46 protein-coding genes and 5 pseudogenes (2 of these 51 cut by a window edge) are annotated in these 57,249 nt (G+C 72.2%); 32 read left to right on the forward strand and 19 right to left on the reverse strand.

The genetic code is table 11. The features are described 5' to 3' along the window. The 4 genes from ACZ79I_RS31590 to ACZ79I_RS31605 all read left to right on the forward strand — a co-directional run. Positions 1 to 283, forward strand: the final stretch of a protein-coding gene (locus ACZ79I_RS31590) for a lactate utilization protein B (RefSeq protein ID WP_471501826.1). The gene continues 1,163 nt to the left of window position 1, outside the view; the window shows 283 of its 1,446 coding nt (coding positions 1,164-1,446); its start codon lies beyond the left edge, outside the window; it ends in the stop codon at positions 281 to 283. Next, a complete protein-coding gene (locus ACZ79I_RS31595) occupies positions 280 to 978 on the forward strand; it encodes a LutC/YkgG family protein (protein ID WP_471501828.1) in 699 nt (232 codons plus the stop codon). Before ACZ79I_RS31590 ends, ACZ79I_RS31595 begins: the two co-directional genes overlap by 4 nt. A 157-nt stretch (positions 979 to 1,135) precedes the next feature. Further along, positions 1,136 to 1,876: an SDR family NAD(P)-dependent oxidoreductase gene (locus ACZ79I_RS31600; protein ID WP_471501830.1), complete on the forward strand. Its 741-nt coding sequence runs from the start codon at positions 1,136 to 1,138 to the stop codon at positions 1,874 to 1,876. A gap of 82 nt (positions 1,877 to 1,958) precedes the next feature. Then, positions 1,959 to 2,690, forward strand: a complete 732-nt coding sequence (locus ACZ79I_RS31605) for a hypothetical protein (RefSeq protein ID WP_471501832.1) — start codon at positions 1,959 to 1,961, stop codon at positions 2,688 to 2,690. Positions 2,691 to 2,810: 120 nt separating this feature from the next. Here ACZ79I_RS31605 and ACZ79I_RS31610 read toward each other — a convergent pair whose 3' ends face one another. From ACZ79I_RS31610 to ACZ79I_RS31640, 7 genes are all read right to left on the reverse strand, one after another. Next, positions 2,811 to 3,245, reverse strand: coding sequence for a VOC family protein (locus ACZ79I_RS31610; RefSeq protein ID WP_471501834.1), 435 nt, complete (start codon positions 3,243 to 3,245; stop codon positions 2,811 to 2,813). Positions 3,246 to 3,361: 116 nt separating this feature from the next. Beyond that, positions 3,362 to 6,220, reverse strand: a complete 2,859-nt coding sequence (locus ACZ79I_RS31615) for a glycoside hydrolase family 2 TIM barrel-domain containing protein (protein WP_471501836.1) — start codon at positions 6,218 to 6,220, stop codon at positions 3,362 to 3,364. Between the two features lie 12 nt (positions 6,221 to 6,232). Further along, entirely contained in the window at positions 6,233 to 7,108 is an 876-nt protein-coding gene (locus ACZ79I_RS31620) for a carbohydrate ABC transporter permease (RefSeq protein ID WP_471501838.1), read from the reverse strand. After that, positions 7,105 to 8,070 (reverse strand): carbohydrate ABC transporter permease, encoded by a 966-nt coding sequence (locus tag ACZ79I_RS31625; protein ID WP_471501840.1) that lies wholly within the window; start codon positions 8,068 to 8,070, stop codon positions 7,105 to 7,107. The genes ACZ79I_RS31620 and ACZ79I_RS31625 overlap by 4 nt, the downstream gene beginning before the upstream one ends. A gap of 20 nt (positions 8,071 to 8,090) precedes the next feature. Continuing rightward, the gene (locus ACZ79I_RS31630) at positions 8,091 to 9,353 is read right to left on the reverse strand and encodes an ABC transporter substrate-binding protein (protein ID WP_471501842.1); all 1,263 of its coding nucleotides are present in this window, start codon (positions 9,351 to 9,353) and stop codon (positions 8,091 to 8,093) included. A gap of 395 nt (positions 9,354 to 9,748) precedes the next feature. Beyond that, on the reverse strand, positions 9,749 to 10,993 hold the full coding sequence (locus ACZ79I_RS31635) for an ROK family transcriptional regulator (protein WP_471501844.1): 1,245 nt from the start codon (positions 10,991 to 10,993) through the stop codon (positions 9,749 to 9,751). A gap of 120 nt (positions 10,994 to 11,113) precedes the next feature. After that, positions 11,114 to 12,367 carry a D-arabinono-1,4-lactone oxidase gene (locus ACZ79I_RS31640; RefSeq protein ID WP_471501846.1) on the reverse strand — a complete coding sequence of 418 codons (1,254 nt, stop codon included), beginning with the start codon at positions 12,365 to 12,367 and terminating at the stop codon, positions 11,114 to 11,116. A 157-nt stretch (positions 12,368 to 12,524) separates the two neighbouring features. On the opposite strand from ACZ79I_RS31640, the gene ACZ79I_RS31645 reads away from it, so the two are divergent. The 3 genes from ACZ79I_RS31645 to ACZ79I_RS31655 all read left to right on the forward strand — a co-directional run bounded on the left by ACZ79I_RS31645 (position 12,525) and on the right by ACZ79I_RS31655 (position 16,328). After that, complete coding sequence (locus ACZ79I_RS31645) at positions 12,525 to 13,199, forward strand: pyridoxamine 5'-phosphate oxidase family protein (protein ID WP_471501848.1); 675 nt, start codon at positions 12,525 to 12,527, stop codon at positions 13,197 to 13,199. 61 nt (positions 13,200 to 13,260) lie between these two features. After that, the gene (locus tag ACZ79I_RS31650; RefSeq protein WP_471501850.1) at positions 13,261 to 14,616 is read left to right on the forward strand and encodes a radical SAM protein; all 1,356 of its coding nucleotides are present in this window, start codon (positions 13,261 to 13,263) and stop codon (positions 14,614 to 14,616) included. Between the two features lie 215 nt (positions 14,617 to 14,831). Beyond that, positions 14,832 to 16,328, forward strand: coding sequence for a cellulose binding domain-containing protein (locus ACZ79I_RS31655; protein WP_471501852.1), 1,497 nt, complete (start codon positions 14,832 to 14,834; stop codon positions 16,326 to 16,328). 422 nt (positions 16,329 to 16,750) lie between these two features. Here ACZ79I_RS31655 and ACZ79I_RS31660 read toward each other — a convergent pair whose 3' ends face one another. Then, positions 16,751 to 18,040, reverse strand: a complete 1,290-nt coding sequence (locus tag ACZ79I_RS31660; RefSeq protein ID WP_471501854.1) for an MFS transporter — start codon at positions 18,038 to 18,040, stop codon at positions 16,751 to 16,753. Positions 18,041 to 18,156: 116 nt separating this feature from the next. On the opposite strand from ACZ79I_RS31660, the gene ACZ79I_RS31665 reads away from it, so the two are divergent. The 3 genes from ACZ79I_RS31665 (at position 18,157) to ACZ79I_RS31675 (ending at position 20,875) form a co-directional block, all read left to right on the forward strand. Further along, the gene (locus ACZ79I_RS31665; RefSeq protein ID WP_471501856.1) at positions 18,157 to 18,834 is read left to right on the forward strand and encodes an ArsR/SmtB family transcription factor; all 678 of its coding nucleotides are present in this window, start codon (positions 18,157 to 18,159) and stop codon (positions 18,832 to 18,834) included. A gap of 74 nt (positions 18,835 to 18,908) precedes the next feature. Then, on the forward strand, positions 18,909 to 20,159 hold the full coding sequence (locus tag ACZ79I_RS31670; RefSeq protein WP_471505331.1) for an MFS transporter: 1,251 nt from the start codon (positions 18,909 to 18,911) through the stop codon (positions 20,157 to 20,159). Between the two features lie 263 nt (positions 20,160 to 20,422). Then, positions 20,423 to 20,875 (forward strand): hypothetical protein, encoded by a 453-nt coding sequence (locus ACZ79I_RS31675; RefSeq protein ID WP_471501858.1) that lies wholly within the window; start codon positions 20,423 to 20,425, stop codon positions 20,873 to 20,875. Between the two features lie 276 nt (positions 20,876 to 21,151). Here the strand turns inward: ACZ79I_RS31675 and ACZ79I_RS31680 are convergent, their stop codons facing one another. Both ACZ79I_RS31680 and ACZ79I_RS31685 read right to left on the reverse strand, forming a co-directional pair. Next, positions 21,152 to 21,592 carry a hypothetical protein gene (locus ACZ79I_RS31680; RefSeq protein WP_471501860.1) on the reverse strand — a complete coding sequence of 147 codons (441 nt, stop codon included), beginning with the start codon at positions 21,590 to 21,592 and terminating at the stop codon, positions 21,152 to 21,154. Next, on the reverse strand, positions 21,589 to 22,023 hold the full coding sequence (locus ACZ79I_RS31685; RefSeq protein ID WP_471501862.1) for a MarR family winged helix-turn-helix transcriptional regulator: 435 nt from the start codon (positions 22,021 to 22,023) through the stop codon (positions 21,589 to 21,591). The genes ACZ79I_RS31680 and ACZ79I_RS31685 overlap by 4 nt, the downstream gene beginning before the upstream one ends. Positions 22,024 to 22,114: 91 nt before the next feature. Between ACZ79I_RS31685 and ACZ79I_RS31690 the strand changes: the two are divergent. From ACZ79I_RS31690 to ACZ79I_RS31725, 8 genes and pseudogenes are all read left to right on the forward strand, one after another. Next, a pseudogene (locus ACZ79I_RS31690) lies at positions 22,115 to 22,207 on the forward strand (DUF2199 domain-containing protein); the annotation flags it as partial. Between the two features lie 410 nt (positions 22,208 to 22,617). After that, positions 22,618 to 24,345 (forward strand): lamin tail domain-containing protein, encoded by a 1,728-nt coding sequence (locus ACZ79I_RS31695; RefSeq protein ID WP_471501864.1) that lies wholly within the window; start codon positions 22,618 to 22,620, stop codon positions 24,343 to 24,345. Then, entirely contained in the window at positions 24,342 to 24,902 is a 561-nt protein-coding gene (locus ACZ79I_RS31700; protein WP_471501866.1) for an SH3 domain-containing protein, read from the forward strand. The genes ACZ79I_RS31695 and ACZ79I_RS31700 overlap by 4 nt, the downstream gene beginning before the upstream one ends. A 173-nt stretch (positions 24,903 to 25,075) precedes the next feature. After that, a complete protein-coding gene (locus tag ACZ79I_RS31705) occupies positions 25,076 to 25,609 on the forward strand; it encodes a zinc-binding dehydrogenase (RefSeq protein ID WP_471501868.1) in 534 nt (177 codons plus the stop codon). A gap of 52 nt (positions 25,610 to 25,661) precedes the next feature. Then, entirely contained in the window at positions 25,662 to 26,825 is a 1,164-nt protein-coding gene (locus tag ACZ79I_RS31710; RefSeq protein WP_471501870.1) for an acyl-CoA dehydrogenase family protein, read from the forward strand. A gap of 111 nt (positions 26,826 to 26,936) precedes the next feature. Continuing rightward, positions 26,937 to 27,143, forward strand: a pseudogene (locus tag ACZ79I_RS31715) (acetyl-CoA C-acyltransferase); the annotation flags it as partial. After that, positions 27,088 to 28,344 (forward strand): annotated as a pseudogene (locus tag ACZ79I_RS31720) (3-hydroxyacyl-CoA dehydrogenase NAD-binding domain-containing protein); the annotation flags it as partial. The pseudogenes ACZ79I_RS31715 and ACZ79I_RS31720, both read left to right, overlap by 56 nt. Before the next feature lie 112 nt (positions 28,345 to 28,456). Then, entirely contained in the window at positions 28,457 to 29,194 is a 738-nt protein-coding gene (locus ACZ79I_RS31725) for a 3-hydroxyacyl-CoA dehydrogenase family protein (protein ID WP_471501872.1), read from the forward strand. 292 nt (positions 29,195 to 29,486) lie between these two features. On the opposite strand, the gene ACZ79I_RS31730 is transcribed toward ACZ79I_RS31725, so the two are convergent. From ACZ79I_RS31730 to ACZ79I_RS31745, 4 genes are all read right to left on the reverse strand, one after another. Then, positions 29,487 to 30,908: an ATP-binding protein gene (locus ACZ79I_RS31730; RefSeq protein WP_471501874.1), complete on the reverse strand. Its 1,422-nt coding sequence runs from the start codon at positions 30,906 to 30,908 to the stop codon at positions 29,487 to 29,489. A gap of 350 nt (positions 30,909 to 31,258) precedes the next feature. Then, the gene (gene cbbX / locus ACZ79I_RS31735) at positions 31,259 to 32,275 is read right to left on the reverse strand and encodes a CbbX protein (RefSeq protein ID WP_471501876.1); all 1,017 of its coding nucleotides are present in this window, start codon (positions 32,273 to 32,275) and stop codon (positions 31,259 to 31,261) included. Beyond that, positions 32,272 to 32,688, reverse strand: coding sequence for a ribulose bisphosphate carboxylase small subunit (locus ACZ79I_RS31740; protein WP_471501878.1), 417 nt, complete (start codon positions 32,686 to 32,688; stop codon positions 32,272 to 32,274). Before ACZ79I_RS31740 ends, cbbX begins: the two co-directional genes overlap by 4 nt. Before the next feature lie 34 nt (positions 32,689 to 32,722). Next, a complete protein-coding gene (locus ACZ79I_RS31745) occupies positions 32,723 to 34,171 on the reverse strand; it encodes a form I ribulose bisphosphate carboxylase large subunit (protein WP_471501880.1) in 1,449 nt (482 codons plus the stop codon). A gap of 302 nt (positions 34,172 to 34,473) precedes the next feature. Between ACZ79I_RS31745 and ACZ79I_RS31750 the strand changes: the two are divergent. The 7 genes and pseudogenes from ACZ79I_RS31750 to ACZ79I_RS31780 form a co-directional block, all read left to right on the forward strand. Continuing rightward, positions 34,474 to 34,572: pseudogene (locus ACZ79I_RS31750) on the forward strand (helix-turn-helix domain-containing protein); the annotation flags it as partial. A 121-nt stretch (positions 34,573 to 34,693) separates the two neighbouring features. Continuing rightward, positions 34,694 to 35,155: a hypothetical protein gene (locus ACZ79I_RS31755; RefSeq protein ID WP_471501882.1), complete on the forward strand. Its 462-nt coding sequence runs from the start codon at positions 34,694 to 34,696 to the stop codon at positions 35,153 to 35,155. A gap of 70 nt (positions 35,156 to 35,225) precedes the next feature. Continuing rightward, a pseudogene (locus tag ACZ79I_RS31760) lies at positions 35,226 to 35,849 on the forward strand (IS3 family transposase); the annotation flags it as partial. Positions 35,850 to 36,691: 842 nt separating this feature from the next. Beyond that, entirely contained in the window at positions 36,692 to 37,849 is a 1,158-nt protein-coding gene (gene rsgA / locus ACZ79I_RS31765) for a ribosome small subunit-dependent GTPase A (protein ID WP_471501884.1), read from the forward strand. Between the two features lie 32 nt (positions 37,850 to 37,881). Then, complete coding sequence (locus tag ACZ79I_RS31770; protein ID WP_471501886.1) at positions 37,882 to 39,411, forward strand: DNA-3-methyladenine glycosylase 2 family protein; 1,530 nt, start codon at positions 37,882 to 37,884, stop codon at positions 39,409 to 39,411. Positions 39,412 to 39,413: 2 nt separating this feature from the next. Next, positions 39,414 to 39,983: a methylated-DNA--[protein]-cysteine S-methyltransferase gene (locus ACZ79I_RS31775; RefSeq protein ID WP_471501888.1), complete on the forward strand. Its 570-nt coding sequence runs from the start codon at positions 39,414 to 39,416 to the stop codon at positions 39,981 to 39,983. A gap of 92 nt (positions 39,984 to 40,075) precedes the next feature. After that, positions 40,076 to 41,308, forward strand: a complete 1,233-nt coding sequence (locus ACZ79I_RS31780) for an SGNH/GDSL hydrolase family protein (RefSeq protein WP_471501892.1) — start codon at positions 40,076 to 40,078, stop codon at positions 41,306 to 41,308. Between the two features lie 111 nt (positions 41,309 to 41,419). Here the strand turns inward: ACZ79I_RS31780 and ACZ79I_RS31785 are convergent, their stop codons facing one another. After that, the gene (locus ACZ79I_RS31785; protein ID WP_471501894.1) at positions 41,420 to 42,400 is read right to left on the reverse strand and encodes a helix-turn-helix domain-containing protein; all 981 of its coding nucleotides are present in this window, start codon (positions 42,398 to 42,400) and stop codon (positions 41,420 to 41,422) included. 425 nt (positions 42,401 to 42,825) lie between these two features. On the opposite strand from ACZ79I_RS31785, the gene ACZ79I_RS31790 reads away from it, so the two are divergent. The 3 genes from ACZ79I_RS31790 (at position 42,826) to ACZ79I_RS31800 (ending at position 47,085) form a co-directional block, all read left to right on the forward strand. Next, positions 42,826 to 44,553 (forward strand): PP2C family serine/threonine-protein phosphatase, encoded by a 1,728-nt coding sequence (locus tag ACZ79I_RS31790; RefSeq protein ID WP_471501896.1) that lies wholly within the window; start codon positions 42,826 to 42,828, stop codon positions 44,551 to 44,553. 96 nt (positions 44,554 to 44,649) lie between these two features. Beyond that, positions 44,650 to 46,392 carry a pyruvate dehydrogenase gene (locus ACZ79I_RS31795; RefSeq protein WP_471501898.1) on the forward strand — a complete coding sequence of 581 codons (1,743 nt, stop codon included), beginning with the start codon at positions 44,650 to 44,652 and terminating at the stop codon, positions 46,390 to 46,392. Positions 46,393 to 46,602: 210 nt separating this feature from the next. Beyond that, the gene (locus tag ACZ79I_RS31800; protein WP_471501900.1) at positions 46,603 to 47,085 is read left to right on the forward strand and encodes an ATP-binding protein; all 483 of its coding nucleotides are present in this window, start codon (positions 46,603 to 46,605) and stop codon (positions 47,083 to 47,085) included. Between the two features lie 79 nt (positions 47,086 to 47,164). Here the strand turns inward: ACZ79I_RS31800 and ACZ79I_RS31805 are convergent, their stop codons facing one another. Then, complete coding sequence (locus tag ACZ79I_RS31805) at positions 47,165 to 48,205, reverse strand: DUF2637 domain-containing protein (protein WP_471501902.1); 1,041 nt, start codon at positions 48,203 to 48,205, stop codon at positions 47,165 to 47,167. A gap of 773 nt (positions 48,206 to 48,978) precedes the next feature. On the opposite strand from ACZ79I_RS31805, the gene ACZ79I_RS31810 reads away from it, so the two are divergent. Next, complete coding sequence (locus ACZ79I_RS31810) at positions 48,979 to 49,800, forward strand: GntR family transcriptional regulator (protein ID WP_471501904.1); 822 nt, start codon at positions 48,979 to 48,981, stop codon at positions 49,798 to 49,800. A 73-nt stretch (positions 49,801 to 49,873) separates the two neighbouring features. Here ACZ79I_RS31810 and ACZ79I_RS31815 read toward each other — a convergent pair whose 3' ends face one another. The 3 genes from ACZ79I_RS31815 to ACZ79I_RS31825 form a co-directional block, all read right to left on the reverse strand. Continuing rightward, positions 49,874 to 50,383, reverse strand: a complete 510-nt coding sequence (locus tag ACZ79I_RS31815; protein ID WP_471501906.1) for a DUF2231 domain-containing protein — start codon at positions 50,381 to 50,383, stop codon at positions 49,874 to 49,876. Positions 50,384 to 50,692: 309 nt separating this feature from the next. Beyond that, positions 50,693 to 51,442: a hypothetical protein gene (locus ACZ79I_RS31820; RefSeq protein WP_471501908.1), complete on the reverse strand. Its 750-nt coding sequence runs from the start codon at positions 51,440 to 51,442 to the stop codon at positions 50,693 to 50,695. 167 nt (positions 51,443 to 51,609) lie between these two features. After that, on the reverse strand, positions 51,610 to 53,385 hold the full coding sequence (locus ACZ79I_RS31825; RefSeq protein ID WP_471501910.1) for a PucR family transcriptional regulator: 1,776 nt from the start codon (positions 53,383 to 53,385) through the stop codon (positions 51,610 to 51,612). Between the two features lie 171 nt (positions 53,386 to 53,556). On the opposite strand from ACZ79I_RS31825, the gene ACZ79I_RS31830 reads away from it, so the two are divergent. The 3 genes in view from ACZ79I_RS31830 to ACZ79I_RS31840 are tightly spaced (at most 1 nt apart) and all read left to right on the forward strand, a layout consistent with a single transcriptional unit that may run on beyond the window. Further along, positions 53,557 to 54,444, forward strand: a complete 888-nt coding sequence (locus ACZ79I_RS31830; RefSeq protein ID WP_471501912.1) for an FAD binding domain-containing protein — start codon at positions 53,557 to 53,559, stop codon at positions 54,442 to 54,444. Further along, a complete protein-coding gene (locus ACZ79I_RS31835; protein WP_471501914.1) occupies positions 54,444 to 54,947 on the forward strand; it encodes a (2Fe-2S)-binding protein in 504 nt (167 codons plus the stop codon). Before ACZ79I_RS31830 ends, ACZ79I_RS31835 begins: the two co-directional genes overlap by 1 nt. 1 nt (position 54,948) lies before the next feature. Beyond that, on the forward strand, positions 54,949 to 57,249 hold the 5' portion of the coding sequence (locus ACZ79I_RS31840) for a xanthine dehydrogenase family protein molybdopterin-binding subunit (RefSeq protein WP_471501916.1). It continues 81 nt past the right edge of the window; the window shows 2,301 of its 2,382 coding nt (coding positions 1-2,301); its start codon is at positions 54,949 to 54,951; the stop codon falls past the right edge of the window.

The following is a 57,249-nucleotide window of genomic DNA, read 5'->3' on the forward strand; positions in this document are numbered from 1 at the left end:
GGAGGTGCTGGTCCATCTGCGGGCCGGGGTCGTGGACGGGGCCCGCCGGCGCCCCGTGCCCACCCCCGAGCAACTGGTGATGAGGACGGCCCGGTGGACCCTGGCCCGCGCGCCCCGGCTGGCCGCCGCGCAGCGGGCCGGCGCACTGGCCGGACGGCTGCTCGGGCGGCGCGGCCGCATCCGGCGGCTGCCCGGGCCGCTGTCCGGCTGGAGCGATGCCCGCGACCTGCCGGTCCCGGCGTCCGAGAGCTTCCGTGCCTGGTGGAGGAGGACCCGCCGATGACCCCCACGACAACGCCCGGCGCACGCGAGGAGATCCTCGGCCGGATCCGGCGCGCCCTGGCCGACGTACCGCAGGACGAGTCGCCCCCGGACGTGGCCGTCCCCCGCGACTACGCGCGGGGCGGGATCCCGGCCGCGGGCTCGGCGGCGGCCGTCGCCCTGCTCTCCGATCGGCTCACCGACTACGGGGCCGCGGTCCGCGTCGCGACCGAGGACACCGTGGCCGGCACCGTGGCGCACCTTCTGTCGGCGGCCGTGAGCGTGGTGGTGGCGCCGGGATTCCCGCCGGCCTGGCGGTCCGCGCTCCCACCCGGACGGGTGCTGGCCGACGAACCGCCCCTCACCGTCGGCGCGCTCGACGCGGCCGGTGCCGTCCTCACCACGGCCGCGGTCGCCGTCGCCGGGACCGGCACACTGGTGCTCGACGGGGGCCCCGGCCAGGGCCGCCGCGTGCTCACGCTCGTGCCCGACCACCATGTGTGCGTGGTGCGGGCCGACCGGACCGTCGCCTCCGTCCCGGAGGCGCTCGCCCGGCTGGATCCCGCCCGGCCGCTGACGTTCGTCTCCGGCCCCTCGGCGACCAGCGACATCGAACTGAACCGGGTCGAGGGCGTGCACGGCCCCCGCACCCTGGAGGTCGTGATCGTCGTCGAGCCCCCGCTGGAGACCCCACGGGAGGCCGGGCCGGAGTGCTGACCGGCGGGGCGACGGTCGCCCCGAGACCTGGGCCGGTGTCACCGACCGGCGCTGGAGGTGTCAGACACCCCATGTCGTTCGGTGCCGAGCGATGCCGCCGAACGCCAGGTCGGGTTCCCGCCAGCTTCCGCTGGCGGGGCCCGCGATGCTCTACGGCATGAACCGACTCGAAGGAAACGTCGCCTTGATCACGGGCGGAAGCCGGGGCATCGGCGCCGCCACGGCTCTCCGGCTGGCGGAGGAAGGTGCCGACGTCGTCGTCACCTATGAGAACGGCTCGGAGCGCGCTGCCGAGGTCGTGGAGCAGGTCAAGGCCCGGGGGCGTCGGGGTCTGGCCATCCAGGCCGACAGCGCGGTCCCCCGGGCACTGACCGCCGCGGTGGACGAGGCCGCCGCGGCATTCGGCAGGCTGGACGTCCTGGTCAACAACGCCGGCGTCTTTCTCGTCGGCCCGCTCGACGACCTGGGGCCGGCGGAGATCGACCGCACCCTGGCCGTGAACGTCCGGGCACCGTTCGTGGCGTCACAGGCCGCGGCGCGTCACATGGGCGACGGCGGACGCATCATCAGCATCGGCAGCAACGTCGCCGAACGCGCGCCCTTCCCGGGCCTGGCGCTGTACTCGATGAGCAAGACGGCCCTCGTCGGCATGGCCAAGGGGCTGGCCCGAGAACTCGGCCCGCGCGGCATCACGGTCAACGTGGTCCACCCCGGCCCCACCGACACGGACGCCAACCCGGCGGACGGCCCGAACGCCCAGACGATCGCCGGCTTCACCGCTGTGGGCCGTTACGCGGAAGCGGCCGAGATCGCGGCCACCGTCGCCCACCTGGCGAGTGTGGACGGCGAGTACATCACCGGAGCCTCGATCCACGTGGACGGCGGCTTCACCGCCTGAGCCCGCGACGGTGAGCCCGGGGCGCTGTCAGTGGCGGGTGCCATGCTGACACCGGTTCCGAGCAAGGCCCCAGGAGGCTCCCGTGTCCCAAGACGAACTGCGGCTCACCGTGTCGCCGACCGGTTTCCAGGCCGCGTGGTGCGCCAGCGACCTCGGCAGGTTCCGTCCGTGCAGCGGCACCTACGAGGTCTACCCCCACGAGAGCCTCCCGCCGCTGGACCCCGGCAGGTTCACGGGCTCCTTCGACTGGCTCGGGGGCATCGGCAGCCTCGAACCGGAGCAGGCCGCCCGGCTCGGCCGCCTGGCCGAGAGCCTGTCCGCCCTCGGCGCCGCACTGCCCGGCGACTTCGTGGCCTTCCAGACGGCGGCGAACCTGCACGACCGCCTGGACAGGGTCTCGGTGACCGCGTGTTGGAGTGACGTCTCCGAACCGCTGCCGAGCCCGGTGGAGGACGGTGCCTACCTCGTCCGCTTCCTGCGCGACCAGCAGGACTGCGTGTTCTGGTACCTGTACCTCCGGCCCTCGGGCGAGGCGTTCGTGGTGTTCTCCGCCGTCGATTACGAGGAGTACGCCGACCGGGAGGAGGACGGGGAGGAGGGGAGCGGCGGCGAGGCGAGCCACCGTGAGGCGCACCGGCGCGCGATCGGCTGGTGCGCGCCGACGTTCGAGGAGTTCGCCTACCGTTTCTGGGTGGAGAACCGGCTCTGGTACGCGACCCAGGACGACGACCCGTCCGGGCTGGAACCCGAGCTGCGGGACTACCTGAGCCACTACGCCCCGCCCGAGGCTGCGTCGGTGGAAGGCATGTGCTGAAGGGAAGCCTTCGGCCGCCAGGCGGAGCGCGGCGATGGCCCGATCACGCACGGAGGCCATCGCCCGCGCTCCGCCGCCGGTCCGTACCCGTGAGGCGTCCTCCCCCCGGACGTCGCACACTCAGTCGAGACAGAACTCGTTGCCCTCGATGTCCTGCATCACGATGCACGACTCGTTGTACCCATCGGCAACCAGCAGTTGCACGCGTGTCGCGCCGAGTGCGACCAGTCGTGCGCACTCGGCCTCGAGCGTGGCGAGGCGCTCCTCACCCACGAGCCCGGTGCCGACTCGCACGTCGAGATGCACGCGATTCTTGACGACCTTGCCCTCGGGGACGCGCTGGAAGTACAGCCGCGGGCCCACGCCTGAGGGGTCACCGCAGGCGAACGCCGAACCCTGCTGCTCAGGCGGCAGAGAGCGATCGAAATCGTCCCAGGTGGCAAACCCCTCCGGTGGCGGCGGTACGACGTACCCCAGCACCTCGCACCAGAAGCGGGCGACGCGCTCCGGTTCTGCGCAGTCGAAGGTGACTTGGACCTGCCTGATCGATGACATCGGCGCACCATAGCAGGGCGACTCCCGTGGTCGTCTCCCGGTGTGGATCCGCACGTTGCCGGGAGGACGGCCCCTGCGCCGTTCCGGCAACGTACGGACGGGGAGAGGCCGTTCGGTCAGCCGGTCTCCGAGAACACGAAGGAGAACTCCGCGGGCTCCGCCCGCAGGACGTACCGCGGCAGCGGGCCCGGACCGCACGACTGGGAACCGATGCCGTGCTGGCCGTGGTCGAGGTTGACCCACACCGTGTCGCCCGGCGTGAGGTCGGTGAGGTGCCGGGCGGCGTCCAGCTGCTCGGTGGTCCAGCGCCGCGCCGTGAGCCAGAACTCCGGGTCGCCCTCGATCCTCAGGCCGCCGATCTCCGCCCAGCGGACGTCGGCACGGGCGCCGTTCTCCTGCGGGCGGACGTACGGCGTCTGCAACTCGTCCACCGTGGCCTCCCAACGGCCGAGCTCCGACGCCGACTTCGTGTCCGGGTACGCCTCGCCGGGGCCGCCGCCGAACCACCGCACGCGGTCCACCGGACCGGGCAGTCCGAACCGGATGCCCAGCCGCGGCAGCGGCACCGTCCAGTCGCCCTCCGGCCGCACGGACACGGTCAGCCGCAGCCGGTCGCCGTCGGACGTCCAGCGGTACACCGCCGTCAGGCCCGCCTCCCGGGCGGCCGGCGCCACCCGCGTCCGTACGGTCAGCACGTCGTCGCCCACCTCCACGGCGTCCAGGCGGTGGCGCATGCGGTGCAGGCCCAGCGTGCGCCACAGCGGGCCGTAGCGCGGATCCGGCTGCCACGCCGCCCCGTCGTCGTTGTCGGTGGGCGCCCGCCACACGTCCAGGCGCAGGCCGGTCACCTCCACGCGGCCCACGGTGCGCAGCGCGCCCGTGCGGGCGTCGAAGGACGCCGGGCCCAGCGCGATCCGGCCGTCCGCGAGCACGGGGGCCGCACCGGTGGCCGCCCGGACCGGTGCCCGTCCCGTGACGGCGAACTGACCCCACGCCACCTGGTGGTCCTTCGGTCCCCACGCGGTGTCCGCCGCCAGCAGCGCCCGTACCGTGCACCGCGTCTCACCGTCCGCGCCGTCGGGCGGCTCCGGCAGCTTCACGTCCGCCGACTCCCCGGGAGCCATGGCCGGCACCGGCAGCGTCCCGGACGTCACCGTCTCGCCGTCGACCTGGTAGGACCAGGTGAAGGCCAGGGCCGACAGGTCCGCGAAGTCGTAGGCGTTGCGGATCCGCACGGTGCCGCCGCCGTCGCCGTCGATGCGGACGGGCTCGATCACCTTCTTGTATTCGACCAGGCCCGGAGACGGCCTGCGGTCCGGGAAGAGCAGCCCGTCGCAGACGAAGTTCCCGTCGTGCAGCTCCTCGCCGAAGTCGCCGCCGTAGGCGAAGCCGTACCGCTCGTCCCTGATGCCGTGGTCGATCCACTCCCAGACGAAGCCGCCCTGGAGCCGGTCGTACGTCTCGAAGAGCCGCTGGTAGTCGGCGATGCCCCCGGGGCCGTTGCCCATGGCGTGCCCGTACTCGCACAGGACGAGGGGGAGCCCGCGGCGCCTGCGGGTGCCTCCGTCCAGGCCCCGGCCGATCCGCTCGACCTCCTCGTGGAAGGCGTACATGCGCGAGTACATGTCCGTGTCACGGCAGGTGGGGTCGCCCTCGTAGTGCACGAGCCGGGAGGGATCCCGGCCGTGGATCCACCCGGCCATCGCCGTCAGGCCGCGGCCCGTGCCGGCCTCGTTGCCCAGGGACCAGACGACGACCGACGGGTGGTTCTTGTCGCGCTCCACCATGCGGGCGGCGCGGTCGAGGAGCGCCGGGGTCCAGCGGTCGTCGTCGACCGGGTTGTCGCGCCAGTCCTGCTCGACGAAGCCGTGGGTCTCCAGGTCGCACTCGTCGACGACCCACAGGCCCAACTCGTCGCACAGGTCGAGGAAGGCCGGGTGGGGCGGGTAGTGCGAGGTGCGCACGGCGTTGATGTTGTGCCGCTTCATGAGCAGCACGTCCTCACGCATGGTCTCCAGGTCGAGGGCGCGGCCCCGCTCCGGGTGCCACTCGTGCCGGTTGACGCCCTTGAACAGGACCGGCCGTCCGTTGACCTTGATCAGGCCGTCCTCCAGGGCGACCGTGCGGAAGCCGATCCGCAGCGGCACCCGCTCGCCCTCCGTGGCGAGCACGCCGTCGTACAGCCTCGGCGTCTCCGCGGTCCACGGTTCGACGGTGACCGTCGCGGACTCGCCGGTGGAGACATCGATGTCGAGGGCGGGCACGGTGACCCGCCCCTCCACGTCCGAGTCGACCCTGAGCGTGCCCTCGCCGGTGACATGGTCGTAGGAGGCGTGCACGAAGAAGTCGAGGACGCCGTCCGCGGGGCGGTGCAGCAGCGTGACGTCCCGGAAGATGCCGGGCAGCCACCACTGGTCCTGGTCCTCCAGGTACGAGCCGGCGGACCACTGGTGGACCCGGACGGCGAGCACGTTGCCGGCCGGCCGGAGCAGATGGCCGACGGCGAACTCGTGCGGCAGCCGCGAGCCCTTGAACTCGCCCAGGCAGGTGCCGTTGAGCCAGACGCGGGCGCAGGACTCCACGCCGTCGAAGCGCAGCACCGCCCCGCCGTCCGACGGCCAGCCGGACGGCAGGTCGAAGGTCCGCAGATGGTCGCCGGTCGGGTTCTCGGTCGGTACCCGGGGCGGGTCGACCGGGAACGGGTAGAGGTGGTTGGTGTAGACGGGGGAGCCGTGGCCCTGGAGGACCCAGTGGCCGGGGACGGAGATCTCCGCCCAGTCCGCCGCGTCGTATCCGGGCTCGGCGAACGAGTCGTCCTCGGCGTCGGCGGTCGCCGACAGCCGCAGGCGCCAGCTGCCGTTCAGGGAAAGGGACAGGGCGTCCGAGGACGCGTACCGGGCGCGCGGCGGCAGTGCCCCGCTGCCCGGCGAGACGTCCTCGACGTAGTCGATGGCCGTAGAGGTGCGGAAAGACATCGGTCTCCTAGCTCAGCCCTTGATTCCGGTCTGTGCGATCCCCTGCACCAGCCAGCGCTGGAGGAAGAGGAACACGAACAACAGGGGCAGGATGGAAATGGCCGTGGCCATGAAGATCAGATGGAAGTTGACGGTCTGGTTGGTCATGTACGAGGACAGCGCCACCTGCACGGTCCAGGCACTCGGGTCCTGGCCGATGACCAGCGGCCACAGGAAGGCGTTCCAGCCGTTGATGAAGGTGATCGTCGCGATCGCGGCGAAGAAGTTCAGCGAGTTGGGGACCACGACGCGCCAGTACGCACCCCAGTAGCCGAGTCCGTCCACGCGTGCCGCCTCCTCCAGTTCCCTGGGGAATCCCAGGAAGTACTGCCGGAAGAGGAAGCAGGTGAAACCGCTGAAGAGCCCGGGCACGATGAGGCCCCGGTAGCTGTCCACCCAGCCGAGCGAGGAGACCAGCACGAAGGTGGGGACGAAGGTGACGGCGGTCGGGACCATCAAGGTCCCCAGCACGGCGTAGAAGACCTTGTCGGCGTGCCGGTAGGGGATACGGGCGAGGCCGTAGCCCGCCAGGGAGCACACCAGCAGGATGCCGGTGGTGTGCAGCACGGCCACGACGACGGAGTTCAGCATCGAGCGGCCGAAGTCGACGGTCGTGTCGTGGAACGGCTCGGTGATGTTGCCCCACTGGATGTCGGTGGGGAAGAGCCGCCAGTTCTCGCCGGTGATGTCGGCGTCCGTGGACAGGGCGTTGCGGACGAGGAGATAGAACGGAATCAGGAAGAGGAGGGCCGCGACCCCGGTGGCGAGGTACAGGCCGCCGTTACCGATGACGCCGCCCCGCCGCACCCGCCGCGGCGGCCGGGCCCGGGAAGTGGTGGTAGTGGTCACTTGGACTCGTCCCCCCTTCCGAAGCCCATGATCCTGCCCTGCGTCAGGGTGACCGCGCAGATCAGCAGGGTGAGGATGACCGCCCCCGCGCTGCCGGCGCCGTAGTCCTGGTTCTCGCCGAGGGCCGTGTAGTACAGCTCGACGAGGGGCGGACGGCCCCATGTCGTCTTCGACAGCAGGTTGAAGAACTCGTCGAACGCCTGGTAGGCGGCGATCAGCAGCAGCAGGACCACCGCGGTGGACGTGGCGCGCAACTGGGGCAGGGTGATGTGCCGGAAGGTCTGCCAGCCGGGCCTGGCGCCGTCGATCGCGGCGGCCTCGTACAGCTCGTCGGGGATGTTCTGCAGGGCCGCCAGGAAGAGGATCATGTAGAAGCCGGACTGCAGCCACAGGCGTGCCGTGACGATGACCAGCCAGTACCACGGCGGGTCGGGGTTGGCGAGCCAGGCGATGTTGTCCACGCCGAACCAGCCGAGCACGGTGTTGGCCAGCCCGAAGCGGACGCCGCTGAAGAGGGACATCTTCCAGATGAGAGCGGCGGCGACGTAGCTGCAGGCGGTCGGCAGGAAGAAGACGGACCGGAAGAACGCCCGCATGAAGCGCAGCCGGTTGACCATCAGGGCGAGGCTCAGCGACAGCGCCCACGTGGTGGGCACGATGAACGCGGCGAAGACCGTGAAGGTGCCGAGCGCGCCCACGAACTCGCCGTTCTCCAGCATGTACCGGTAGTTGTCGAAGCCGATGAACGTGTGGGGGGTGACGGTGAAGCGGGCCTCGAAGAAGCTGAGCCACAGGCTCCAGCCGATCGGGATGTAGACGAAGATCGCCAGGCCGATCAGGAACGGCCCGGTGAACAGCCAGAAGTTGAAGGTCCTGCTTCCTCGCAGACCCCGCCACGGCGTGGCCCTGGAGACCTTCACGGGGGCGGGGTGCGCGAGATCGCGCGTGGTGGTCGTCGACATGTCGGTGTCCGTCCGGCGGCCTATCCGAACAGCTTCTTCAGCTCGCGGTCGACCTTCGTGTCGGCCTTGTCGAGAGCGGCCTGAGGATCACCGCCCTTGCGGACGCAGTCGGCGAAGACGTCCTCGAGTGCGGTGATCATCGCCTGGGTCCAGCCGATGTTGTCGAAGTGGCCGTACTGGTTGAACAGTTTGACGCCCTCGGCGGGCAGTCCCGTCTTCAGCTTGGTGGCCGCCTGGGCGATGGAGGTGCGCGGCGGGATGTGGAAGCCGTAGGACGTGGCCCAGTCCTCCTGGTACTTCTTCTGGTCGATCCACAGCCACTTCACGTACTCCTTGGCCACGTCGACGTTCTGGCCCTTGGCGTTGACGAACATCGACCAGCCGCCGTTGTAGACCGACGGCTTGCCGGCGTCCGTGACCTTCGGGAAAGGCATGATCCCGAGGTCGTCGCCGAGGGTCTGCTGGAACTGCGGCATCGCCCACATACCGCAGAACTGGATGGCGCACAGGCCCTGGTTGAGCGCCGAGGGGTCCCAGAAGTCGGCCGGGGCGTCGAGGAGCAGATGGCCGCTGGCGAACAGCGTGCGCATCTTCTTCAGGCCCGTGACCACGCCGTCCGTGTGGTAGGCGATCTCGTTCCTGTCGGTGAGGGTGTCGGCGCCGGCCGACCAGATCATCGGGTTGATCACCGCGTGCAGGTCGTTGCCGAGGAACAGGCCCTTGACCTTGCCCGTGGTGAGCTTGGCGGCGGCCTCGATCAGCTCGTCGAGGGTGGTGGGCGGCTGGACGTTCGCCTTCTCCAGCAGCGACTTGCGGTAGAAGAAGAACTGCGGGTCGTCGATCATCCGGACGCCGTAGATCTTCCCGTCGACCGTGTGCGACTGGATGTCGGCCGGGTTGAAGTCGTCCTTGACCGGCTCGATGATGTCGGTCAGGTCCGCCACCTGGCCGCTCTTGACGAGCTGGATCTGCGGGTGGAACTCGAAGACGTCGGGCGCGTTCTTGGTGAGCAGCGTCGCGAACAGCTTGCTCTCGAAGTCGGCGCCGGTGATCCACTGGGTGGTCACGCCGGCGCCCTCGTACGCCTTCGCATAGCGCCTGATGGCCTGCTCGGTGCCCGCCTCCCCGTAGGCGTGGAAGTACTGGACGAGGTTCTTGCCGGAACCGCCCCCGCCGGCGCGGCCGTTGTTGCCGCCGCACGCGGACAGCGCGCCCGCGGCGGTCAGGCCCGCTGCGGCCCGGAGTATCGAACGGCGGTCCCAGCTACTGCTCATTGCCGACATGCTGACGTCCTTGTCTCGAGTGCGGGTGCGGGTGCGGGTGCGGGTGCGGCTCTTGCGGCTCTTGCGGCTCTTGCGTGTTCGGCGCGGGTTGGCACGGGAATGGCGGGCGAAAGGGCGTGCGGAGGGCACGGGATGGCCGGAAAGCGGTTGCGGTGCGGGACGTTAACCTTCGGCTAAGCCTTCGGCAAGGGGTTGGACGAAGCCGGTGCGAAACGTTGTACGGCGTGCGGGATACCGCACGCGCGCCCCGTGTGAGGGTGGGTCAGGACCTCGTCCGGACCTGGTCGTCGACGATCTGCCCGTTGGCGTCGAGCAGCCACCGCCCGGCCGGCAGACGGCCGTTCGCGTTCTTCAGGGTGCCGCCGGCGCGTGCCGGCGGTGCCTCCCTTCCGCCGTCATGAAGGCGGCGCGGTACGGCTCCTCGCGGGGGCGGTGCGGGCGGCGGGCCTCTGGCCGACCTGCTGGAGCGCGCCCTCCAGGGCGAAGGTCGCGGCTCCGAGGCACACCGGGTCGGTGGGGATGGGGGACAGGACGATCTCGGTGGCGGCGAACGGCCGCCGCAGCGCATGCCGGCCCACGGCCTCGCGCACCTCGGTCAGCAGCGGTTCGCCGAGCGCCGCCGCGACCCAGCTGCTGAGCACGACCACTTCGGGGTTGAGCAGGTTGACCAGGTCGGCGATCCCGGCCCCGAGATAGCGGGCGGTGTCCCGGACGACCTTCAGTGCGACGGGGTCCTGCGCGGCGACGCCGCGTGCCAGCGCGTCGATCGTGGCGGTCTGGTCCTCGGGGTGCAGCAGGGCGCTGCGCGGGCTCAGCTCGCGCAGGTTCTGCATGATGCCGGGCGCCCCGACGTACGTCTCCACGCAGCCGTGGTTGCCGCAGTGGCACAGCCGTCCGTCCAGCACCAGTGTGGTGTGGCCCCATTCGCCGGCGCTGTTGCTGACTCCGCGGTGCAGCCCGCCGCCCAGCGCCAGGCCGGCGCCGACCCCCGTGCCCAGATTGACGACCACCGCGTCCTCCCGTCCGCGGGCCGCGCCGAACCACAGCTCGGCGACCGCGCAGGCGCGCAGCGGGTTGTCCAGGTACAGCGGGTAGGCGATGTGCTCGGCGAGCAGGTCGAGCAGCGGCACGTCGTGCCAGTCCCAGTTCGGGGCGTACTCGCTGATCCCCCGGGCGCGGTCGACCTGGCCGGGCACGCTGACGCCGACGCCCAGGACGCGGGCGCCCTCCACGCCGGCCTGGGTGACCACCGAGCCGACGGCGGCGGCGACATGCGCGACGACCTGCTCGGGGCGGTTCTCGGCGGGGCGCATGTCCTCGTCGGCGCGGGCGAGCACGGTCAGCGCCAGGTCGAACAGCTCGACGCGCACGTACGTCTCCGCGATGTCCACGCCGATCAGCGCGCCGCCCGGCGCGTTGACGGCGACCAGTCCGCGCGGGCGGCCGCCCGCGGAGTCCTCGAAGCCGACCTCGGTCAGCATGCCGAGGTCGAGCAGTTCCCCGACGAGCGTGGCGACCGTGGCCAGGCTCAGCCCGGTCGCGGCCGCCAGCTCCTGCCGGGACGTGGGCGAGCGGGCGATGATCTGGCGCAGCACCCCGTAGCGGTTCGCGGTCCGAATGTCGCGTGAGGTGCGCTTCACCGGCACGGTCCTTCGATCCCTCCAGGCATGGCGAGGCCCCGTGCCTCCGCGCGGCGTGAGCCTATGCCGGGCAGGGAGCTTCTACAAGGGGTTAGGAAAGGGGGTTTACGAAGTACGGGTTCACCGAAGCCAGGGCTCCACGATCCCGCGTACGAAGGCGTTCCTGAACGTCCCCGTCGGATCCAGTTCCCGCGCCAGCGCCGCGAAGTCGCCGAGCCGGGGGTAGCGCTCGCGCAGCGTCCGGGCCGGCACCGTGAACACCTTGCCCCAGTGCGGCCGGGCCCCGAAGCCGTCGAGGGCCTCCTCGACCCGCCGCACCACGGGCAGCACGGCCGCCGTGTCCGGGACCCAGGTGAAGTGCACCGCCACCGTGTCCCTGCCGTACGCCGGGCTCAGCCACTGCGCGTCGGCGGCGACCGTCCGCACCTCGCAGGTCTGCAGCACGGGCGCCACCGTCACGCGGATCGCGTCGAGGGCGCGCAGCGCGTCGAGGGCGAAGGGCCGCGGCAGCAGATACTCCGACTGCAGCTCGGCCCCGCTGCTCGGCGTGAACTCCGCCCGGAAGTGCGGGAGCCGCCGGTGCCAGGGCCCCGGGACACCGAACTGCCGGGTGCAGTTGGCCGCGGGCATGCCCGGGACCGGGTGCAGCGCCTCGGTGGCGGGCGCGGCCCACGGGAAGTCCGGCAGCGGCTGGTCGGTGCGCCGTTTCAGCCAGACCTGCCGGAAGCCCGGCGCGCGCCAGTCGGTGAACAGGCTCACGCTGTACGCCGTCGCCGCGACCGTCTCGAAGTCAAGCCCTTCCAGGGGCAGTTCGGTGAACACATGCTGCTCGACCGTGAAGCCGGGCTCCAGGTCGAGGGTGAGCGCGGTGACCACGCCGAGCGCGCCGAGCGCGGTGACCGCGCCGTCGAAGCGGTCCTCGCCGCGGGCGATCCGCAGCGCCGAGCCGTCCGCCGTCACCAGCTCCACCTCGCGCACGGCCGAGGCCAGCGAGCCGTTGGCGAGGCCCGAGCCGTGCGTGCCCGTGGCCACCGAACCCGCCACCGAGATGTGCGGCAGTGAGGCCATGTTGTGCAGGGCGAGGCCGTGCTCGTGCACCACGCGGGCGAGTTCGGCGTACCGGACGCCGCCGCCGACCCGTACCGTGCGGGCCGCGGTGTCGACGTCCACCTCGGCCGGCAGCGCGGACAGCGAGAGCAGGACGCCCTCGGGGCCGGGATCGGCGATCCCGTTGAACGAGTGCCCGCTGCCGAGCACCCGCACGGCCGCGCTGCCCGCGACGAGCGAGCGGAGCGCGTCGAGCGAGCGGGGGCGGTGCAGTTCCCCGGCGGTGTAGGTGATGTTGCCCGCCCAGTTGGTGACCGAGTCCGTCATCGCTGTCGTCCCTCCCCGTGGCACCGAGGGCCACGCATGCACGGGAACCTACCTCGGCCGCAGCCTCTGGTGCGGATTCCATTCCGAGTCGGCGTGGATCATGCTGATTCCGCAAATATTCGCCACGCATCCTGCGGTATCGGTAGTCTCTGGGGTCATGGTCCAGCATCCGCTCCCGTCCCTCCTCCCGCAGACCGGGCTCACCCGGCACCGCCGCCTGCGCGAGCAGGGCAGCCTCCGGCGGGCCGATCTCGACGCGATCCTCGACGCGGGCTTCGTCTGCCATCTCGGGGTGATCGTCGACGGGCGGCCGCTGGTGGTGCCCACGGTGTACGGCCGGGACGGCGGGCTGCTGTATCTCCACGGCTCGGTGGCCAGCCGCAGCCTCGCGGGCGGCGCCCCGGTCTGCGTCACCGTCACGCACGTCGACGGGCTGGTCCTCGCGCGCTCGGTCTTCGAGCACGGCGTGAACTACCGCAGCGCGATCATCCACGGCACCGCCCGGAAGGTCACCGACCCCGACGAGAAGCTGGCGGGGCTGCGGCGGCTCACCGAGCACGCGACGCCGGGGCAGTGGTCGTACGCCCGGCGGCCCGACCGGAAGGAACTGGCCGCCACCACCCTGCTGGCCCTGTCCCTCGAAGAGGCGTCGGTGAAGATCCGTGCCGGCGCCCCCGACGACGGCGACGGGCCCGACGCCGGGTCGGGCGTCTGGGCCGGGACCCTGCCGCTCACCGCGACCTGGGGCGCCCCGGAGCCCGACCCCCTGCTGGCGCCGGGCATCCTGCCGCCCGAGCACATCGCACGCCGCGCGGGGACCCGGCACGGCTGACGCGCGGGCGGGGGCATACCGTGAGGAGTCGAACGCGTACGCCGGAAGCGAGGAGAACGGGATGGGTGACAGCCGCACCGCGCTGGTCGAGGATCTGATGCGGCGGTTCCCGCATGTGCCGCGGGAGGCTGTCTTCAAGGAGGACCTGCTGCGGGGCGGTGTGGCCTTCGACCCCTCCGCGCTGAGCGACAACGAGGGCGGTGAGGTCAAGCCGAAGTCGTACTTCATCTTCTCCTTCGACCACGGCACCCTGCCCGAACTGGGTGAGGCGGCCCTGCGGCGCCCGCCCGAGGAGATCGTCCTCACCGGAGGCCCGTACGACCTGCGGCGCACCGTCGTCTCGGTGCGTGTGAACCCCTCCTCGCCCTACCGGGTGGCCGCTGACGAGGAGGGACTGCTCGGGCTCTACCTCGACGGGCGGCGGATCGCCGACGTCGGCGTGCCGCCCATGCCCGAGTACTACCGGCACACCCTCTCCAGCGGGAAGTCCGTGATGGAGGTGGCCCCGACCATCCAGTGGGGATACCTGATCTACCTCACCGTCTTCCGCGTCTGCCAGTACTTCGGCGCCAAGGAGGAGTGCCAGTACTGCGACATCAACCACAACTGGCGCCAGCACAAGGCGGCCGGGCGGCCCTACACCGGTGTCAAGGACGTGGCGGAGGTCCTGGAGGCGCTGGAGATCATCGACCGGTACGACACCGCGAAGGCGTCCACCGCCTACACCCTCACCGGCGGCGCCATCACCTCGAAGGTCGCGGGCCGCGACGAGGCCGACTTCTACGGGCACTACGCCAAGGCCATCGAGGAGCGCTTCCCGGGCCGCTGGATCGGCAAGGTGGTCGCGCAGGCGCTGCCGAAGGACGATGTGCGGCGGTTCAAGGACTACGGGGTGCGGATCTACCACCCCAACTTCGAGGTGTGGGACCGGCGGCTGTTCGAGCTGTACTGCCCCGGCAAGGAACGGTACGTCGGCCGGGACGAGTGGCACCGGCGCATCCTCGACTCGGCGGACGTCTTCGGCGCCCGCAATGTGATCCCCAACTTCGTCGCGGGGGTCGAGATGGCCGAGCCGTTCGGCTTCACCACCGTCGACGAGGCGATCGCCTCCACCACCGAGGGCCTGCGCTTCTTCATGTCGCACGGCATCACGCCCCGCTTCACCACCTGGTGCCCGGAGCCCACCACCCCGCTCGGCAAGGCCAACCCGCAGGGCGCGCCACTGGAGTACCACATCCGGCTGCTTGAGGCGTACCGCGCCACGATGGACGACTTCGGCCTCTCCTCGCCCCCCGGCTACGGTCCGCCCGGCCCGGGCCGCGCGGTGTTCTCCGTCAGCTCCTTCATGGACAGCCTCCCCGCGCAGGACGAGGACGGCGAAGGGGCCGGGGACCCGCCCCGCGCGTCCCGCGTGTAACACGACGACCGTGTGCCCCGCTGAATGAGCACAGTGGGCCCGCGATCCGTACAACTCAACAGAGCGCAACCAAGCGGTAACGGTAATTGAATACGCCGCTTGTCAGTTGTGTGGGAACCGTGAAAGGCTCTGGGCCTGTCGTGAGACATCGTCAACTCCCCTGTATCTCGGGGGAGTTGGCTTTGCTTGTGGAAGCAGTGGAAGCAGGAGCCCCCATGCCAGACCTGCCGACCCCCCAGGACGCCGCTGAGGCCGCACTGTTCTCGGAGTGCTGGGACGCCGTCCTGTCGTACGCCGACCTGTGCACCTCCGGCTCCGCCGCCGGCAGACAACTGGCCACCGAGGCGTTCACCCACGGCATCCATGAGGCGCGCGCGGCCGAGGCCCGGGCGAAGACCAGCGGGCGCCGCATTCCGCGGCTGCCCCGGATACCGCTGCTGCTGACCGCGGTACGCACCACCGCCGCCGCCTGGGAGGCCGAGGGCAAGGGGCACCGGCTCGACCCGGACCTGCGGCTGTGGCTCAACTCCGAGAAGGCCGCGCGGTACGCGGGACCGCCCCTGCAGCGCCCCCTGGCCCTGCGCGGGCTCAAGGACATGCAGGAACCGGACGCGGCGCTGCTGTGGCTGGTGGAAGTGGAGGCGCTCCCGCCGGCCGACGTGGCCCGCCGGCTCGGCCTGGACCCGGCGACCGCGCCCGAGGAACTCAGCCAGGTACGGGCGCTGTTCCGGGACCGTTGCCAACGCAACCACCTCGACACGCCCATGGACGCCGCATGCCGCAGCTACGCCCGGCTCCTGGACGCGGTCACCCGCTCGCCGGCCGCCGAGACGCCGGAGGACCTCTCGCGGCACCTCGCCACGTGCGTGGAGTGCGCGGAGGCGGCGGCATGCCTGCGGCTGCGCGGCGGGGGGACGCCCGCCGCACTGGCGAGCGGCGTCATCGGGTGGGGCGGGCTCGCCTACCTGGAGCGGCGGCGCCGGGCCGCGGAGGCAGGGCTCATCGGCGGACGCGCGGACGCGGGCAGCGACCGGGGCGTCACGGTGGGCACCGCGGGGCGGCCCCGGATGGGCCGGGCCGGGGTCCTGGCCGGTGCCGTCATCGTGTCCGCGCTGGCACTGACGGTCTCGCTGATGCAGCTCGGCACCTCGGACGCGCGGACCTCCGCGGCCGGCGACCCGGCGGACCGCCGGCCGGTCGCCGACCCGACACCGTCCCTGCCGTCCCTCGGCTCGCCCTCCGGCAACGGCGCGTCCGGCCCCTCCCCGACCTCGCACCCGGCGACCCCCGGCCCCGAGGCGAAGAGCGGGGACCGGGACGCGGAACCGCAGGGCACGTCGACCAGTCCCATGGCCGACCCGCCGTCCCGGTCGTACCCGGGCACGCGGGCACCGTCGACGTGCCGGGTCAGATACGAGGTGGTCGACGAATGGCCGGACGGCTTCCAGGCCACCGTCACCGTCACCTCGACCAGGGCCCTCGACGACTGGCGCATCGGCTGGACGTTCGGGAACGGCCAGCGCATCACCCAGATGTGGGACGGCACGTACACCCAGGACGGCTCCGAGGTCACCGCCAGGGCCGCCGACTACAACAAGAAGGTGGCGGCGAACGGCACGTTCGCCGTCGGCTTCCTCGCCTCGTGGCACGGCGGCAACACGGCGCCGTACGACTTCACGGTGAACGGCGCCAGGTGCTCCACGGCGGGCTGAACCCGCCACCGGACGCGCCGCGGCGGGTGTTCACCGCCGGGCCCGGAGGCGCGGACGCGGGGTAGGACATGACCGCGGGCGGAGGCGCGGCCGCGGGGGAAGACACGGACGCGGGCGGAGGCACGGCCGCGGGGTAAGACACTGCCGCCGCGGGACGGCCGCCGCGCGACGGCCGCCGTGCACTGCCGTCCCGCCGCGGGCCGGGTGTTCCGCCGCCGGGTGTCCCGCTGCGGCTGTTCCACCGTCCGGCGTGCCGGAGCCGGTGTCACCGCGGGGTGGCCGCCGGCCGGGTGTTCCGCCGCCGGGTGTCCCGCTGCGGCTGTTCCACCGTCCGGCGTGCCGGAGCCGGTGTCACCGCGGGGTGGCCGTCGGCCGGGTGTTTCGCTGCGGCTGTTTCACCGTCCGGCGTGCCGGAGTCGGTGTCACCGCGGGGTGGCCGCCGGCCGCGGGTGGGTCTCGTACATGCGCACCGCCACCACCAGGCCGGCCGCGGCGGTGAGCGCGGCCACGGCCCAGATCGACGTGATGATGCCGTAGGCGTCGGCGAGTGCTCCGGCGAGCAGGGCGCCGACCGCGAAGCCGCCGTCGCGCCACAGACGGTAGACACCGACCGCGCGGGCCCGCCAGGCCGGGTGGGCGACATCGCCGATCACGGCGAGCAGGGTCGGGTAGACCATGGCGGTGCCCGCGCCGAGGAGGACCTGGGCGACCGCCCAGACGGGGAAGGCGGTGCCGACGGCGACCAGGCCGATGGCGGCCGCCTGCAGCAGCATTCCGGCGCTGATCAGATGCTTGCGCCCGACGTGGTCGGACCACCAGCCGGTGAGCAGCTGCCCGGCGCCCCAGACGGCGGGGTAGAGGGCGGCGAGCAGGCCGATCCGGGCGACGGACAGCCCGTGTGCGGCGTACAGCAGGGGGAAGACGCCCCAGGCGAGCGCGTCGTTGAGGTTGTTGACCATGCCCGCCCAGCTCGCGGACGACAGCGCCTTGTCGCCGACGCTCGTGAGCCGGGCGATCCGGCCGGTGGTCAGCTCGCCGTGGTGGTCCGGGTTCCTGGGCGCCGGGTGGAGGGCGGCCTCGGCGCGGGCGTGGTCGCGGGTCTCCCGGACCGCGAGGGTGGACAGGCCGAGTCCCAGGGCGGCGTAGGCGATGCCGAGGAAGAACGGCTCGGGCCGCAGCCCGGAGTGGGCGGCGACGGCCCCGGTGGCCATCGCGGTGACCGCCACCGCGGCGTAGCCGGCCGCCTCGTTGAGCCCCATGGCCAGACCCCGGCGTGCCGGGCCCACCAGGTCGATCTTCATGATGACGGTGGTGGACCAGGCCAGGCCCTGGTTGACGCCGAGCAGGATGTTGGCGAGGACCACCCAGCCCCAGGAGGGGGCCCAGATCAGCATCAGCGGTACGGGCACTCCGACCAGCCAGCCCGCCACCAGAACCGGCTTGCGGCCGAACCGGTCGGAGAGCGTTCCGGCGAAGAAGTTGGTCGCCGCCTTGGTGGCGCCGAACGCCACGATGTACGTCAGCGCGGCGGTGTACGCGGACAGGTGGAAGACCTGGTCGGCCAGCAGCGGCACGACCGTGCGCTCCTGGCCCAGTTCGCCGCCGACCAGGGCGTTGACGGCGACCAGCAGCACGAACTGGGCCAGGTTGGCCCGCAGGCCCAGGCGTATCGGGCCGAGCGAGGCGGGCGGGGCGGGGGCGGGGTGGGGCATGATCCGTGCTCCAGGTCGAGGCCGGCGGCGGCCCGTTCGGGGAAGGTGGCGGGAGGGACTCTGGCTTCTGCGCCCGTCCTCCCTTACGATATTCCATGGATTTATGGAGGATGTCTATGGGTGAGCACACGAAGGCCGATGTGAAGGCGCAGCTCTACGAGGCGTTCGCCGTCAGCGGCAAGGCGCTGGCCAGTGGAAAGCGACTGGAGCTCCTGGACCTGCTCGCGCAGGGCGAACGCACGGTGGACGCGCTGGCGAAGGCGGCCGGGCTGAACCTGACCACCGCCTCGGCCCACCTCCAGATCCTCAAGCAGGCCGGCTTCGTGACCACCCGCCGTGAGGGCGTACGGATCCACTACCGGCTGGCCGGAGACGATGTGGCGCGGCTGTTCGCCCTGCTGCGCAGGGTCGCCGAGGCGCACCGGGCCGCCGTACCCGCCGCCCGCGACGCCTACCTCGGTGACGACGGCGCCGCGGAGGTCACCCGCGAGGAGCTGCTCGCCCGGGCCGGGACGGGCGACGCCCTGGTCCTCGATGTGCGCCCGGAGGAGGAGTACCGGGCCGGCCACATCCCCGGCGCGCTGTCCATCCCGGTGGAGGCACTGGCCGAGCGGATCGACGAGCTGCCCGAGGGCGCGGAGATCGTGGTGTACTGCCGCGGCGAGTACTGCGTGCTCGCCTACGACGCGGTACGGCTGCTGAAGGCCCGTGGCCGCCGTGCGATCCGCCTCGACGACGGCATGCTGGAGTGGCGCCTGGCCGAACTCCCCGTCGAGACCGGGGCCATGGCGTGAACGAGGACGTCCCGACGCATCGGGGACCGGCCGGCGGGCCGGTCGGTCCGGGCCGCGCCGCCGCGCCCACGGACATACGCACCGCCGCACAGCGGCGGACCCTGACCGTTCTGGTCGTCTCCCAGATCCTCAGCGGCGCGGGCCTGGCCGCCGGTATCACCGTCGGTGCCCTGCTCGCCCAGGACATGCTCGGCAGCACCAGCCTGGCCGGGCTGCCCAGCGCCCTGTTCACCGCGGGGAGCGCCGTCGCCGCGATCACCGTCGGCCGCGTCTCCCAGGCCCACGGACGCCGTCCCGGCCTCGCGGCGGGTTATGCGACCGGCGCGCTCGGCAGCGCGGGCGTCATCGCCGCCGCCGTCCTCGACAACCCCGTCCTGCTGTTCGCCGCCCTCTTCGTCTACGGCGCGGGCAGCGCCACCAACCTCCAGGCCCGCTATGCCGGCGCCGACCTCGCCGCCCCCACCCACCGTGCCCGCGCCATCTCCACCGTCCTGGTCGCCACCACCCTGGGCGGTGTCGTCGGCCCCAACCTGGCCGCGCCCACCGGCGACCTCGCCGCCACGTTCGGCATCCCCCGCCTGGCCGGACCCTTCCTGCTGGCCGGCGCCGCCTACGCCTGCGGCGCCCTCGTCCTGGCGCTCTGGCTGCGCCCCGACCCCCTGCGCCTCGCCCGCACCCTCGACACCGCGCGGTCGGCGGTCGGGACGGGGGCCCGGGCGGCCGCGGCACCGCCGCGGGCACGGGGCGGGGCCGTGCTCGGCGCACTCGTCATGGTCGTCACCCAGCTCGTCATGGTCGCCATCATGACGATGACGCCCGTGCACATGCACGACCATGGCCACGGCACCGCCGCCTCCGGCCTGGTCATCGCCATCCATGTCGGCGCGATGTACCTGCCCTCACCGCTCACCGGGCGCCTCGTCGACGCCCCCCACGCTCGGCTACGCTCGCGCGGGGAGACCCCGATCGGCCGCCCGGCCGTCGCCGCCGCCTCCGGCATCGTCCTCCTCGCGGCCGGCATCCTCGCGGCAGCCGCCCCCGCCGACTCCGTCGCCCTGCTCGCGCTCGCCCTCGCCCTGCTCGGCCTGGGCTGGAACCTCGGCCTCGTGTCCGGCACCGCGATCATCACCGACACCGTGCCCCTGGCGACCCGTGCCAGGACCCAGGGCACGGTCGACGTCGCCATCGCCATCGCCGGCGCCACCGGCGGTCTCGCCTCCGGCGTCGTCGTCGACCTCGCCGGCTACCCGGTCCTCGCCCTGACCGGCGGCGTCCTCTCCCTCGCCGTCCTGCCCGCGGTGGCCGCCACCGCCCACGGCCGATGACCACCGGCCACGGACCGGGCGCGCGTACAGCGGGAAAGCGGCCGGGGCCGGACGCCGTACGGTGTCCGGCCCCTGACGGGATGCGGCGTGATCGTGCAACGGTCGTGAAACGGGAGGCCGGCCGGCGGGCGTGACTTGGCTGGTCGGACGGGATGCCGACACCCTCGGGTGTCAGCTTGGTGAGCCGGACGGGCGCCTTCCCCCTCGGCATCGCGCCCCCGTGCGGGCCCTACACTTTCGCCGTCACACGCCTAGGGGGGTACGTGAACAACGAAGACACGCCTGCGCGAAGACCGCGCAGGCAACTCGTCCTCATCGGGGCACTCATCGCCGTCCTCGCGGCGCAGTCCACAGCACTCGTCGTCCAGCAGATACAGATCAGCGACCTCAGGACCCGGCGGGCCACGCCTGGGCCGGCGGGCCCCTCCGGGCCGCCGGGACCCGCAGGACCACCGGGACCCCGAGGCTTCACCGGCGCAGCCGGCCGCGACGGCAAGGACCCCACCGACACCGTCGTCGTCCCCACGCAGGACACGCGGGCCCAGCTCACCGAAACCGAAGCCCGCGCCCACTGCCAGACCGTCGCCGACCAGGCATACCCGGTGGGCAGCGATACGGGCGACGCGGCTGCTGACACCCTCACCAACACCTACGCCACCGTCATGAACGAGAAGACGTTCAAGCAGTGCATGGGCGAGCAGGGCTACCCGCAGTAGAACGCCGGGCAAGCCGCCGCCCCTCGCCGGCGCCGGAGCCGTGGCTGAGGATGAGCCCGGCCACGACGGCGCGGAGCTTCGCCGTCCCCGTGCCGGAATCTTCTTGCCGGACACGAACGCCAGTCGGCCACGGCGGCCTGCGCGGGGGCGCCGGATGCCGGACGGGACGGGGTGGGGCAGGGCCGCGCGGGCCCAGGCCTGACTCACAACTCGCCGAGTGCGTCCGGTTCTTGGCGCGGCCACTCGTGACGCCGGTTGTCCTCCGTTCTCGGGCCGCTATCGGTTGGGGGCCGTCCAGGGGAACGGGGCGAGGTCGGGCTCGACCCAGCTTGTGCGGGCCCGGGCGCCGGCCAGCGTCGTGGAGCGGTAGAAGCGTGTGAGCAGGCGCTTGTCCAGCAGCGCGGGATGCCGTTCGGCGAAGGTGGCGAAGTCCGGCCGTTCGTGCGCGGCTGCGTGGTGGGCCACCAGCTCCACCCAGGCCCGGCTGACCGTGACGTGGTACTTCTGGGGCGCCCCCGCGTAGCGGGCGGTGCGCTGGATGCCGTCGCTGACCAGGGCGATGGCCGCGGGCATGCCGACGCGGCGCACCGCCAGCCAGGTCAGGTGGACGTGTTCGCGGTGGCCGAAGGTGCCGGCGGATGCTGTTGCCTCGGCCATCAGCTCATCGAAGACACGGGTGTAGGTGTTCTCGCGCGCCCCGGGTTCGGTCTCCCTCATGGGGACACCTCGGCCAGGGCGCGCAGGACGGTGTGGAAGCCGGCGACGGCCTCGGTGGGCAGGCCGTCGAGCGCGCGGGCTTCCACGGCGGCCAGGGTCTGCCGGATGGTGCCGGCGGCCAGGCGGCCGGAGGAGGTCAGCTCGATGACCACGACCCGGCGGTCGCCCGGGCGGGTGCCGCGCGTGATGTGGCCACGGCGCTCCAGCCGGTCCAACACGCTGGTCAGTGTGGTCGGTCGGGTGCCGGCTGCGGCGCCGAGCTCGGAGACGGTCCGGCCCCGGCCGTCCGCCAGGATGGCCAGGGCGTTGATTTCGGAAGCGGTCAGATCGAGGTCAACCAGCTCGGCCATGAGGATCTGCAGTGTGGCATGGGTAGCGCGCTGCAGTGCGAGCAGTGCCGAACCGTACGGCGGCACGGAAGATGAAGTCACGATATCGGAATATACGAGATCGCAGTAACTGCTGCAAGCCGACCGCAATCGCTCCCCGGCCCGTACCGGAGCCCACTGGCTGAAGCGCCGGCTCACCACCGACCTGCCGGTCTACTCGACCATGACCCTCAACCTGAAGACGCATCTCCATACCCGCCCGGTCGGTGAGCGCCCATACGTCGAATCACCATGGACCGCGTGCGGGAGATCGCGGCGCCGTACTCCACTCCGGCAGTAGCGAGTAGCGAGCAGCGAGCAGCGGTGAGCGAAGCTCACGTGTACGGCGCACTTGAGGGGTGGGGCCTCCACGGTGGCTGACCGTTCGCCGGCGCTCGCTGGATCCGAGCACCGGCGCCCGCTCCAGACCCAGCCGCCGACCCCGCGGGGCGGCCGCCTGCCCGGCGCCCTGGAAGGCGGCTCAGGAGCATCGCCCGCGGTGGCCGCGCCGCGCACCAGGGGCGTCGCGCACCGACTTCAGTCGATGGACGCAGAGAAGTAACGCCGCGTCTGACCGGGGGCGTTGGCGGGCACTGTACTCTCCGGCGACCGCTGCGATCGGCCGCGTCGTCGACCCGGACTTCGGAGGATCCCCCTGTGCGCAGACCCCGTATCCTGATACCCCTGTTTCTGGCAGCCGTGTTCACGGTCGCCAACGCCTTTCTGAGTCCCCACACCGCGTCCGCGACCGTGCCGGACGCGCCGCACTGCTCCACCGCCGGCACCTGGCGCCAGGGTGAGCTCAACATCTACTGGTTCGACGTCGATCAGGGCGACTCACAGCTCGTCGTGGGCCCGACCGGCCGCACGCTGCTGATCGACCTCGGCGAGACCGCGTTCAACTCCACCGGCACGAACACCAACGCTACGCGCGTCGCTTCCGAGATACGCTCCATATGCGGCATATCCTCCGGGCCGGTGCACCTGGACTACGTGATGGCCTCCCACCAGCACCTCGACCACATCGGCTACGCCGGCAACCCCAACGACACCACCACGTACGGCAACGGCCTCTACCAGCTGCTGACCCCGCTCTCCTCCGGCGGCCTCGGCTTCACCGTCGGGCAGCTGATGGACCACGACGGCGGCGTGTGGAGCGACACCAACGGCGACAACGACTGCGACGTCGGCACGTCCGCCGCGCCCAGCACCGAGACCGCCTGGCACAACGCGGGCACCACCTCCCTGACCGCCAAGCGGTGGATCTGCTGGCTCTACGGCCCCTCGGGACAGGCCGACCGCGCCGACATCGACGGCAAGGTCCTGCGCATCACCAACGCGAGTACGTGGCCGTCGCTCGACCTCGGCACCGGCGTCGCCTCCAACGTCGTCGAGGCCAACGGCAAGGACGTCATGCAGGCCGACGGCACCACCCCGGTCAGCGGCGACCACAGCGCGGACGCCACCCCGCCGAGCGAGAACGACTACTCCATCGCGGTGCGCACCACTTGGGGGCCGTTCGTCTACGCCACCGCAGGCGACAGCGACGGTGAGTACTCCGTCAGCGCCAACGGCTACACCTACAACAACATCGAGAGCCTGCTCGCGTCGAAGATGGGCGCGGTCAACGCACTGCGCGCCAACCATCACGGCTCCGCGCACTCCTCCTCCGACGCCTATGTGAACTCCACCCACCCGCAGGTCGGCTTCATCTCCTGCGGCGTCAACTCCTACGGGCACCCGGGCAACCGCACCCTGAACGCCTTCCGCAGCGTCGGCGCGGACATCTACCTCGCCAACAACCCCTGCGACACCACCGACACGACCGGCGCGGCCATCGACTACTCCGGCACCTTCAACCACAACGGAACCGTGCACCTCGCCACCAGCGGCAGCGGCGCCGGCTTCACCGTCGACTACGACGCGGGCACCCGCACGTACACCACCTCGGGCAGCTCCGGCGGCGGCGCCGGGGACCCCACCCAGGTGAAGGTCAACGAGTTCCTGATGGCGCCTTCCTCCGGGACCGAGTGGGTGGAGCTGTACAACCCGACCGCGAGCACGGTGGACGTCAGCGGCTACTACATCGACGACGTCTCCGGCGGCGGTTCGCCCAAGCAGATCCCGTCGGGCACGACCATCCCGGCCGGCGGTCGGTGGGTGATGGACTTCGCCTCCGGGTTCCTCAACAACACCGGCTCGGAATCCGTACGGTTCCTGAAGATCGTCGGGGGCGTGGAGACCGTCTACGACACCTACTCGTACTCGCTCGGCTCGACGCAGTACGACAAGGTCTTCCACCGCGCCGGAGACGGCGGAACCTGGTGCGGCACCATTTCCTCCAACGTCACCAAGGGCACCGCCAACCCGACGAGTTGCCCATGAGAGCCCTGACCGTCCGGGTGGCGGTGGGCGCCCTGGCTCTGGTCGCCGCCGCCGTCGTGACCGCTTTCCTCGCCGCGGCCCAGGACCGGCCCGTCGGCACCCGGAGCGGCGACGGCCGGCTGGTGCTGATCAGCGGGCGGGACGACCACGGGCTTGTCGCCACCGCACGGGTCGCCCTGTACCGGCAGCCGGGCGACCGGACCCCGGTCGCCCAGGTGAAGGACGGCGTCCTGGCCCGGGTCCTGTCGGTGAGCGGCAGCCTGCTCCAGGTGCGCACCGTCGACGGCGCGTCCGTTCAGGGCTGGGTCGACGACTTCTACCTGCGCGGCACCGTCCACCTGGTCGGCCCGGCCCCGGCCTGCCGGGTCCGGCTTGGCGGCCGGTTGCTCCCCGCGGGGGAACAAGCGGTCGTCCTCGACGCGCGGGGCTCCGAGGCCCGCGTCCGTGACGTCCGGACCGGCCGGTCCGGATGGGTGCCCCGCTCGGCCGTACAGGAGCTGGCCCCGGCACCGGAGGCAGGATGCGCGAGGCGGAAGCAGGGGTACGACGAGCCGTGAGACGCCGCTGACCCCGGCCGCGGGTCCGGAAGGCCGTCGCCTTCCGGACCCGCGGCGCGGTTCCGAACGGGCCCGGCACGGGCCCGCCGCATGCTGGTGATTGCCTCTGGCCGGCTCCGAGCGGCTCGGGCCGAATCGGGGCCGAGTCCGGGCTGTGACCCCTGGAATCGTCGATGAAGGATTCAGTCCGTACCCGGTGTCCGCGCGGCGCCGGCGGCGTGGGCGCCGCCGCAGCGCTGACGGCTCTCTCCGAAGGCGTCGAGGTCGTCGTGGCGGAGCCCGTCGCGGCGCGCCGCGCACTCCTCGCCCGGTACGGTGCCACGGCCGTCGCCTCGCCGGACGACTCGATCCCGGCGGTGACCCACGCGCTGGACACCACGGGGCGGCCCGAGTCGATCGCTCGCGCACTCACCCTGCTCCGGCCGCACGGTGTGCTGGTGCTGGTGCTGGTCGGGCTCGGCCCTGCCGAAGTCAGCCTCGACGCACGGACTTTGGTGGTGCGTGGGCTCCAGGTACGCGGCTGCGTCGAGGGCGATGCCGAACCATCGGTCCTGATACCCGAACTGGTCCGGCGGTACCGGTCCGGGCTCCTGCCCCTCGACCGCCTGGTGACCACCTACCCCCTGGGCGACTTCGACCGGGCGGTGGCCGACCAGCAGGCCGGACGGACGCTGAAGCCGGTTCTCCTGCCCGGGAGCCGACGCTGACCGCGCGTACCGCCTTTCCCCCCTTCGACCATGATCTGGAACAGGAGTTCTGATGGCCGATGTGATCTCCGCGAAGCGGTCGCTGTACGAGGACGAGCACGAACTCCTGCGGGATACGGTTCGTGCGTTCGCCGACAAGCACGCCGCCCCGCACGCCGAGCGGTGGCGGGCCCAGGGCAAGGTCGACCGCTCGCTGTTCCAGGAGGCCGCCCGCGCCGGGATCCTCGGTTTCAACATCCCCGAGGAGTACGGCGGCGGCGGGGTCACCGACTTCCGCTTCAACGCCGTGATCGGCGAGGAGTTCTCGCGCCGTCCCGTGTCGGACGGGCTCGCGGGCGTGGCGCTGTCCAACGACATCGTCGTGCCCTACTTCACCGACCTGACCGACGACGAGCAGAAGGCCCGCTGGCTGCCCGGCATCGCCGCCGGGGAGCTCATCGTCGCGGTGGCGATGACCGAGCCCGGGACCGGCAGCGACCTGGCCGGCATCACCACCACCGCCGTCCGCGACGGCGACGACTACGTGGTCAACGGCAGCAAGGTCTTCATCTCCAACGGCCAGAACGCCGACCTCGTCGTCACCGCGGTCCGGACCGGCCCGGACCGCCACGGCGGGATCAGCCTGCTGGTCATCGAGGCCGATCGGCCCGGCTTCACGCGCGGTCGCAACCTGGAGAAGATCGGCCTGCACGCCCAGGACACCAGCGAGCTGTTCTTCCAGGACGTCCGCGTGCCGGCCGCCAACCGGCTCGGCGAGGAAGGCTCGGGCTTCGCGTCGCTGATGCGCAACCTTCCGCAGGAACGGATCTCGATCGCCGCAGGCGCCGTGGCCTCCGTCGAGGGAGTGCTCGAACGCACCCTGGAGTACGTCAAGGAGCGCAAGGCGTTCGGCAGGCCGATCGGCTCCTTCCAGAACACCCGCTTCGAACTGGCCGAGATGGTCACCACCGCCCGGGTCGGCCGCGCCTACCTCGACGACCTGCTCGCCAGGCACTCCCGCGGCGAGCTCACGGCGGTGGACGCCGCGGCCGCGAAGTTCTGGGCCACGGAGCAGTACGTCACCATCGTCGGGCGCTGCCTGCAACTCCACGGCGCCTACGGCTACATGCTCGAATACCGCATCGCCCACGACTACCTCGACTCGCGCATCACCACCGTCTACGGCGGCACCACCGAGATCATGAAAGAGATCGTCGGCCGCGACCTGGGGCTGTAGGCCCCCGCTGAGGCGCCCCGGGGGAGATCCTCCGCGCCGGCCACCGCGGTGTCCGAGCCCTTCCGCGCAACGTCCCGTCCCGAGAAAGGGGGTGTCGTGTCCGACGCCTACATGTACGACGCCGTCCGGACGCCGCGCGGCAGGAACCGCGGCGGCGCGCTCCACGGCACCAAGCCCGTCGACCTGGTCGTGGGACTGATCCACGCGATCCAGGAGCGCAGTCCCGCACTCGACGCGAGCCGGATCGACGACCTCGTGCTCGGTGTCGTGTCGCCGGTGGGCGAGCAGCGCGGCGGCATCGCCCGCACCGCCGCCCTCTGCCAAGAAGACCTTCTTCGCCGGCGGCGACCTGAACCGGCTGCGTGCGGGCAGCGCCGAGAAGGCCGCCGAGGAGACCGCGTACATCAACCGGATGAAGGGCTGGATGCGCCGGCTGGAACAACTCGGCAGGCCGGTCGTCGCGGTGCTGAACGGCACCGCACTGGGCGGCGGCCTCGAAGTCGCCCTCTGCGCCCACCACCGGGTCGCCGCCGACCTGCCCGGCAGCCGCTTCGGCCTGCCGGAGGTCAGCCTCGGACTGCTCCCCGGCGGCGGAGGCATCACCCGCACCGTGCGCATGCTCGGCCTGCACACAGCGCTCTCGGAGGTGATCCTGCCTGCGAAGAAGTTCACCCCCCGGGCGGCGCTGGCCCTCGGCCTCGTCGACGAACTCGTCGAGGACCCCCAGGAGGCCGAGGCACGGGCCCGGACCTGGATCGCCGAGCACCCCGGCGCGATACAGCCGTGGGACGCCAAGGGTTTCCGGCTCCCGGGCGGAGACGTGCGGAGCCCGGGTGTCGCCGCGACCCTGCCCGCGATGTCGGGGCTGTTGCGCAAACAGACCAAGGGGGCGCCGGTGCCCACGCCGCGCGCCGCCCTCGCCGCCGCCGTCGAGGGCGCCCACGTCGACTTCGACACGGCCTCCCTGATCGAGACCCGGTACCTGGTCAGTCTGCTGGCCGGCCAGGTCACCAAGAACATGATCAAGGCGTTCTTCTTCGACCTGCAGCACATCACCTCGGGCGCGAGCCGACCGGAGGGGTTCGAGCGCTTCGCCGCGGAAAAGGTCGGAGTCATCGGCGCGGGCATGATGGGAGCGGGGATCGCCCATGTGAGCGCCAGAGCCGGGATCGACGTCGTACTCAAGGACGTCACGCTCGATGCCGCGGAGCGGGGCAAGGACCACGCCCGGGGTCTGGAGGCGAAGGCGCTGGCGGCGGGCAGGACGACCCAGGACGGGGCCGACGCGCTCCTGGGGCGCATCCGGACGACGGCCGACGCCGCGGACTTCGGTGCGGTGGACTTCGTCATCGAGGCGGTCTTCGAGTCGGCACCGCTCAAGCAGCAGGTCTTCCAGCAGATCCAGGAGGTCGTGGAACCCGACGCGGTACTCGGGTCCAACACCTCCACCCCGCCGATCACCCTGCTGGCCAAGGGGGTGCGGCGCGAGCGCGACTTCATCGGCATCCACTTCTTCAGCCCGGTGGACAGGATGCCCCTGGTCGAGATCGTCCGCGGACGGCAGACGAGCGACGAGACGCCTGGCCAAGGTCTTCGACTACGTCCTGCGGATCGGCAAGATCCCCGTCGTCGTGAACGACTCGCGCGGATTCTTCACCTCACGGGTGATCGGCCGCTTCATCGCCGAGGCCGTCGCCGCCGTCGGCGAGGGCGTCGAGCCGGCGAGTGTCGAGCAGGCCGCGCTCCAGGCGGGCTATCCCACGGGCGCTCTCCAACTGCTGGACGAGCTGACCCTGTCACTGACCCAGAAGATCCGCATCGAGACCCGTGCCGCCGAGGAGGCCGAAGGCAGGACCTGGGTGGCGCATCCGTCGGAAGAGGTCGTGGACTGGATGATCGAGCAGGGGCGGACCGGGCGACGGGCGCGGGCCGGCTGGTACGACTACGACGAGTCCGGCAGGCGGCTCGGCATCTGGCCGGGCGTGCGCGAGCGGTACGGCTCGGGGCAGCGCGTGCTGCCGATCGAGGACCTCCAGGAGCGGATGCTCTTCGCCGAGGCCCTCGACGCCGTCGACTGCCTCGACAACGGCGCTCCGCATACCACCTTCCTCGGCGGAATACTCCGGTGCCCTCGCTGCCACCACACGATGACAGGCAGCGGCGGAGAACGGGGACGTATCTACCGGTGTCGGATCCGTGGAACGTACGGCAACGACGCCTGCCCCGGCGTCGTCGTGCGAGCCGAGCGTTTGGACGCCGCCGTCGAGGCGATGTGGCTGAGCCATGTGTCCGCCCTCGAACACGGGGACCCTGGCCTGGACGCGATCTGCTGCAGCACGACTACTACATCGAAGGCAGCCTCTCTGTAAAGCGGTTCCGTGAGCTCTCGGACGCTCAGACCGAGTTGATCGAGACCCTAGAGAAGGAGGCGGCGCGCCTCGCTATGGAGGCTGATCTGACCGTCTTCTTCGCGGATGGGGAGGCCCTGACCGAGGCGTGGGAGGAGTCGACACTTCAGGACCGCCGGATGCTGCTGGGATGTGTCCTGAAGTCCCTGACCATCACGGTGCCAAAGCACTCGGGTGACAGGACGCCGATCATGGAGAGACTCGTTCCCCAGCGGGTGGCTTGGCAGTGCATCGGGAGGGCGGTGGAGCAGGGTCAGCGCCATGCGTCGATGAGGTGGTCGGAGGTGAGGGTCGGGATGTCGCAGGCGGTGGAGCCGTTGCGGGTCACGGCGAGGAGCGGGGTGGTGGCGTCGGCGCCGGGGAGCTGGGAGCGGTGGGTGTGCAGGCGGGCGAGGTCGTGCTGGTCGAAGGGCTTGTTTTCCAGCCACTTGATGGAGCCGACTGCCGTGATCTCCTTGGCGACCGGTGAGCGGTCTGCGCCGACGATGTCGATTTCGGGGTTGTTGGTGCGGGTCCAGTAGCCCCCGATGGCCTGGGTGCCTGCAGGGAGGTGCTTGTCGATGAGGCGCCGGAGTGCTTCACGGACGACGGGTTCGATGGCGCGTCCGCGCCACGTCGTCCAGTTGCTGCGGATGGCGTCGAGGACGCGGTCGCCGCGGCCTCGTTCCACGGCGGGGATCCCGGGGCCGATGAAGGAGAGCCAGAAGCGGAGGTAGGGGTCCTCGATGCGGTAGCGGGTCTCGCGGCTGGGGCGGGTGGACAGGGGCAGGTCGGCGGCCACCGTGCGGCGGCTGGTGAGGAGTTCGAGGTAGCGGGTCAAGGAGCCGGGGTTGAGGTCCCCGGCAGCGCGGCCGATGAGGGTGAAGCTGCGCTCGCCATGGCCGATGGTGCCGAGAACGGTGCGGGCCTGGGCTTCGGTGGGGAACTCCGCGGCCAGGGTGCGTTCGCCGCTGACCAGGAGGGCGGAGGTGGGCTGGCGGAGGGCGATGTCCAGGTATTCCCACATACCTGCGCCACGAGGCCATTCCTTGAGGATGAGCGGCAGTCCGCCGCTGATCAGGTAGGCGTCGAAGGCGTCGGCCGCAGGCAGATCGCACATGGTGGCGACGTCGGCGGGGCTGAGCGGCGGGACGATCATCTCGGTGCCGCGCTGGTAGAAGGGACACCCATAGGTGTTGAGCTTCTCCATCATGGCGAGGTCGGACCCCACGAGGACCAGCAGTACGGGAAGCCTGGACAGAGTGCGGTCGAAGGCCTTCTGGAGAGCGCCTTCGAAGCTGGGGTCCTCACGAACGAGGTAGGGCATCTCGTCGAGGACGACGACGCTGGGCGAGTCTGCGGGCAGCGCGGTGGCCAGCATGTTGAAGGCGGCGTCCCAGGACTGAGGGGTACCGAAATCGTTGAAGCGGACGGCGTCAGGAAGGCTGGAGGCCGCTAGTTCGGCTCCGAAGCCCGCCAAGTCCTCCTCTTGTGAGCCTCCGACGGCCGTGAAGAAGAGGTTGGGCAGCCCGGAGCGATCGAGGAATTCTTCCACCAGGCGGGACTTGCCGACGCGGCGCCGGCCGCGAACGAGGAGCGCCCGGCCGGGGGGTCCTGTGCGGCTCTCGGACCGCACCTCGGCCATGAGGTCGTCGAGGCGGGCGAGCTCGGTGCGCCGTCCGATGAATCCGTTCACTGCCAGGTGGTCCCTTCCCCCCGGAGACACTTTCATTGAGGATACTTTCATTAATGAAAGTATGTCTGGATGCGGCGCGAGGATGTGCGACGGTGCAGTTGCGCAGCGAGTGGCCCTGAGGCCGGGATCAGCCCGCAAGCCGGCCGGCGCATGCTCGCCGTCGGCGCACGGAGAGAACGCCGACGCCGTCCCCGCGGGCGAAGCCCGCGGGGACGGCTGTGGCGGCCTGTACGGCAGCGGTGGCGACCGGGCCCAGCGCAGGGCCGGCACCGCTGCCGTGGCCGTCAGCAGGGGATTGCCATGGACGAGACCGCTCTGATGAGCAAGGTCGCAGCCTCCTCTTCAAGCGATCAGGCCGCCGGACGGGCACTGTCGCCCGGCTTGTCGGAGAACACACTGCTGGCCCGGATGTCTTCGGCCTCGAAGCGCATCAGGTCGTCCTTGCTCCAGGAGTGGCCCTGCGCGTACACCAGCCGGTGTGCCTGGCGCAGTCGGGCACGTTCCAGGGCGTTCCGGACGCTGCGTGCGTTCGAGAACCGGGGTCGCTCCATCCGGTGCGCCAAGTACTCACGGAACGCCTTCTCGGCACCGTCGGAGAAGTGGTACCTCTCCTCCGCCAGCATGAGGTCCGCGATCGCCATGAGTGCCTCGACGTCGTAGTCGGGGAACTCGAGGTGATGGGCGATCCGCGAGCTCATGCCGGGATTCAGCGAGAAGAACCCGTCCATCCGGTCCTTGTAGCCGGCCATGATGACGACGAGATTCTCCCGCTCGTTCTCCATGACCTGCAGAAGGATCTCGACGACCTCCTGGCCGTAGTCGCGCTCGTTGTCCGGCCGGTGCAGGTGGTACGCCTCGTCGATGAACAGAACACCGCCCATCGCCCGCTTGAGGACCTCTTTGGTCTTCGGCGCGGTGTGCCCGATGTACTGCCCGACGAGGTCGTCGCGGGTGACAGCGACCAGATGCCCGCGCTCGATGTAGCCGAGCCGGTGCAGCAGGTCGGCCATCCGCAACGCCACCGTCGTCTTGCCGGTGCCGGGGTTGCCGGTGAACGACATGTGCAGGTTGGGCCGGGTCGAGGTCAGCCCGAACCTTCTGCGCGCCCGGTCGACCAGGAGCAGCGAGGCGATCTCGCGGACCTTGACCTTGATCGAGTCGAGCCCGATCAACTCCCGGTCCAGGGCCTCGAGCACGGAGTCGACGTCGGAGCGCCGGCGCTCCGCGGCGAGATCGACGGTGGCGTCCGCGGCGAGCGGAGGTGGACCGTCGTCCGCCGGTTCGGCCACGGGTTGCGCTGCCAGGCGCTGGGGTCCGGTGGGCATCCCGAAGCCACGGCGGTGCTGTTCGGGTCCGGACTGGCTCATGACTTATCGAACCCGTAGCGGTCGCCGGTGGGCCGGTCGAGGGCGTAGTGGCGGGTGGTGTAGGAGATCCGCCGGTCCGAGCCCTCCTGCCGCTCGAGCCGGAACCCGGGGTCGTCCTCGGTCGGACGGTTGACGATGAACGACATCGCGGTCGTCTGCCGACCGAGCGACGCGTCGAAGGCGTTGACCCGGATGTAGCGGTTCGGGTAGTTCTTACGGCACTGGTTGACCTCGTACAGCACACCGGAGGCGGTGGTCTCGTCGAACATCGGCAGACCCCACATCTCCCAGTAGTTGTTGCGGGGGTGCGGGTCGTCGGTGAACTCCACCGACAGCGCCCAGCCGTTGTTCAGCGCGTACTGCACCTGTGCGGTGATCTCGTCGTCGGTGAGCTCGGGGAGAAACGAGAACATTCCCTGAGTGATACGCATTGTCTGTGCCTCTCCCTCACACCGAGTCCGGCGTCGCGACGACGTCGGGGGTATCGGTGGATGCGTAGTTGAAGCTGACGTCGCCCCAGGTGGACAGCGCCATGTCGAGCTCCCGGCTGTTCTTCGCCGCGGCCCGCAGGACGCTCTCGCCCTCCTTGAGCAGATCCTTGCCCTCGTTGCGGGCCTTGACCATGGCCTCCAGCGCGACGCGGTTGGCCGCGGCGCCGGCTGCGATGCCCATCGGGTGGCCGATGGTGCCGCCGCCGAACTGCAGGATGACATCGTCACCGAACAGGTCGAGCAGCTGGTGCATCTGGCCGGCGTGGATGCCACCGGAGGCCACGGGCATGACCCCGGGCATCGAGACCCAGTCCTGCTCGAAGTACAGGCCCTTGGTGGGGTCCGGCTCGACCTTGTTCTTGCGCAGGGTGTCGTAGTAGCCCAGGGTGGTGCCGCGGTCACCCTCGAGCTTGCCGATGACCGTACCGGCGTGGAGGTGGTCGACACCGGCCAGGCGCATCCACTTGGCGATCACGCGGAAGCTCACACCGTGGGACTTCTGGCGGGTGTAGGTCGAGTGGCCGGCGCGGTGCAGGTGGAGCACCATCCCGTTCTTCCGGGACCACTTGGCCATCGACTGGATCGCGGTGTAGCCGACCGTCAGGTCGATCATGACGATGACGCTGCCGAGCTCCTTCGCGAACTCCGCGCGCTCGTACATGTCCTCCATCGTCGCCGCGGTGACGTTGAGATAGTGCCCCTTGATCTCACCGGTCTCGGCCTGCGCCCGGTTGATCCCGTCCATGCAGTACAGGAAGCGGTCGCGCCAGCGCATGAAGGGCTGCGAGTTGATGTTCTCGTCGTCCTTGGTGAAGTCCAGGCCGCCGCGCAGACCCTCGTACACCACCCGGCCGTAGTTGCGGGCGGAGAGGCCCAGCTTCGGCTTGATGGTCGCGCCGAGCAGCGGACGGCCGTACTTGTTCAGGAACTCGCGTTCCATCACGATGCCGTGTGCGGGGCCCTGGAAGGTCTTGGTGTAGTGCGGGGGAATCCGCATGTCCTCGAGGCGCAGGGACTTGACCGCCTTGAACCCGAAGACGTTGCCGATGATCGAGGAGGTGAGGTTGGCGATCGACCCCTCCTCGAACAGGTCGAGCTCGTAGGCGATGTAGGCGATGTACTCGCCCGGTCGGCCCGGGACGCCCTCGACCTTGTAGCACTTGCCCCGGTAGTTGTCGTGGGCGGTGAGCCGGTCGGTCCACACCACGGTCCAGGTGGCGGTCGAGGACTCGCCGGCCACGGCGGCTCCGGCCTCCTCCGGCGGAACACCCTCTTGCGGAACCATCCGGAACGCGGCCAGGACGTCGGTGGCCTTCGGCTCGTAGTCGGGCCGCCAGTACCCCATCTCGGTGTACGGGATCACCCCCGCGCTCCAGCGCCCGCCGGTTTCCTTACTTGTTGTCATGTCCTGCTCCCCTTGAGGTGTAGCGTCCAGCGATGCTCGAATGAGTTGTCGTTGGTTGTCTTGCGTACTTCCTCCGGGAGTTGAGCATCTCCCGGTCCACGTCAATGCCGTGCGCCGCTCTCGCCCTTGGCTGCCATCGCCGCTTCCTTTTCGGGTCCTCCCTGGGGCGACCACCTCAGTCTCGGCCAGCGACAGATCAACCACAATTGAAAGTTCTCTGTCTTCTCATAAAGGATCAGTTAACTATGGCGGCGGCGAACGACCTGTCGGCGGCGGCCACCTGGGTCCGGCTGCAGACCTTCATGGCGGTCTACGAGACCGGCAGCGTGCGGGTGGCCGCCGAGGCACTGCATGTGACGCCGCCCGCGGTCTCGGCCGCCGTCACGGCGCTGGAGTCCGCGCTCGGCACGACGCTGTTCGGCAAGGCAGGTCGCGGCATCGTGCCCACCGACGCCGGGGAGACCTTCGCCGGGTACGACGTCGTTCGCACGGACGCATCCGCACGTCGAACTCTCGCTGTCGGTGCTGCCCCGGGACGAGCTGTTCTCACTCGCGGCCGACCATGCCGTCGACGTGGTGCTCGCCGGCCGCCCGCCGCGGGGATCCGGCCTGGTGACCAGGGCACGGCGCCCGAACCGGTTGGTCCTCGTCGGCCGGCTGCGGGACGACCCGCTGACGACGACCTGGCTGCTGACCGCCCTCGGCTCGGGCACGCGCGACACGACGCTGTCGCTGCTCAGCGGGCTGGAGGCAGCGCCGCCGCTGCTCACCCTGGGCAGGGTCTGTCAAACGAGCGGGTCCTACAAGATTTTCGTAGTCGGTGATCGCTTCAACTCGTCTGTACTGCTGGCCATTTGGCGGTGGCAGGCTGGTTGTGTGTGTTGTCGTGGTGGGGGACCTGTTGCCACAGCTGGCCGCGGTGCAGGTCGAGCGAGTGAAGGTCAGCGGCGATCTGCTGCGGATCACGGCCCGGACCAGGGATGACGCTCCGGCAGTGACCTGCCCCACCCCTCAGGTTCCAGTTCTGCTGGCTGACTGACGGCCTTCACGAAGGGTGATCGACCGTCTCGTCGATGCCGGGGCACCGGTCGACCGATGCTGCCGGATCCTCGGGGTCGCCCGGCAGAACCACGACAAACACAAGCGCTCCCCGACCACACCGCGGCAGCTGCGACGGGAGTGGCTGACCGGGCTGATCCGGGAGATCCACGTCGCCTCACGCGGCACCTACGGCTACCGCCGCGTCCACGCCGAGCTCACCCTGGGCATGGGCATCCAGGTGTGCTCGAGGACCGTGTCGGTGCTGATGACACAGGCCGGGATCCACGGACTGCCCGGACCGGTGCGGATCGAGCGCCTGCGGGGTGTCGTCACCGCCGACGACCTGGTCAACCGGAAGTTCCATCGGCTGCGTCCCAACGAGCTGTGGGTCACCGACATCACGCAACACCGCACCAGAGAGGGGTGGGTGTACTGCGCGGCGGTCCTTGACGCGTTCAGCCGCAAGATCGTGGGCTGGTCGATCGATTCCAGACAGGACTCCACCCTCGTGGTCAACGCGTTGGACATGGCCCTCCGCAACCGGCGCCCCGAACCAGGCGGGATAGTGCACGCCGATCACGGCACCCGGTTCACCCCCTGGGTCTTCGGGAAAAGGATCCGCTCCGCCGGGCTCCTTGTTCTCCGCGCTGTGGCATGACAAGCGATCGTCGATGCCCAGCTCGTACAGGGTCCGGTCGGAGAAGGGGGCGAACAGCCGAGACGGAGGAGCCGTCGCAGCCTGTGCTGCCTTCAGCTGTTCAATGGCCGCCACGTCGCGCACTTCGAGTCTGTGGGTGGCGGCATTGACGCTGTAGATCCGCTTTGAAGCCCACACGGCTGCCTCATCATGCGGCAGCACCTTCAGGAGAAGGTAGGTCTCGCTGCCGTCGTCCGGCGCGAGGATGACGCCTCGCCAGAAGGCTGTGATACGGATCGTCCTGATGCGTGGGTCACGCGCCTTGGACACAACTGTGAGTTGGAGTCCCTTGTCCGATCTCAGGGCTGAGCGGTACGAGGCGGGAGACCTCAGCGTCCGAGCGCGTCGTGTCCGGGGCCACCTGTGCGCAGGGTCACCCCTCGTCTCACAGATTCAGTTCCGCTGCCCTCAGCCCTTACGGCAGGGACCTCCCCCGGGCCGCCGCGTTCACTCCCCCCGGCGAGCGGGTCCCCTGCCCCGCCGCGTGCTGCGCGTCCACCGCGGGCAGTGCGACCTCGTCACGCCGAGGTGCTGCACTGAAAAAACGCTGGCGCATCCTCTGGCCGGGTGGCTAGGGTCGTGTCCGTTCCTGCGGCTGTTCCGTGCCGCCGCTGTTGGTTGCGTGTGACCTGGGAGGTGTTGACCGATGGCTGTCGTTGCGATGGGCGTTGCCCGCATGCGGAAGTTCCTCGAGTCCACCTCTGTGGCCGCCGGCTGACCTCACCTTTTATTTCCGCGTCCGAGTACGCGGTGCCGGGGCCACCCTTGTGAAGGGTCACCCCTTGCCTTCCTCTTCTCTTTCGAGTTCGGCTTCGTCGCATCCGCTCGCCTCGTACGGCTGGGATGCGGCCTGGGAGTCGGCGTTCGCTCCGTATGCCGAGCAGGGCCTCCTGCCCGGCCGTGTCGTCCGGGTCGACCGTGGCCTGTGCGACGTCATCACCCCGGCCGGCATCGTCCGTGCCGACACCGAGTTCGTCGTCCCCCGCGACCCGATGAAGGTCGTGTGCACGGGGGACTGGGTCGCCGTCGATCCCGAAGGCGGCGAGCCGAGGTACGTGCGGACACTCCTCCCGCGCCGCACCGCCTTCGTGCGGTCGACGTCGTCCAAGCGTTCCGAGGGCCAAGTCCTGGCCACTAACATCGATCAGGCCGTCATCTGCGTGTCGCTCGCGGTCGAACTGGACCTCGGGCGGATCGAGCGGTTCCTGGCGCTCGCCATGTCCAGCTCGAACGGTGAGGCACTGCTGCACAACGCGGCGGACTCCTGGGAGTCCGGGGCGCAGCCGGTCGTGGTGCTCACCAAGGCCGACCTGGTGCCGGACGCGGTGACGCTCTCGTACCTCCTCCAGGACGTGCAGCAGACCGCGCCCGGGGTGCAGGTCCTGCCGGTCAGCTCGCGGCGCGGAGAGGGACTCGACGTCCTCGCCGCGCTCCTGGCGGGCGGCACGGCCGTGCTGCTCGGGCAGTCCGGCACGGGGAAATCGACCCTCGCCAACGCGCTCCTCGGCGAGGACGTCATGACGGTGCGGGAGACCCGGGACGTGGACGGCAAGGGCCGCCACACCACCACCACGCGCAATCTGCTAGCCCTGCCCGGCGGAGGCGTCCTCATCGACACCCCAGGGCTGCGCGGGGTGGGGCTCTGGGACGCCGGGAGCGGCGTGGGCCGGGTGTTCTCCGAGATCGAGGACTTCGCCGCCCGCTGCCGCTTCCACGACTGCGCGCATGTCGCCGAGCCCGGCTGCGCGGTGCTCGCGGCGGTGGCGGACGGAGAGCTGTCCGAGCGGCGGCTGGAGAGCTACCGCAAGCTGCTCCGGGAGAACCAGTGGATCGTGGCGAAGACGGACGCCCGGGTACGGGCCGAACTGCGGCGCGAGTGGAAACGCAGGGGGGCCCAGGGCAAGGCGGCGATGGAGGCGAAGCGGGGGCGTCGCCGCTGAGGGCGGCGCGGGGGACGGCGGCCGGGGACTCGATGTCCGAAACCCGCCGGACCCGTCCCCTCCCGTCGACCAGACTGGAAGGCGTGATAGACGAAGACACCAGGTACGAGGCGGTACGCAGCCGGGACGCCCGGTTCGACGGGGAGTTCTTCTTCGCCGTCGAGACGACCGGGATCTACTGCCGGCCCAGCTGCCCCGCCGCGCCGCCGAAACGGCGGAACGTGCGGTTCTATCCGACGGCGGCCGCCGCGCAGCGCGCCGGGTTCCGGGCCTGCCGGCGGTGCCGTCCGGACTCCGTGCCCGGCTCCGCCGAGTGGAACGTGCGCGCGGACGTCGTGGGACGTGCCATGCGCCTGATCAAGGACGGCGTGGTCGACCGCGAGGGCGTCGGCGGGCTCGCCCGGCACCTTGGGTACAGCGCCCGCCAGGTGCAGCGGCAGCTCACCGCCGAGGTCGGCGCCGGACCCGTCGCCCTGGCCCGCGCGCAGCGCGCCCACACGGCACGCGTCCTGCTGCGGACCACCGCGCTGCCGGTCACGGAGATCGCCTTCGCGGCCGGGTTCGCCAGCGTGCGCCAGTTCAACGACACGATCAAGGCGGTGTACGCCGCCACCCCGAGCGAACTGCGTGCCGCCGCACCACGCGGCGGACCGGCCGTGCGCCGCCCGGAGGCCACGTCCGCGGGGATCCCGCTGCGGCTCGCCCACCGCGGCGCGTACCAGTCCACCGCCGTCTTCGACCTGCTCGCCCGCGAGGCGGTCGCGGGCGTCGAGGAGGTCGAGGGTCCGCGCGGCGGCCGCACCTACCGCCGTACGCTCCGGCTGCCCTACGGCACCGCCGTCGTCGCCGTCGAGGAGGGGCGGCGGGGCGGCCGGGCGCCCCACCGGCCGAAGACGCGGCAGGCCGCCCACCCCGGCGGCTGGCTCGACGCCCGGCTCCACCTCACCGACCCCCGCGACCTCACCACCGCCGTCCAGCGGCTGCGGCGGCTGTTCGATCTCGACGCCGATCCGTACGCCGTCGACGAGCGGCTCGGCGCGGACCCCCGGCTCGCCCCGCTGGTAGCGGCCCGCCCCGGACTGCGCTCGCCCGGCGCGGCCGACCCGGAGGAGCTCGCCGTGCGCGCCCTCGTCGGACGGGCCCGGGCCGAGCGGCTGGTCCAGCGGTACGGGAAGGCGCTGGACCTCCCGTACGGCACCCTCACCCATGTCTTCCCGGAGCCGGCCGCGCTCGCCGGCGCCGCGTCGGCGGGCAACGCCGGGACCGGCACCGCGGTCGGGCCGCACGGCACGCTCGCCGCCCTCACCTCCGCCCTCGCCGACGGCACCCTCCGCCTCGACGCCGGCGCCGACCGCGACGACGCGCACGAGGCGCTGCTCGCGCTGCCGGGCATGGACCCGAGCACCGCCGCGGTCATCCGCACCCGCGCCCTCGGCGACCCCGATGTGGCGCCGCCCGGCGAGGACCTGCCCGAAGCGTGGCGCCCGTGGCGGTCCTACGCCCTTCAGCACCTCCGGACAGCGGGTGAACCGATCCACCCGGACACACAGGAAGACCACTGACCATGGCTCAGCACGACGCCGTCCACCACACCGTCCTCGACAGCCCCGTCGGCCGCCTCCTGCTGACGGCCGACGCGTCGGGTGCCCTCACCTCCCTGTCCGTGCCGGGGCAGAAGGGCGGCCGCACCCTCCGGCCGGAATGGCGGCACACACCCGCCGCGTTCCGGGAGGCCGAGCGGCAGCTCGCCGCCTACTTCGCCGGTGAACTCAAGGAGTTCCGCCTTGAGTTCCGCACGGACGGCACCGCGTTCCGCGAGCGGGTCTGGGCCGCGCTCGCCGCCGTGCCGTACGGCGCGACCACGACCTACGGTGCCATCGCCGCCCGGATCGGGGCGTCCCGGGCCGCCGTCCGCGCCGTCGGCGGGGCGATCGGCGCCAACCCTCTGCTCATCGTCCGCCCCTGCCACCGGGTGATCGGCGCCGACGGCTCCCTCACCGGCTATGCGGGCGGTCTCGACCGCAAACTGCGGCTGCTCACCTTGGAAGGCGCGCTCCAGCCGCCCTCCGACCTGGCCTCCGACCTGCCCGCCGGCCTGCCCTCCGACCCGCCCGCCGTGCGCCCGAAAGGGTGATGCGGTGTTGCCTCCTCGGCGTGTCGTGGGAAGCCATGGAGGGCTCGCCGGTCCCGTGCCACGGGGACCGCAGGGGAGGAGGGCGCGTCCGCATGGTCCACCCGCAGCGCGCCGCCGGAGCCCGGCGCCGGTGCCTCGCCGTCCTGGCGCTCACCGTCGTGTCCACCGCGGCCACCTTCCCGGGCGCGTCCACCCGCCCGGAGACGGCCCCGCGATGGACCGGCACCTGGGAGGCCGCCCCCTCCGGAACGGCCCCCGCCCTGCCGGACGCCTCGATCCGCAACGTCGTACACACCAGCGTCGGCGGCGGCGCCGTCCGCGTCCGCATCACCAACCGCCTGGGCACGGCACCCCTCCGGCTGGACGCCGTGACCGTCGCGTTGCAGCGCCCGGACACCCCTGCGGGCCCCGACGCGGTCCCGGGCTCCCTGCGCACCGCCACCTTCACCGGGGCCACCTCGGTGACCGTCCCGCCGGGCCAGGACCGCGTCACCGATCCCGTCCGGCTGAGGGTCCCCGCCGACGCCAACCTCCTGGTCACCGTGCACACCCCCACCGACTGCGGCCCGGCGACCTACCACCGCACCGCCCTGCAGCCCAACTTCCTCGCCAGGAACGGCAATCGAGCCGGCGACACGGGCGGAGCCGCCTACACCACCAAGGTCTCCCACTGGTACTACGTGACCGGCGTCGACGTCCTGGGGCCGGCCGCCGGCAGCGTCGTCGCGCTCGGCGACTCGCTCACCGACGGCAACGGATCCACGTACGGCGCCAACCACCGCTGGCCCGACCGGCTCGCGCAGCGCCTGCGCGCCGCCCGCCCAGCGAGTCGCCGGCCCGGCGTCCTGAACGCCGGGATCGCCGGCAACCGCCTCCTGCGCGACGGCGTGGGCCCCAGCGCCCTGGCCCGCCTCGACGCCGACGTCCTCTCCCGCACGGGAGCGCGCACGGTGATCGTCCTGGAGGGCGTCAACGACCTCAAGGGCACTCCGCCCCTGACCGATCCGGGCGCCTTCGTGCGCGCGTACCGCCGGATCGTGGCCCGCGCCCACGCCCACGGCCTCCGCGCCATCGGCGCCACCCTCACCCCGTTCGGCGGCAACAGGGGCTGGACGCCGGCCCGCGAGGGCGCACGGCGCGAGATCAACGCCCTCATCCGCGGCGGGCTGTTCGACGCGGTGGCGGACTTCGACGCCGCCGTCCGCGACCCCGCCCGCCCGGACCGCATCCGCCCGGCCTACGACCAGGGCGACCACCTCCACTTCAACGACGCGGGGATGAAGGCGCTCGCCGACGCCGTCGACCTGGCCGCTCTGACCCGCTGACGGGACCCGCGTCCCGGCGCCGGGCCCAGGGACACCGGCGCCGTGCCGGGGAACACGTCCGGTGAACACGTCCGGTGAACACGTCCGGGCGGCGCCGGGGGACCGCGCGGATCAGTCGCGCGCCACCCAGCCCCGTTCGTACGCGTGCCAGCCGAGCTGCAGCCTGGTCGTCACCCCGGTCAGTTCCATCAGCCGCTTCACCCGGCGCTGCACGGTCCTCAGCCCCAGGTCGAGCTGCTTGGCGACGCTCGCGTCGGTCAGCCCGGCGAGCAGGAGCGACAGCACCTCCAGATCGGTGCCGTCGGGGCCGTCCGGTCCCTGCTCGGTGACGCCGGACGCCCCGAGCCGCAGGGGCAGCGCCTCCCGCCACACCGACTCGAAGAGACCGGACAGCAGTTCCAGCAGTCCGCTCGCGTGCACCACCAGCGCGGCCGGCTCCGCGGTGTGCGAGGTCAGCGGCACCATGGCCAGCGACCGGTCGGCGACCACCAGCTTGGTCGGCACCGTGTCCGCGACCCGCACCTGTTCGTCACGGGCGAGCGCGGCGTGCAGTTCGGTGATGCCGTCGGGCCCGTCCAGCACCGCCCGCTCGACCACCACCCGGTAGCGGACCCCGCGGCCGGCCGCCTGCTCCTCCGCGTGGTTCTCCACGCCGGTCACGGCCACGGGAGCGCCGGTGACCAGGGCGCACACCTCCTCGGCCGCGCCGAGCTGGAGCTGCAGGAAACGCTGGGTGACCGCGGCGGCGCCGATCACCACCTCGACCAGGTCGTGCACCGCGGGCTCCCCGGCCGCCGCCCGGTACTCCTCGGCGAGGAGCGCGGCCGTCAGCTCCGCCTGCTCCAGCTCGTGGCGCCGCTGGGTGAGCAGCGCGCCCAGCGCCACCCCCGGCGGTGCCGCCACCCAGCGGCCCGGCCGGGCCGACGACTGGGCCGCGAGGCCCTGCCGTTCCAGACGGCGCAGGGCGCGTTCGGTGTCGTGCTCACCGAGCATCAGCCGCCGCGCCAGATCGGGCACGTCGGCGGCGCCCACGGACACCAGTGCCCGGTACGCCGACTCGTGCGTCTCGTCCAGCCCTATCGCTGCCAGCATCAGCCGTTGTCCCTCCCCGAAGACAAGACCCCGCGGTGCGGTCCGTGGCGGAAAACGGCCACGGCGCAAACCCGCCCCGGCACATCATCGCCGTACCTCCCGTCACTCTGCCAAGGTGACGCCACCGCGGTGGCGAGCGCCACCCGCAATGCCCGGAATGGGCCGACTCGGCCTGCGTGGACACGGGCGGGGGCCCCTGGGAGGGGACCCGGGGAGGGCCGGACCCGGTCACCGCGGTGCCGCGGGCGGTTCCCCCGTGGGGGGCGGGACCGCCCGGCGCCGGCCCGTCCCGTATCGCCGGTCGCGTCACCGGTCGAGTCGCCGTTCGAGCCGGGTGGTCCGACATGCCGTCAGGAGCCGTGCAGCGGGCCGGATTTTCCCGATGCCCCGTTTTCACAGGGCCCGCGCGGTGGACAATTGGGGGCATGAGCCAACAGGGGGAGAGGCCCACCGGCCACGAGGACGACTGGTGGGGGCAGTTGTACGACGACTCCGCCGGGGACACGGGGGCGGCTGCCGCTGCCGACAGCCTCGACGACCGCTTCGCCTCGGCGGCGGGAACCGTGGGCCCGGGGGTGACCGGGGAGGACGGGTCCGGGGCACCGTCGACGGTACCGGGGCAACGCGCGGCGGGACCCCGGCCCGGCACGCCCGCGGATGCGGCCTCCCCGCCCTCGGGCCGTCCCCCAGCGCCGCTCGCCGGGGAGGACCCCCGTCGGCTCGGCGGTCCCGCCCGGCAGCCCGCAGCATGGGATCCCCCGGCCGATCGGCCACCGGGCCCCGCGACCCTCCCGCCCGGACCCACCCCACCGGGATTCCGCACGGAGCCCCCGCACGACGCCACCTCGGACGACCCGCCGCCCCTGCCGGGCCGCCCGCCGACGGACGCGCTCCCGACGAGCGGGCCGGCCGAGGCCGACGGGCCCGCACCCGCACCCGACGCGCCGCTTCCGGCGGACCGGCCTCCGGTGGACGCGCCGCCCCCGGCGGACCGGCTTCCGGTGGACGCGCCGCCCCTGCCGGGCCAGCCGCAGGCCGGCGGTCCGCCGTCGTCCCCCGTCCGCCCGCCCGCCGGCGCGGTCCCGCCGACCCGTCCCACCGTGGCCGTTCCGTCCGCACCCGCACCCGACGCGCCGCCCCCGCCCGCCGAGGCCGTCCCGCTCCCGCCGGCCGTGCCCCGCATGCCGCCCCCGGTCGGCCACGTAGGATCCGGTCCCCCCACCTATGACGCCGAACCCACCGCCCTCCCGCCGGCGGATCCGGACGACCTCGACGACCTGGTGCCCGACACCGTGCTGGAGGGGGCGCGGTACGGCGCCTGCACGTTGCGGGCGGTCTCCGTGCGCGGGGACTCGGCCCGCTACCGCGGCGAGCCGCGCCGCGACTGCCTGCTCACCGCCCGGTTCGGGACCGGCGACCGGGCGCTCGTGCTCGTGGCCATGGCGACCGGCGCCCGTGGCGCGCCCGGGGCGCACCGGGCCGCGGCCGAGGCGTGTCACTGGATCGGCCGGGCGGTCGGCCGCAGTCATGTGCGCCTGAGCGAGGACATCCGGGCCGCCCGGCGCGGCGACCTCAAGTCGGGTCTGCACCGGCTCACCGACCGCAGTCTCGGCAGGCTGCGCGCCGGCGCCGCCGAGCAGGGCCTCGACCCGCAGGAGTACTCCGCCGGCCTGCGCTGTCTGCTGCTGCCCGCCGACCCCGCCTGCCGCACGCGAGTGTTCTTCGGCGTCGGCCCGGGCGGCCTCTTCCGGCTGCGGGACGGCGAGTGGCAGGACATCGAGCCGCGGGTCTCCGAGGCGACCGGCGAGGCGGTGGTCGGCTTCGGCTCGCTGCCGGCGGAGACGCCCGAGGGCGACCGGCTCACCATGGATCTGGGGATCGCCACGCCCCCGAGCCCCTACGAACCCGCCCCCGAGCCGTCCCGCGACCCCTTCCGCTTCCGGGCCTCCATAGCCCGCCCGGGGGACACCCTGCTGCTGTGCACCGGCGGCCTCGCCGACCCGCTGCGCGACGAACCGCGGCTCGCCGGGCATCTGACGGCCCGCTGGTCGACGGGCCGGCCGCCCGGCCTCGCCGCCTTCCTCGCCGACACCCTGGTGCGGGTGAAGGGCTACGCCGACGACCGTACGGCGGCCGCCGTCTGGGAGGCGTGATCGAGGCGCCTGTGGATTGATGGTCTCAGGGTCCTGCCGACGGACTCCCGCCGGCCGGGGGAGGGCGGGCCCCGAGACCGAAGGGTGCATCGATCCATGGCCAAGCAGAAGGTCGCCGACCAGTTCGTCGACATCCTCGCCCGCGCTGGAGTCAAACGCCTGTACGGGGTGGTCGGCGACAGCCTCAACCCGATCGTGGACGCCGTCCGCCGCAATGCCGCCATCGACTGGGTCCATGTGCGGCACGAGGAGACCGCGGCCTTCGCGGCGGGCGCCGAGGCGCAGATCACCGGGAAGCTGACCGCGTGCGCCGGCTCCTGCGGCCCCGGCAACCTCCACCTCATCAACGGCCTGTACGACGCCCACCGCTCGATGGCCCCGGTGCTCGCCCTCGCCTCGCACATCCCGTCCGGCGAGATCGGGCTCGGCTACTTCCAGGAGACCCACCCCGACCGGCTGTTCGGCGAGTGCAGCCACTACTGCGAGCTCATCTCGACCCCGAAGCAGATGCCCCGGCTGCTGCACACGGCGATCCAGCACGCGGTCGGCCGGCGCGGCGTGAGCGTCGTCTCGCTGCCCGGCGACATCGCCGACCAGCCCGCCCCGGACCAGGCCACGGAGATCGCCCTCGTCACCTCCCGGCCCACCGTGCGGCCCGGTGACGCCGAGCTCGACCGGCTGGTGACGATGATCGACAAGGCGGAGCGGGTCACGCTCTTCTGCGGCAGCGGTACCGCGGGCGCGCACGCCGAGGTCATGGAGTTCGCCGAGCGGATCAAGTCCCCGGTGGGGCACGCCCTGCGCGGCAAGGAGTGGATCCAGTACGACAACCCGTACGACGTCGGCATGAGTGGTCTGCTCGGATACGGCGCCGCCTACGAGGCGACCCATGAGTGCGATCTGCTGATCCTGCTGGGCACCGACTTCCCGTACAACGCCTTCCTGCCGCAGGACGTGACGATCGCCCAGATCGATGTGCGGCCGGAGAACCTGGGACGCCGCTCCAGACTGGACCTCGCGGTGTGGGGCGACGTGAAGGAGACCCTGCGCTGTCTCATCCCGCGCGTGCGGCCCAAGGAGAACCGGCGCTTCCTCGACAAGATGCTGAAGAAGCACGCGGGCGCGCTGGAAGGCGTGGTGAAGGCGTACACGCGCAAGGTCGACAAGCACCTCCCCATCCACCCGGAGTTCGTGGCGTCGATGGTGGACGAACTCGCCGACGAGGAGGCGGTCTTCACGGTCGACACCGGGATGTGCAACGTCTGGGCCGCCCGCTACCTCACCCCCAACGGGCGTCGGCGCATCATCGGTTCGTTCTCCCACGGCTCGATGGCCAACGCCCTGCCGATGGCGATCGGCGCGCAGTTCACCGGCCGGGGCCGGCAGGTCGTGGCACTGGCCGGCGACGGCGGGTTCTCCATGCTGATGGGCGACTTCCTGACCCTCGTACAGGACGACCTGCCGGTGAAGGTGGTGCTGTTCAACAACTCCTCCCTCGGCATGGTGGAGCTGGAGATGATGGTCGCCGGGCTGCCCTCGTACGGCACGGCCACCAAGAACCCCGACTTCGCGGCCGTGGCGCGCGCGTGCGGGGCGTACGGCATCCGGGTCGAGAAGCCGAAGCAGCTCGCCGGCGCCCTCAAGGACGCCTTCCGGCACAAGGGCCCGGCCCTCGTCGACATCGTCACCGATCCCCACGCCCTGTCCATCCCGCCGAAGATCAGCGCGGAGATGGTGACGGGCTTCGCGCTCTCGGCCTCGAAGATGGTGCTGGAGGGCGGCGTCGGCCGCATGCTGCAGATGGCCCGCTCGAACCTGCGCAACGTGCCCCGGCCGTAGGAGTGCCGGACGGACGGGCGGACGGGCGGGCGGCGGCGGGCGGGACCCGTACAGGGGTTCAGAGGTTCACTTCCGCGCGTCGGTGGCGCGCATCCACCCCGTGCCCCCGGTCGTTGTCGATTCGACATGACTGTCGCCCCGCCCACGGGGCATGGATCCCGTGAGCACGTTCGAGCACGAGGGGACCGACATCACGTGCGGACGGGGGACATGAACAGGCGAGCACGAGGGGGTGGCCCCGTGGCCATCGGGGCCTCCTCGCCGAAGAAGACGGAGGAAGCGACCGACGGCACGAGGGGCGGGCCAGGGGGTGCGCACCTCAGACGAAGGCTGGGCCGGGCGGACTTACGGGCGGTCCCCGAGGCGCGCAGGGCGCTGCGGGAGCTGCTCACGCACTGGGGAAGGCCGGGACGATCCGAGATAGCCGAGCTGCTCACGAGCGAGCTGGTCACCAACGCGCTGGTCCACACCGACCGCGAGGCGGTCCTGACGGCCACCGTCTCGGCGCGCGGACTCCATGTGGAGGTGAGGGACTTCGTGGGACGCAGGCCGAGGCCGCGGGCGGCGGACGCCGACGACGGCACGCACGGCAGGGGCCTGATGCTGGTGCAGTCCCTGGCGGACGCCTGGGGCGTACGGCCGCACGGCGTGGGGAAAGCGGTGTGGTTCGACCTGGCCGCGGAAGCCGCGTGAGGCACCGGAGAAGCGGCGTGACGCACGGGAAGGGGGCCCGGCCTGCTGCCGCGCCCCCTTCCCGTGACTGCGTCCGGGCTCAGCCGAACTGCTGCTCGAGGTCCTTGAGCTTGCGCTCCAGGGAATCGAGGCGGGGCAGAGCCATGGTGTCGTCCTCGGCGGTGAGGTCGACGGTGATCGGGTCAGCGGAGGAGCTCCGGACGGGCTGGAGCGAGGGACGGGTGCGCACGGGCAGTTCCGCCGCCGGTAGGGCAGGCTCCGCAGGGGTGGGTGCGGTCGCCCGCTCGACGGTCTGCACCTCGACCTGGCGCCCGCCGTTGCCGCCGGTCAGCGCGCGGTGGCCGCGGCTGAGCGCCTTGAGCTGCGCGCGCTCCACACGCTGCTGCTCGCGCTGCCGCGCCCGGTTGTGCTCCTTCGCGCGCTGGTCCTCGCGGACCTCCTCGACGGCCTCGTCCAGGCTGCGCACGCCCTCAAGGAGCATCAGCGACCATGCCTTGTACGTCTCACGGGGCGCCCGCAGCCAGCGCACTATGCGGATCTGCGGCAGCGGGCGCGGCACCAGGCCCTGCTCGCGCAGCGCGGCACGGCGGGTCTGCTTCAGCGCGCGGTCGAAGAGCACCGCGGCCGACAGCGACATGCCCGCGAAGAACTGCGGGGCGCCCGCGTGGTCGACACCCCTGGGTGCGTGCACCCAGTTGAACCAGGCGGAGGCGGCCGCGAAGGTCCACACCAGGATCCGGGAGCCGAGCGCCGCGTCGCCGTGGCTGGCCTCGCGCACCGCGAGTACGGAGCAGAACATCGCAGCGCCGTCCAGGCCGAACGGGACGAGGTACTCCCAGCCGTCGGTGAGGCCGAGGTTCTGCTGGCCGAAGCCCACGAGGCCGTGGAAGGAGAGCGCCGCGGCGACCGCGGCACAGCAGAAGAGCAGCACATAGGAGGCCGTGGCGTACATGGTCTCCTTGCGCCTGCGGCGCTCCTCCATGCGCTCCCACGAGTCGTCGGCGCTCGTGTTCTCCCCGGACCGCTTGCCGCGCGCGAGCACCGCCACCGCCGCCAGCACGCCCAGGAGCAGTACGGCGCCCGGAAGCAGCCAGTTCAGCGATATGTCGGTCAGTCTCATCTGGGGTCCCTTGCATTGGGATAGGGCGTAACGCCCGCCATAGTGGCCCAATCCCGCCGGCCCTCAGGGGGTTTCGGGGCAAGAGGCCGCCAAGGAAGTGCAAGGGGATGCCCAGGGCGGCGTTCTGCTCGAACTGCCGCTTGAGGGGCGGGAGTTGAGTTCGAATAAGACTACCCGTACGGGTGGTTCCACGGAAAGTTCCCGCGACACGTGAGGAAGTTGTGAAACGTCTGTCGTCCATCCGGGGCCTTGTTCGGGGTGGATCTTACGGTACGTGGCGGGCCGCCGTCGCCGGGGTCGGCTGAGGCGGTCTCAACTTGCCGCGGAGCGCGACCGCTTGCCCGGCTGCTTGCCCGGCCGGGTGGCCGACGCCGCGGCCGGCCCGCCTCCTCGCTCGTGCCGCCTCGCGGGGGCGTGTACGGCGCCCGCCCGCGCCACTCGGCGGCCACGGTGCTCACGCGGGCCGGTCCTCGCGGCCTGGGGCCCGTCGCGGCTCCCGGCCCCGCCGGTGCGCGGCCTCCTCCCGCGCCACGACCGGGCAGGCCGGGACGTGACGTGCGCCACACGGCAGCACCCTTGCCGGGCGCGGCGGGGGCCGGAAGGGCGTACCGGGGCGACCGTTGCGCGGTCGTTCGCCGGGAAGCCCGGCCCTCCTGCGGCCGACCGGTGTTTGAACCGGCGCGTAAGGCGCCTATGGTGCTTTACGAACGGTAAACGACCCCCACGCACCACCCGCACGACGCACAGCGCCGCCAGCACCGGAGGAGGAGCCCGTGGAGCAGGCCCGTTCCCGCAGCGCGGAGGGCTTCGCCGGAAGGGAGGCCCCGGACGCCCCCGCCCGGGCCGCCCGGGTGCCACCGCAGTTCCCGCCCGGGCAGGAGGTCCGCGAAAGGGCCCTCGCCTTTGGTGCCGCGCGCGGTGAGCACATCCACAGCGAGCCGCCGGTCCCGCCCCTGGAAGGCGGCCGTCCCGTCGTCCAGCGGGCCTCCGTGCGACGGCAGGTCCTCGACGCCCTGCGGACCGCGCTGGTCGCGGGAGAGCTGACGCCCGGCGAGGTCTACTCGGCGCCGGCCCTCGGCGAGCAGCTCGGGGTGTCCGCGACCCCGGTGCGCGAGGCCATGCAGCAGCTCGCGCTGGAGGGGGCCGTCGAGGTCGTGCCCAACCGCGGTTTCCGCGTCGTCGTGCGCGGCGCCCGCGAACTGGCCGAACTCGCCGAGATCCGGGCCCTGATCGAGGTGCCCGTGATGCTGCGGCTCGTCCGTACGGTGCCCAGCGAGCGCTGGGTGGAGCTGCGCCCGCTCGCAGAGGCGACCGTCCGTGCCGCGGCCTCCGGGTGCCGCGCGACGTACAACGAGTCCGACCGCGCCTTCCACCGTGCGGTGCTCGATCTCGCGGGCAACGAGCAACTGGCGCGCATCGCCGAGGACCTGCACCGCCGGACCCAGTGGCCGCTCGTCGGCGTGCCCGGCCCGGCAAGCCGCGCCGACCTGATCGCCGACGCGGCCGAGCACACCGCCCTGCTGGACGCGCTGGCCGCGCAGGAGCTGCCGGTGGCGCAGTCCCTCGTGAGGGAGCACTTCGCGGGCGCGTGCTGACCGCGACCCGGGCACGGGACCGGGCTGCCGCGGCCCGTGTCCGCCGGCAGCCCGGTGCGTTCGTGGTGCGTGGTCAGTCGTCGTCGTCGGACGCGCTCGTCGCGGTCTTGGAGTAGCCGTCGTGCCAGGCCGCCTTCGCACCGGAGTCACCGATGCGGTAGACGTCGACGACGGCTCCGGAGGCCACCACGAGGGACAGGACCGCGGCGGCCACCCGCACGGGCGTGCCGGACCAGCGGGAGCCGCCGGAGGCGTCGGCGGCCGACTTGCGGGCCGCCCACCAGACCAGCGCCGCCAGTACGAACAGGCCGAGGGCCCAGGGAAGCAGTCCGTCCCCGAGCTCGGCGTGCTCGCGGACCAGCGGGTCGCTGTCGACGTGCTTCTCCAGCCACTCCCCGGCCTCGGTCGTCAGCGGCACACTGGCGAGCGTGACCAGGGCGAGGACCGGCAGCACGACGCCGAAGCGTCGCGCGGCCGCCGGCCATATCGCGCACATCACTATCGCCAGCGCGGTCAGGGGGACGAGTACGACGACGGCGTGCACGAGCAGGATGTGCGCGGGCAGGCCGTTGATCAAGCTCATCAGGAGATCTCCTCAGGGGGGGTGGGCATCGGCCGCGTCAGCCTGGCACAGCAAGTTCTCAGGTTCTTCTGAGGTCGCTGTGAAGCCGATTCCCGAAATATCCCCCTCATCTCGATCGCCGTGGACTCCTTGCCGCTGGGCGCCCGGCACGCCGGGAGCACGCACCCGGAGGTCCGGTGCATCCTCTGCGGGTCCGTCGTGGCCGGCCGGGCCCGGGCGGCGCGGCCGCATATCGGCGCGGCCCGCATCGGCACGGCCCCGCGCCCCTTCGGGGCACCGCCGAACCGCACGGGGCTTCGCCGGACCCGCTCAGGCCACCGGCGCCAACTGGGCCGCCAGCCACGTCGGTACGCCGCCCAGCAACCGGAACAGCCGGCCCGCCTCGGCCCGCAGCCGCGACGCCTCCGGCTCGGTCTCCGTGTCGGCGAGCGACGCCAGGGCCGGGGCGGTGCCGACGAGGTACCCCAGTTCCTCGCGGATCCGCAGCGACTCGGCGAAGCCGTGTCGTGCCTCCGCCATATCGCCGTCGCGCAGCGCGAGTCCGGCCAGATGGCGCCAGGTGAACGAGAGCAGCAGGGTGTCGCCGTGCGCGGAGGCGCTCGCGTGGGCGCGCCGGTAGGCGGCGTGCGCCGCCTGCGGGGAGCGGGCGAGGTTCTCGGCGAGGAGCCCGCGCCGGAAGTCCAGCAGTGCCCGCCCGGGGGCGCCGGGCGGGATCAGCGCGGCGGCCCGGCCGAGCGCGGCCCGCGCCTCGTCCGCCCGGTCCCGTACGCCGTGCAGCGTGGCCGCGTACGCCAGCTGCCCGCGCTCGCACGCGGCGGCGCCCCGCTCCTCGTCGGTCTGGGCCTGCGCCTCGGCCGTGCGCAGCGCGTCCTCGGCCTCGTCCCAGCCCTTTTCCGTGTACAGGCACCGCTCGACCAGCAGTGAGGTGCGCTGCAGCGCGGCCGCGGCCGTTCCGGCCCGGAGAAGGGCGGCCGCGTCGGCCCAGCAGGCACGCGAGCGCAGCCGCCACACCGCGGTCTGGAGGGGATCGTGATCTGAGGTCGTTCCGGAACCAGACATGGCGGGATGCGCCACGTTGCCCTCCCCGAGCACACCATTGAGCTGTTGAGTGGTGGCGGCATTCCAGCACCAATCGAGGTGCCGGGCCAAGAGGCTGGGTGAAGGATTTCACAAAGTCGTGCGTCTGGGAAGGCACGCGGTGCCATCCGGCACACGGCGCGCTGACCTCAGCTCATGCGCAACGCCAGGAAGAAATCGAGTTTGTCCTCAAGGCGGGAGAGATCCCGGCCCGTCAACTGCTCGATGCGCCCCACCCGGTATCGCAGCGTGTTGACGTGCAGGTGCAGCCGGGTCGCGCACCGCGTCCAGGAGCCGTCGCAGGCGAGGAACGCCTCCAGGGTCGGGATCAGCTCGGCGCGATGCCGGCGGTCGTAGTCACGCAGGGGATCCAGGAGCCGGGCCGTGAAGGCGCGGCGCACGTCGTCGGGGACGAACGGCAGCAGCAGGACGTGCGAGGCGAGTTCCTGGTGGCCGGCCGCGCAGACCCGGCCGGGGCGTGCGGCGGCGACCCGGCGGGCGTGCCGCGCCTCCTCCAGGGCACCGCGCAGACCCTCGGCCGAGTGCACCGCGGCGCTGACGCCCAGCGTGAGGCGCCCGTCGCCGCCGAGGCCCGCGGACAAGGGGGCCCGCACCGTCTCCAGCAGGGCGTCGGCGGCGATGCCCGGCTCGGATCCGTCGCGCTCCGAGGAGAGGGCGGGAAGGGGGACGAGCGCGATCGCCTCCTCCCCGATGTGGGCCACCGCGACAGGGTCGGAGTGCTCGGGGCCGATCGGCCGGGCGTACCCCCCGCCCGAGGCACCCGGCGGAGAGCCGACCAGGATCTCCTCCAGCAGCGACTGGGCGACCGGGCCCGTTCCGCGTCCTCCCGTGCGCCGTCCGCCGCTGCCCTCGGCCCGGGGCCCCGCCGGCCCGTCCGCCGTGTCGTCCCATTCGACCCGGGCCACCACCACCTGCCAGTGCGGGGCCGCGCCGAGGCCGGGCAGGAGCACGGGCGCGGCGACCCGCAGCCGGGCCGCGATCTCGGCGGGCGCCGCGCCCGCCTGCACCAGCTCCACGATCTCCTGCGCGAGCCGCCGCCGCACCGTGCGCGCCGCCTCCCGCCGGTCCCGCTCGACCGCGATGAGCTGGGTGACGCCGTTCAGCAGGTCGAGCCGCTCCTGGGGCCAGTCCCCGGCGTCCGCCTCGACGGCGAGCAGCCAGTCGGACAGCACCGTCTCCCGCACGTCCCGGGGGGTGCCGCCCGCGCGGTCCTCCCCGGCCGCCGACGGGCCCTCGTCCCAGCCGTGGATCGGGAACAGCGAGTACGCCGTGGCGCCGACCGCCGCCCGGTGGGGTCCGCGGCGGCCGCCGCGCACGGCCGCCAGGTGCTCGGCGGCCAGCTGGGCGCACACGTCCGGGGTGAGGCCCGGCATCCGGCCGGCGATCGGCCGGCCGGTGGGGGAGAGCACCCAGGCGCGCAGATCCAGGTCGGAGCCCAGCAGGTCCAGGACGACGTCCGGGCCGCCGCCGGCCGGGCCGGAGGTCATCATCCGCCGGTGCCGGTCCACCACGGCCGCGAGGTCACCGGCCCGCTCGCCGGAGACCTGACGCACGATGTGCTCGGTGATGGTCGCGAACGCCACCGACTCATGGACGGCGAACAGCGGCAGGCGGTGCCGGGCGCAGGCCACGATCAGGTCGTCCGGGATGTCGCCCAGCTCCGCCTCGCCCGCGGCGAGCGCCGCGACGCCCGCACCGGCGAGGATACGGACGAACGGCTCGGAGTCCCCGGCCCCGTGCCGCCACGCGAGGCCCGTGAGGACCAGTTCGCCTCCGGAGAGGTACCGGCTGGGGTCCTTGAGATCCGTGGTCATCACACCGCTCACGGTGCGGTCCAGCTCGTCCTCGCCGCCGAGCAGCCGCAGCCCCAGCGCGTCGGTGTCCAGCAGTGCGCGCAGCCGCATCCCGTCGCCGCCGTCCTTGTCGTGAAGTCCGTCGTGTTTCCAGAGGAAAGCGGAGGGATTACCGATGGCCTCCGTTCATATGAATCTACAAGATGGGTGTCTTGGCCAGCCAACTCCTTCATGTCTTCGGTGACTGACCCCGGCGGAGAACCGGGCGGTGTACTGACGGTCATGGACTTCCTACGCCCCGCAAGCTGGGAGGAGGCGCTCGCCGCGAAGGCGGAGCACCCCACCGCCGTACCGGTCGCGGGCGGCACCGACGTGATGGTCGAGATCAACTTCGGCCACCGCCGGCCCTCGTGCCTGATGGACCTCGACCGCATCGGTGAACTCCACGAGTGGGAGGTGGGCGAGGACAGCGTGCGGCTCGGGGCCTCGGTCCCGTACACGAGGATCATCGAGGGTCTGCGGGCCGAACTGCCGGGGCTGGCCCTCGCCGCCCACACGGTCGCCTCCCCGCAGATCCGCAACCGCGGCGGTGTCGGCGGCAACCTCGGCACCGCCTCCCCGGCGGGTGACGCCCACCCCGCGCTCCTCGCGGCCGGCGCCGAGGTCGAGGCCGCGTCCGTGCGCGGCACCCGCCGCATCCCGATCGACGCGTTCTACACCGGTGTGAAGCGCAACGCCCTCGCCGCCGACGAACTGATCAGGGCCGTCCACATCACGAAGGCCGACGGCCCGCAGCAGTACGCGAAGGTCGGCACCCGCAACGCGATGGTGATCGCGGTGTGCGCCTTCGGCCTCGCCCTGCACCCCCGGACCCGGACCGTGCGCACCGGCATCGGATCGGCGGCGCCCACCCCCCTCCGGGCCACGGCCGCCGAGGAGTTCCTGAACGCGGCGCTCGACGAGGACGGCCTCTGGGAGAGCGGACAGGCCATCAGCCCCTCGGTGGCCGAGCGGTTCGCCGGCCTGTGCTCCGCCGCCTGCAACCCGATCGACGACGTCCGGGGCACCGCGGGCTACCGCCGCCACGCCGTCGGCGTCCTGGCCCGCCGCACGCTGACCTGGACCTGGGAGTCGTACCGCGGCGCCCGCACCGCGAGGGGAGCCGCGTGATGCGCGTTCGCTTCACCGTCAACGGACGGCCGCAGGAGGCCGATGACGTGTGGGAGGGCGAGAGCCTGCTGTACGTCCTGCGCGAGCGCCTGGGCCTGCCGGGTTCGAAGAACGCCTGCGAACAGGGCGAGTGCGGTTCCTGCACGGTCCGCCTGGACGGCGTGCCGGTGTGCTCGTGCCTGGTCGCGGCCGGGCAGGCGGAGGGCCGCGAGGTCGTCACCGTCGAGGGACTGGCGGACCGCGCCCGGCAGCGCTCCGGGACCGGGGAGGGAGCCGGACTCGCCCCGATCCAGCAGGCGTTCCTCGACGCGGGTGCCGTACAGTGCGGCTTCTGCACGCCGGGTCTGCTGGTGGCCGCCGACGAGATGCTGGAACGCCGTCCGAACCCGACCGACGCGGACATCCGCGAGGGGCTCTCCGGCAACCTGTGCCGCTGCACCGGCTACGAGAAGATCATGGACGCGGTCCGCCTGGCGGCCGCCCGGCAGTCCCAGGGGGCCTGACATGGCGGCGAACGGCGCTCCCGGCGCGATCACCCAGGGCTCCCGGACCCAGGGGGGCGTCGGCGAGTCCACGCTCCGCCCGGACGGCGCCCTCAAGGTCACCGGTGAGTTCGCGTACTCCTCCGACATGTGGCACGAGAACATGCTCTGGGGGCAGATCCTGCGCTCCCCGGTCGCGCACGCCGAGATCGTCTCGATCGACACCGGCGAGGCCCTCGCGACGCCGGGTGTGTACGCCGTCATGACGTACGACGACCTGCCGGCCGAGGTGACGCACTACGGCCTGGAGATCCAGGACACCCCGGTCCTCGCGCACGGCAAGGTCCGCCATCACGGCGAGCCGGTCGCGATCGTGGCGGCCGACCACCCGGAGACCGCGCGCCGCGCCGCGGCGAAGATCAGGGTGGAGTACCGGGAGCTGCCGGTGATCACGGACGAGGCGTCCGCGACCGCCCCGGACGCGGTCCCGGTGCACGACGGCCGCACCGACGGCCACGCCCGCCACGTCCCGCACCCGAACATCGTCCACCGCCAGCCGATCATCCGCGGCGACGTGGCCGCGGCCCGCCGCCGGGCCGATGTGATCGTCACGGGCGAGTACCACTTCGGCATGCAGGACCAGGCGTTCCTCGGCCCCGAGTCCGGTCTCGCCGTCCCGGCGGAGGACGGCGGCGTCGACCTCTACATAGCCACCCAGTGGCTCCACTCCGACCTGCGCCAGATCGCACCGGTCCTCGGCCTGCCGCCGGAGAAGGTACGGATGACGCTGGCGGGCGTCGGGGGTGCGTTCGGCGGCCGCGAGGACCTGTCGATGCAGATCCACGCCTGCCTGCTGGCACTGCGCACCGGAAAGCCCGTCAAGATCGTCTACAACCGCTTCGAGTCCTTCTTCGGGCACGTCCACCGCCACCCGGCCAGGCTGTCCTACGAGCACGGCGCCACGAAGGACGGCAGGCTCACCCACGTCAGGTGCCGCATCGTCCTGGACGGCGGCGCTTACGCCTCCAGCTCTCCCGCGGTCGTCGGCAACGCCGCCTCCCTCGGCATCGGCCCCTACGCCGTGGACGACGTCGACATCGAGGCCCTCGCCCTCTACACCAACAACCCGCCCTGCGGCGCCATGCGCGGCTTCGGCGCGGTCCAGGCGTGCTTCGCCTACGAGGCGCAGATGGACAAGCTGGCCATGAGGCTCGGCATGGACCCGGTGGAGCTGCGGCAGCGCAACGCCATGGACCAGGGCACGGTCATGCCGACCGGCCAGGTCGTCGACTCCCCGGCCCCGGTCGCCGAACTCCTGCGTCGCGTCAAGGCGATGCCCCTGCCGCCGGAGCGCCAGTGGGAGACCACGGAGGGCGCCGACGTACGGCAGCTGCCCGGCGGCCTGTCCAACACCACCCACGGCGAGGGCGTCGTACGGGGGGTGGGCTACGCGGTCGGCATCAAGAACGTCGGCTTCTCCGAGGGCTTCGACGACTACTCCACGGCCAGGGTCCGCCTGGAGGCCGTCGCGGGCGAGCCCGTCGCCACCGTGCACACCGCCATGGCGGAGGTCGGCCAGGGCGGTGTCACCGTCCATGCGCAGATCGCCCGCACCGAACTGGGCGTCGCCCGGGTGACGATCCACCCGGCGGACACCCGGGTGGGCAGCGCCGGTTCGACCTCGGCCTCCCGCCAGACCTACGTCACCGGGGGCGCCGTGAAGAACGCCTGCGAGCTGGTGCGCGAGAAGGTCCTGGAGACCGGGCGCCGCAGGTTCGGCCCGTACCACCCCGCCTGGGCCACGGCCGAGCTGCGCCTGGAGGGCGGCAAGGTCGTCACCGCCGGCGGCGAGGTCCTCGCCGACCTGGTGGACGTCCTCGGCGACGAGGCCGTCGAGGCCGAGGAGGAGTGGCGGCACCGGCCGACCGAGCCTTTCGACCCGCGCACCGGCCAGGGCGACGGCCACGTCCAGTACTCCTTCGCCGCGCACCGCGCCGTGGTCGAGGTCGACACCGAGCTGGGCCTGGTCAAGGTCGTGGAGCTGGCCTGCGCCCAGGACGTCGGCAAGGCGCTCAACCCGCTGTCGGTCGTGGGCCAGATCCAGGGCGGCACCACCCAGGGCCTGGGCATGGCGGTGATGGAGGAGATCCTCGTCGACCCGACGACGGCGAGGGTGCGCAACCCCTCCTTCACGGACTACCTCATCCCCACCATCCTCGACACCCCGGCCATCCCCGTCGACGTGCTCGAACTCGCCGACCGGCACGCCCCCTACGGGCTGCGCGGCGTCGGCGAGGCCCCCACCCTCTCGTCGGCTCCCGCG

Source organism: Streptomyces sp. PSU-S4-23 (assembly GCF_055632315.1).

Bases quoted from the DNA above. Each gene is read 5' to 3' on its own strand.
- ACZ79I_RS31595 (WP_471501828.1), top strand. From the start codon at position 280: ATGACCCCCACGACAACGCCCGGCGCACGCGAGGAGATCCTCGGCCGG.
- ACZ79I_RS31600 (WP_471501830.1), top strand. From the start codon at position 1,136: ATGAACCGACTCGAAGGAAACGTCGCCTTGATCACGGGCGGAAGCCGG.
- ACZ79I_RS31610 (WP_471501834.1), bottom strand. From the start codon at position 3,245: ATGTCATCGATCAGGCAGGTCCAAGTCACCTTCGACTGCGCAGAACCG.
- ACZ79I_RS31615 (WP_471501836.1), bottom strand. From the start codon at position 6,220: ATGTCTTTCCGCACCTCTACGGCCATCGACTACGTCGAGGACGTCTCG.
- ACZ79I_RS31625 (WP_471501840.1), bottom strand. From the start codon at position 8,070: ATGTCGACGACCACCACGCGCGATCTCGCGCACCCCGCCCCCGTGAAG.
- ACZ79I_RS31630 (WP_471501842.1), bottom strand. From the start codon at position 9,353: ATGTCGGCAATGAGCAGTAGCTGGGACCGCCGTTCGATACTCCGGGCC.
- ACZ79I_RS31640 (WP_471501846.1), bottom strand. From the start codon at position 12,367: ATGACGGACTCGGTCACCAACTGGGCGGGCAACATCACCTACACCGCC.
- ACZ79I_RS31645 (WP_471501848.1), top strand. From the start codon at position 12,525: ATGGTCCAGCATCCGCTCCCGTCCCTCCTCCCGCAGACCGGGCTCACC.
- ACZ79I_RS31650 (WP_471501850.1), top strand. From the start codon at position 13,261: ATGGGTGACAGCCGCACCGCGCTGGTCGAGGATCTGATGCGGCGGTTC.
- ACZ79I_RS31655 (WP_471501852.1), top strand. From the start codon at position 14,832: ATGCCAGACCTGCCGACCCCCCAGGACGCCGCTGAGGCCGCACTGTTC.
- ACZ79I_RS31660 (WP_471501854.1), bottom strand. From the start codon at position 18,040: ATGCCCCACCCCGCCCCCGCCCCGCCCGCCTCGCTCGGCCCGATACGC.
- ACZ79I_RS31665 (WP_471501856.1), top strand. From the start codon at position 18,157: ATGGGTGAGCACACGAAGGCCGATGTGAAGGCGCAGCTCTACGAGGCG.
- ACZ79I_RS31680 (WP_471501860.1), bottom strand. From the start codon at position 21,592: ATGAGGGAGACCGAACCCGGGGCGCGCGAGAACACCTACACCCGTGTC.
- ACZ79I_RS31700 (WP_471501866.1), top strand. From the start codon at position 24,342: ATGAGAGCCCTGACCGTCCGGGTGGCGGTGGGCGCCCTGGCTCTGGTC.
- ACZ79I_RS31705 (WP_471501868.1), top strand. From the start codon at position 25,076: ATGAAGGATTCAGTCCGTACCCGGTGTCCGCGCGGCGCCGGCGGCGTG.
- ACZ79I_RS31710 (WP_471501870.1), top strand. From the start codon at position 25,662: ATGGCCGATGTGATCTCCGCGAAGCGGTCGCTGTACGAGGACGAGCAC.
- cbbX (WP_471501876.1), bottom strand. From the start codon at position 32,275: ATGAGCCAGTCCGGACCCGAACAGCACCGCCGTGGCTTCGGGATGCCC.
- ACZ79I_RS31740 (WP_471501878.1), bottom strand. From the start codon at position 32,688: ATGTTCTCGTTTCTCCCCGAGCTCACCGACGACGAGATCACCGCACAG.
- ACZ79I_RS31745 (WP_471501880.1), bottom strand. From the start codon at position 34,171: ATGACAACAAGTAAGGAAACCGGCGGGCGCTGGAGCGCGGGGGTGATC.
- ACZ79I_RS31770 (WP_471501886.1), top strand. From the start codon at position 37,882: ATGTCCGAAACCCGCCGGACCCGTCCCCTCCCGTCGACCAGACTGGAA.
- ACZ79I_RS31775 (WP_471501888.1), top strand. From the start codon at position 39,414: ATGGCTCAGCACGACGCCGTCCACCACACCGTCCTCGACAGCCCCGTC.
- ACZ79I_RS31780 (WP_471501892.1), top strand. From the start codon at position 40,076: ATGGTCCACCCGCAGCGCGCCGCCGGAGCCCGGCGCCGGTGCCTCGCC.
- ACZ79I_RS31785 (WP_471501894.1), bottom strand. From the start codon at position 42,400: ATGCTGGCAGCGATAGGGCTGGACGAGACGCACGAGTCGGCGTACCGG.
- ACZ79I_RS31790 (WP_471501896.1), top strand. From the start codon at position 42,826: ATGAGCCAACAGGGGGAGAGGCCCACCGGCCACGAGGACGACTGGTGG.
- ACZ79I_RS31795 (WP_471501898.1), top strand. From the start codon at position 44,650: ATGGCCAAGCAGAAGGTCGCCGACCAGTTCGTCGACATCCTCGCCCGC.
- ACZ79I_RS31800 (WP_471501900.1), top strand. From the start codon at position 46,603: ATGAACAGGCGAGCACGAGGGGGTGGCCCCGTGGCCATCGGGGCCTCC.
- ACZ79I_RS31805 (WP_471501902.1), bottom strand. From the start codon at position 48,205: ATGAGACTGACCGACATATCGCTGAACTGGCTGCTTCCGGGCGCCGTA.
- ACZ79I_RS31815 (WP_471501906.1), bottom strand. From the start codon at position 50,383: ATGAGCTTGATCAACGGCCTGCCCGCGCACATCCTGCTCGTGCACGCC.
- ACZ79I_RS31820 (WP_471501908.1), bottom strand. From the start codon at position 51,442: ATGTCTGGTTCCGGAACGACCTCAGATCACGATCCCCTCCAGACCGCG.
- ACZ79I_RS31825 (WP_471501910.1), bottom strand. From the start codon at position 53,385: ATGCGGCTGCGCGCACTGCTGGACACCGACGCGCTGGGGCTGCGGCTG.
- ACZ79I_RS31830 (WP_471501912.1), top strand. From the start codon at position 53,557: ATGGACTTCCTACGCCCCGCAAGCTGGGAGGAGGCGCTCGCCGCGAAG.
- ACZ79I_RS31835 (WP_471501914.1), top strand. From the start codon at position 54,444: ATGCGCGTTCGCTTCACCGTCAACGGACGGCCGCAGGAGGCCGATGAC.